This is a genomic window from Mucilaginibacter sp. (assembly GCF_965201005.1).
Taxonomy (GTDB): Bacteria; Bacteroidota; Bacteroidia; order Sphingobacteriales; family Sphingobacteriaceae; genus Mucilaginibacter_A.
On sequence record NZ_OZ241747.1, the window covers coordinates 749,729 to 807,399 of the forward strand.

At 41.2% G+C, this 57,671-nt stretch carries 51 protein-coding genes (2 of these 51 running past the window's edge); 30 read left to right on the forward strand and 21 right to left on the reverse strand.

From position 1 onward, the window contains the following. On the reverse strand, positions 1 to 247 hold the start of the coding sequence (locus ACOFKR_RS03325; protein ID WP_419802615.1) for an SDR family NAD(P)-dependent oxidoreductase. The gene continues 470 nt to the left of window position 1, outside the view; 247 of the gene's 717 nt are visible here — the first part of the coding sequence; the start codon lies at positions 245 to 247; its stop codon lies beyond the left edge, outside the window. A gap of 81 nt (positions 248 to 328) precedes the next feature. On the opposite strand from ACOFKR_RS03325, the gene ACOFKR_RS03330 reads away from it, so the two are divergent. From ACOFKR_RS03330 to ACOFKR_RS03370, 9 genes are all read left to right on the forward strand, one after another. Then, the gene (locus ACOFKR_RS03330) at positions 329 to 475 is read left to right on the forward strand and encodes a DUF2256 domain-containing protein (RefSeq protein ID WP_419802616.1); all 147 of its coding nucleotides are present in this window, start codon (positions 329 to 331) and stop codon (positions 473 to 475) included. 58 nt (positions 476 to 533) lie between these two features. Next, positions 534 to 1,979, forward strand: coding sequence for a DASH family cryptochrome (locus ACOFKR_RS03335; protein ID WP_419802617.1), 1,446 nt, complete (start codon positions 534 to 536; stop codon positions 1,977 to 1,979). A 129-nt stretch (positions 1,980 to 2,108) separates the two neighbouring features. Beyond that, positions 2,109 to 3,641, forward strand: coding sequence for a cryptochrome/photolyase family protein (locus tag ACOFKR_RS03340; protein WP_419802618.1), 1,533 nt, complete (start codon positions 2,109 to 2,111; stop codon positions 3,639 to 3,641). Between the two features lie 47 nt (positions 3,642 to 3,688). Next, entirely contained in the window at positions 3,689 to 4,552 is an 864-nt protein-coding gene (locus ACOFKR_RS03345) for an AraC family transcriptional regulator (protein ID WP_419802619.1), read from the forward strand. Positions 4,553 to 4,629: 77 nt separating this feature from the next. Further along, a complete protein-coding gene (locus ACOFKR_RS03350) occupies positions 4,630 to 5,754 on the forward strand; it encodes an FAD-dependent monooxygenase (protein WP_419802620.1) in 1,125 nt (374 codons plus the stop codon). 33 nt (positions 5,755 to 5,787) lie between these two features. Beyond that, the gene (locus tag ACOFKR_RS03355) at positions 5,788 to 5,952 is read left to right on the forward strand and encodes a hypothetical protein (protein ID WP_419802621.1); all 165 of its coding nucleotides are present in this window, start codon (positions 5,788 to 5,790) and stop codon (positions 5,950 to 5,952) included. Between the two features lie 56 nt (positions 5,953 to 6,008). Then, positions 6,009 to 8,825 (forward strand): 2-oxoglutarate dehydrogenase E1 component, encoded by a 2,817-nt coding sequence (locus ACOFKR_RS03360; RefSeq protein ID WP_419802622.1) that lies wholly within the window; start codon positions 6,009 to 6,011, stop codon positions 8,823 to 8,825. A 25-nt stretch (positions 8,826 to 8,850) separates the two neighbouring features. After that, on the forward strand, positions 8,851 to 10,416 hold the full coding sequence (odhB, locus tag ACOFKR_RS03365; RefSeq protein ID WP_419802623.1) for a 2-oxoglutarate dehydrogenase complex dihydrolipoyllysine-residue succinyltransferase: 1,566 nt from the start codon (positions 8,851 to 8,853) through the stop codon (positions 10,414 to 10,416). A gap of 172 nt (positions 10,417 to 10,588) precedes the next feature. Then, positions 10,589 to 12,274: a sodium/sugar symporter gene (locus tag ACOFKR_RS03370; RefSeq protein WP_419802624.1), complete on the forward strand. Its 1,686-nt coding sequence runs from the start codon at positions 10,589 to 10,591 to the stop codon at positions 12,272 to 12,274. 374 nt (positions 12,275 to 12,648) lie between these two features. Here ACOFKR_RS03370 and ACOFKR_RS03375 read toward each other — a convergent pair whose 3' ends face one another. From ACOFKR_RS03375 to ACOFKR_RS03395, 5 genes are all read right to left on the reverse strand, one after another. Then, the gene (locus tag ACOFKR_RS03375; protein ID WP_419802625.1) at positions 12,649 to 15,219 is read right to left on the reverse strand and encodes a PKD domain-containing protein; all 2,571 of its coding nucleotides are present in this window, start codon (positions 15,217 to 15,219) and stop codon (positions 12,649 to 12,651) included. A gap of 80 nt (positions 15,220 to 15,299) precedes the next feature. Then, a complete protein-coding gene (locus tag ACOFKR_RS03380) occupies positions 15,300 to 17,573 on the reverse strand; it encodes an aconitate hydratase (protein ID WP_419802626.1) in 2,274 nt (757 codons plus the stop codon). Positions 17,574 to 18,500: 927 nt separating this feature from the next. After that, positions 18,501 to 18,797 carry a type II toxin-antitoxin system RelE/ParE family toxin gene (locus ACOFKR_RS03385; RefSeq protein ID WP_419802627.1) on the reverse strand — a complete coding sequence of 99 codons (297 nt, stop codon included), beginning with the start codon at positions 18,795 to 18,797 and terminating at the stop codon, positions 18,501 to 18,503. Then, on the reverse strand, positions 18,797 to 19,027 hold the full coding sequence (locus ACOFKR_RS03390; RefSeq protein WP_419802628.1) for an addiction module protein: 231 nt from the start codon (positions 19,025 to 19,027) through the stop codon (positions 18,797 to 18,799). The genes ACOFKR_RS03385 and ACOFKR_RS03390 overlap by 1 nt, the downstream gene beginning before the upstream one ends. Before the next feature lie 105 nt (positions 19,028 to 19,132). Next, positions 19,133 to 19,750, reverse strand: a complete 618-nt coding sequence (locus tag ACOFKR_RS03395; protein WP_419802629.1) for a polysaccharide deacetylase family protein — start codon at positions 19,748 to 19,750, stop codon at positions 19,133 to 19,135. 134 nt (positions 19,751 to 19,884) lie between these two features. Here ACOFKR_RS03395 and ACOFKR_RS03400 point away from each other — a divergent pair, with 134 nt between their 5' ends. The 3 genes from ACOFKR_RS03400 to ACOFKR_RS03410 all read left to right on the forward strand — a co-directional run bounded on the left by ACOFKR_RS03400 (position 19,885) and on the right by ACOFKR_RS03410 (position 21,640). Next, a complete protein-coding gene (locus tag ACOFKR_RS03400) occupies positions 19,885 to 20,892 on the forward strand; it encodes an NAD(P)H-dependent glycerol-3-phosphate dehydrogenase (RefSeq protein WP_419803610.1) in 1,008 nt (335 codons plus the stop codon). A 26-nt stretch (positions 20,893 to 20,918) separates the two neighbouring features. Continuing rightward, positions 20,919 to 21,215 (forward strand): hypothetical protein, encoded by a 297-nt coding sequence (locus ACOFKR_RS03405; protein ID WP_419802630.1) that lies wholly within the window; start codon positions 20,919 to 20,921, stop codon positions 21,213 to 21,215. A 104-nt stretch (positions 21,216 to 21,319) separates the two neighbouring features. After that, positions 21,320 to 21,640: a hypothetical protein gene (locus ACOFKR_RS03410; protein WP_419802631.1), complete on the forward strand. Its 321-nt coding sequence runs from the start codon at positions 21,320 to 21,322 to the stop codon at positions 21,638 to 21,640. 1 nt (position 21,641) lies between these two features. Here ACOFKR_RS03410 and ACOFKR_RS03415 read toward each other — a convergent pair whose 3' ends face one another. The 6 genes from ACOFKR_RS03415 to ACOFKR_RS03440 form a co-directional block, all read right to left on the reverse strand. Next, on the reverse strand, positions 21,642 to 22,247 hold the full coding sequence (locus ACOFKR_RS03415; RefSeq protein WP_419802632.1) for a biliverdin-producing heme oxygenase: 606 nt from the start codon (positions 22,245 to 22,247) through the stop codon (positions 21,642 to 21,644). 70 nt (positions 22,248 to 22,317) lie between these two features. Continuing rightward, positions 22,318 to 22,737: a response regulator gene (locus tag ACOFKR_RS03420; protein ID WP_419802633.1), complete on the reverse strand. Its 420-nt coding sequence runs from the start codon at positions 22,735 to 22,737 to the stop codon at positions 22,318 to 22,320. A gap of 5 nt (positions 22,738 to 22,742) precedes the next feature. Beyond that, positions 22,743 to 24,965 (reverse strand): ATP-binding protein, encoded by a 2,223-nt coding sequence (locus ACOFKR_RS03425; RefSeq protein ID WP_419802634.1) that lies wholly within the window; start codon positions 24,963 to 24,965, stop codon positions 22,743 to 22,745. 326 nt (positions 24,966 to 25,291) lie between these two features. Beyond that, positions 25,292 to 27,109, reverse strand: coding sequence for a DEAD/DEAH box helicase (locus ACOFKR_RS03430; RefSeq protein ID WP_419802635.1), 1,818 nt, complete (start codon positions 27,107 to 27,109; stop codon positions 25,292 to 25,294). Between the two features lie 379 nt (positions 27,110 to 27,488). After that, the gene (locus ACOFKR_RS03435) at positions 27,489 to 27,779 is read right to left on the reverse strand and encodes a hypothetical protein (protein ID WP_419802636.1); all 291 of its coding nucleotides are present in this window, start codon (positions 27,777 to 27,779) and stop codon (positions 27,489 to 27,491) included. A 15-nt stretch (positions 27,780 to 27,794) separates the two neighbouring features. Beyond that, positions 27,795 to 28,397 carry a sigma-70 family RNA polymerase sigma factor gene (locus ACOFKR_RS03440; RefSeq protein WP_419802637.1) on the reverse strand — a complete coding sequence of 201 codons (603 nt, stop codon included), beginning with the start codon at positions 28,395 to 28,397 and terminating at the stop codon, positions 27,795 to 27,797. A gap of 104 nt (positions 28,398 to 28,501) precedes the next feature. Here ACOFKR_RS03440 and ACOFKR_RS03445 point away from each other — a divergent pair, with 104 nt between their 5' ends. From ACOFKR_RS03445 to ACOFKR_RS03455, 3 genes are all read left to right on the forward strand, one after another. After that, positions 28,502 to 29,326 carry a DUF1223 domain-containing protein gene (locus ACOFKR_RS03445; RefSeq protein ID WP_419802638.1) on the forward strand — a complete coding sequence of 275 codons (825 nt, stop codon included), beginning with the start codon at positions 28,502 to 28,504 and terminating at the stop codon, positions 29,324 to 29,326. Positions 29,327 to 29,441: 115 nt separating this feature from the next. Next, positions 29,442 to 30,161 carry a cytochrome b/b6 domain-containing protein gene (locus tag ACOFKR_RS03450; protein ID WP_419802639.1) on the forward strand — a complete coding sequence of 240 codons (720 nt, stop codon included), beginning with the start codon at positions 29,442 to 29,444 and terminating at the stop codon, positions 30,159 to 30,161. Positions 30,162 to 30,170: 9 nt separating this feature from the next. Next, positions 30,171 to 30,983 (forward strand): molybdopterin-dependent oxidoreductase, encoded by an 813-nt coding sequence (locus tag ACOFKR_RS03455; RefSeq protein ID WP_419802640.1) that lies wholly within the window; start codon positions 30,171 to 30,173, stop codon positions 30,981 to 30,983. A gap of 184 nt (positions 30,984 to 31,167) precedes the next feature. Here the strand turns inward: ACOFKR_RS03455 and ACOFKR_RS03460 are convergent, their stop codons facing one another. Further along, entirely contained in the window at positions 31,168 to 31,638 is a 471-nt protein-coding gene (locus ACOFKR_RS03460; protein WP_419802641.1) for a DUF4293 domain-containing protein, read from the reverse strand. A gap of 93 nt (positions 31,639 to 31,731) precedes the next feature. Between ACOFKR_RS03460 and truA the strand changes: the two genes are divergently transcribed. Then, positions 31,732 to 32,523, forward strand: a complete 792-nt coding sequence (truA, locus tag ACOFKR_RS03465; RefSeq protein ID WP_419802642.1) for a tRNA pseudouridine(38-40) synthase TruA — start codon at positions 31,732 to 31,734, stop codon at positions 32,521 to 32,523. A gap of 83 nt (positions 32,524 to 32,606) precedes the next feature. Continuing rightward, the gene (locus ACOFKR_RS03470; RefSeq protein ID WP_419802643.1) at positions 32,607 to 34,382 is read left to right on the forward strand and encodes an ABC transporter ATP-binding protein; all 1,776 of its coding nucleotides are present in this window, start codon (positions 32,607 to 32,609) and stop codon (positions 34,380 to 34,382) included. A gap of 112 nt (positions 34,383 to 34,494) precedes the next feature. Here ACOFKR_RS03470 and ACOFKR_RS03475 read toward each other — a convergent pair whose 3' ends face one another. Beyond that, positions 34,495 to 35,292: a DUF3147 family protein gene (locus tag ACOFKR_RS03475; RefSeq protein ID WP_419802644.1), complete on the reverse strand. Its 798-nt coding sequence runs from the start codon at positions 35,290 to 35,292 to the stop codon at positions 34,495 to 34,497. Between the two features lie 186 nt (positions 35,293 to 35,478). Between ACOFKR_RS03475 and ACOFKR_RS03480 the strand changes: the two genes are divergently transcribed. The 11 genes from ACOFKR_RS03480 (at position 35,479) to ACOFKR_RS03530 (ending at position 47,655) form a co-directional block, all read left to right on the forward strand. After that, entirely contained in the window at positions 35,479 to 35,763 is a 285-nt protein-coding gene (locus tag ACOFKR_RS03480) for a TIGR03643 family protein (RefSeq protein WP_419802645.1), read from the forward strand. Positions 35,764 to 36,125: 362 nt separating this feature from the next. Next, on the forward strand, positions 36,126 to 37,004 hold the full coding sequence (sucD, locus tag ACOFKR_RS03485; RefSeq protein ID WP_419802646.1) for a succinate--CoA ligase subunit alpha: 879 nt from the start codon (positions 36,126 to 36,128) through the stop codon (positions 37,002 to 37,004). A gap of 331 nt (positions 37,005 to 37,335) precedes the next feature. Beyond that, complete coding sequence (locus tag ACOFKR_RS03490; RefSeq protein ID WP_419802647.1) at positions 37,336 to 38,865, forward strand: serine hydrolase domain-containing protein; 1,530 nt, start codon at positions 37,336 to 37,338, stop codon at positions 38,863 to 38,865. A 59-nt stretch (positions 38,866 to 38,924) separates the two neighbouring features. After that, complete coding sequence (gene tcmP, locus ACOFKR_RS03495) at positions 38,925 to 40,019, forward strand: three-Cys-motif partner protein TcmP (RefSeq protein ID WP_419803611.1); 1,095 nt, start codon at positions 38,925 to 38,927, stop codon at positions 40,017 to 40,019. Position 40,020: 1 nt separating this feature from the next. After that, on the forward strand, positions 40,021 to 40,782 hold the full coding sequence (locus tag ACOFKR_RS03500; RefSeq protein ID WP_419802648.1) for a DUF5131 family protein: 762 nt from the start codon (positions 40,021 to 40,023) through the stop codon (positions 40,780 to 40,782). A 106-nt stretch (positions 40,783 to 40,888) separates the two neighbouring features. Continuing rightward, positions 40,889 to 41,263 (forward strand): methionine-R-sulfoxide reductase, encoded by a 375-nt coding sequence (locus ACOFKR_RS03505; protein WP_419802649.1) that lies wholly within the window; start codon positions 40,889 to 40,891, stop codon positions 41,261 to 41,263. Positions 41,264 to 41,531: 268 nt separating this feature from the next. Next, positions 41,532 to 42,512, forward strand: a complete 981-nt coding sequence (locus tag ACOFKR_RS03510) for a ribonucleoside-diphosphate reductase small subunit (RefSeq protein WP_419802650.1) — start codon at positions 41,532 to 41,534, stop codon at positions 42,510 to 42,512. An 87-nt stretch (positions 42,513 to 42,599) separates the two neighbouring features. Next, positions 42,600 to 44,978: a ribonucleoside-diphosphate reductase subunit alpha gene (locus tag ACOFKR_RS03515; protein WP_419802651.1), complete on the forward strand. Its 2,379-nt coding sequence runs from the start codon at positions 42,600 to 42,602 to the stop codon at positions 44,976 to 44,978. Between the two features lie 175 nt (positions 44,979 to 45,153). Then, the gene (locus ACOFKR_RS03520) at positions 45,154 to 45,360 is read left to right on the forward strand and encodes a cysteine-rich CWC family protein (RefSeq protein WP_419802652.1); all 207 of its coding nucleotides are present in this window, start codon (positions 45,154 to 45,156) and stop codon (positions 45,358 to 45,360) included. Positions 45,361 to 45,643: 283 nt separating this feature from the next. Next, a complete protein-coding gene (locus tag ACOFKR_RS03525; protein ID WP_419802653.1) occupies positions 45,644 to 46,624 on the forward strand; it encodes an acyl-ACP desaturase in 981 nt (326 codons plus the stop codon). Positions 46,625 to 46,698: 74 nt separating this feature from the next. Then, positions 46,699 to 47,655, forward strand: coding sequence for a TIGR01212 family radical SAM protein (locus ACOFKR_RS03530; RefSeq protein WP_419802654.1), 957 nt, complete (start codon positions 46,699 to 46,701; stop codon positions 47,653 to 47,655). Positions 47,656 to 47,697: 42 nt separating this feature from the next. Here the strand turns inward: ACOFKR_RS03530 and ACOFKR_RS03535 are convergent, their stop codons facing one another. Continuing rightward, complete coding sequence (locus ACOFKR_RS03535) at positions 47,698 to 48,177, reverse strand: SRPBCC family protein (protein ID WP_419802655.1); 480 nt, start codon at positions 48,175 to 48,177, stop codon at positions 47,698 to 47,700. 42 nt (positions 48,178 to 48,219) lie between these two features. Further along, positions 48,220 to 48,693: a ribonuclease H-like YkuK family protein gene (locus tag ACOFKR_RS03540; protein ID WP_419802656.1), complete on the reverse strand. Its 474-nt coding sequence runs from the start codon at positions 48,691 to 48,693 to the stop codon at positions 48,220 to 48,222. A 177-nt stretch (positions 48,694 to 48,870) separates the two neighbouring features. On the opposite strand from ACOFKR_RS03540, the gene ACOFKR_RS03545 reads away from it, so the two are divergent. Continuing rightward, entirely contained in the window at positions 48,871 to 49,710 is an 840-nt protein-coding gene (locus ACOFKR_RS03545; RefSeq protein WP_419802657.1) for a hypothetical protein, read from the forward strand. A 25-nt stretch (positions 49,711 to 49,735) separates the two neighbouring features. Here the strand turns inward: ACOFKR_RS03545 and ACOFKR_RS03550 are convergent, their stop codons facing one another. After that, positions 49,736 to 49,981, reverse strand: coding sequence for a hypothetical protein (locus ACOFKR_RS03550; RefSeq protein ID WP_419802658.1), 246 nt, complete (start codon positions 49,979 to 49,981; stop codon positions 49,736 to 49,738). A 68-nt stretch (positions 49,982 to 50,049) separates the two neighbouring features. Further along, complete coding sequence (ettA, locus tag ACOFKR_RS03555; protein WP_419802659.1) at positions 50,050 to 51,732, reverse strand: energy-dependent translational throttle protein EttA; 1,683 nt, start codon at positions 51,730 to 51,732, stop codon at positions 50,050 to 50,052. A gap of 193 nt (positions 51,733 to 51,925) precedes the next feature. On the opposite strand from ettA, the gene ACOFKR_RS03560 reads away from it, so the two are divergent. Further along, positions 51,926 to 54,466 carry an ATP-dependent Clp protease ATP-binding subunit gene (locus ACOFKR_RS03560; RefSeq protein WP_419802660.1) on the forward strand — a complete coding sequence of 847 codons (2,541 nt, stop codon included), beginning with the start codon at positions 51,926 to 51,928 and terminating at the stop codon, positions 54,464 to 54,466. Between the two features lie 86 nt (positions 54,467 to 54,552). On the opposite strand, the gene ACOFKR_RS03565 is transcribed toward ACOFKR_RS03560, so the two are convergent. From ACOFKR_RS03565 to ACOFKR_RS03575, 3 genes are all read right to left on the reverse strand, one after another. Then, positions 54,553 to 55,368 (reverse strand): enoyl-ACP reductase FabI, encoded by an 816-nt coding sequence (locus ACOFKR_RS03565; RefSeq protein WP_419802661.1) that lies wholly within the window; start codon positions 55,366 to 55,368, stop codon positions 54,553 to 54,555. Between the two features lie 227 nt (positions 55,369 to 55,595). After that, positions 55,596 to 57,257, reverse strand: coding sequence for a DNA repair protein RecN (gene recN, locus ACOFKR_RS03570; RefSeq protein WP_419802662.1), 1,662 nt, complete (start codon positions 57,255 to 57,257; stop codon positions 55,596 to 55,598). 56 nt (positions 57,258 to 57,313) lie between these two features. Continuing rightward, positions 57,314 to 57,671: the end of a DUF4835 family protein gene (locus ACOFKR_RS03575; protein ID WP_419802663.1), read on the reverse strand. 539 nt of this gene lie beyond the right edge of the window; the window shows 358 of its 897 coding nt (coding positions 540-897); its start codon lies beyond the right edge, outside the window; the stop codon is at positions 57,314 to 57,316.

Genomic DNA, 57,671 nt, shown 5'->3' on the forward strand with positions numbered 1-57,671 from the left:
GCTTTAAATTGATGGATCCCACGGAATAAACCAGACCATCAATTTTCTCCGGAAATTGTGCCGTAAAAACAGTATCGTCCGAAGTAAAATCATGCGGGATGTGCGTTACGTTTTCAGGCAAATCCGTGCCGATATTCCTCGAAACCACAAAAACTTTTGCACCGGCTGCGGCCAATTGTTTTACTAAAGCCAGGCCAATCCCAGAAGTTCCGCCGGCAATTATTATATTTTTATCTGCAAAACCCATACTGTTTTTACCGGCTAAATTTGTTAGTGTTTCAGGGTAACATAAGTTGTATTTGTTTGTTCAGTAAAAACTGAAACCAATATGCCGCCCGTAAAAAAATATACAAAATCTAATTTGCCTTCTAAAATTTGTGTACAATGCGGGCGGCCTTTCGAGTGGCGCAAAAAATGGGGGAAATGTTGGGGCGAAGTAAAATATTGCAGCGATAAATGCCGGAAAGCCAAATAAGCGGAACATTGAGCCTTAAAACAACGATTTTATACTTAATTTGTAATGATTATAAATTATGAGCGGTAAAACGATTTTAGTTTGGTTTAGAAATGATTTGCGGATTGCGGACAACGAAGTGCTGACCGAAGCCGTAAATAAAGGCGATGCCATTTTGCCGGTTTATTGTTTTGATCCGTTTTATTACCGTGTTACTGTTTTTAGCACCCAAAAAACCGGCAATTTCCGGGCGCGCTTTATCAACGAATCTGTTGCTGATTTACGGCAGTCGTTACAAAATTTAGGCGGTGATTTATTGGTCCGGCTGGGCGATCCGGCGGTAATTATCCCGGAATTGGTGCAGCAATATCAGGTTTCGGAAGTTTATCATCACCGTGAAGTGGCTTTTGAGGAAACCGAAATTTCGGCAAAAGTGGAAGCGGCTTTATGGAAGATGAAAATCAACCTGAAACACTTCATCGGCCACACACTGCACAACAAAGAAGACTTACCTTTCCCGATCAAAGATATTCCGGATGCTTTTTCGGTTTTCCGCAAAAAAGTAGAACGCGACAGTCAGGTGCGCCGTTGTGCCGTTCCACCGCAGAAAATAAAAACGCCGGAAATTAAGGTTTTAGGCGAAATACCAACTTTGCAAGAATTGGGTTTGGCCGAACCTTTTGATGATGAACGTGCGGTAATGCGTTTTTTAGGTGGAGAAAAAGAAGGTTTGAACCAGCTAAATAATTTTGCCGGGGAAAATCAGGATAAAACGGTGAAAGCTAACCCGGTTGTGGGTGCCGATTTTGCCAATACGATGTCGGCTTGGTTATCGATGGGCTGTATTTCGCCGCGCCAAATTTACTGGCAGGTGCAGCAATACGAAAAATCGTATGGCAGCAATGTGCTGACCACTGCTGTAATTTTGGAGTTGTTGTGGCGTGATTATTACCGTTTTATGTTTAAAAAACACGGCGATCAGTTTTTTCAGAAAGAAGGTTTTAAAGGCCAGGCACCAACGGAAGCGGCCAACCAGGATGAGCTTTTGGAAAAATGGAAAACCGGCCAAACCGGTGTACCTTTTATCGATGCCGTAATGCGGGAAATGAACGCCACCGGCTATACCAGTATCCGCGGGCGTTACAATGCGGCCAGCTTTTTGGTGCGTGATTTACACGTAAACTGGACGTGCGGTGCCGCTTATTTTGAAGAAAAACTGATTGATTACAGTCAGGCCACTAACTGGGGCAACTGGGCTGCGCTGGCTGGCGTGGGCAATGACCCGAAGGAAAACCGCAATTTAAACGTAGTTAAACAAGCCGGAGAAATTGATCCGAAAGGCCAATATGTAAAACTTTGGGTGCCCGAATTGGGCGCAATTCCGGGCAAGCAAATCCATACGCCATTTTTTTTAACACCAGCAGAATTAGCTGTTTATGGAATCAAACTTGGTGTTGATTATCCGAAGTTGGTAATTGAACCCAAATGGCAGAAATTGACGGACAAGAACGCGAATGTTTTTTAGGCTGACAGCTTTGGCGATCAGCTTTTAGTTCCTTTAAATTCAGTATTATTGCCTGGTTTTAGCTGAATGCCAATTGCTAAAAGCTTTAAGCCTTTTCAAACCTATACTTATTTTATCGGTTAATTTTTCGTGAAAACTTTACGATTAATTCTCGGCGATCAACTCGTCAGCACGCATTCCTGGTTCCGGCAAAAAGAACCGGAAACAATATATGTGCTGATGGAAATGATGCAGGAACAGACTTATGTAAAGCATCATGTCCAGAAAATACTGGCGTTTTTTGGTGCGATGCGCAATTTTGCTTTTCAGTTGGAAAAAGCTGGCCATCAGGTAGTTTATCTCAAGCTGGACGATCCGGAAAATGAACAAACGCTGGCCGGAAACCTCCAAAAAATCATCGATAAAAACAGCATCGTGCGGTTTGAATATTTGCTGCCTGATGAATATCGGCTGGACGAACAATTAAAGTCTTTTTGCAAATCTTTAAATATCAAAACCAAAGCATTTGACACTGAACATTTTTTTACAACGCGCGAAGAAGTCGGCGATTTTTTCTCCGGCAAAAACCAGTTGATTATGGAAAGCTTTTATCGGCATATGCGGCAAAAGCACGACCTGTTGATGAACAGAAACGAACCGGTTGGCGGCTTGTGGAATTTCGACCACGATAACCGGAACCGCTTTGACCATAAAGTTGCTTTGCCCGAACCTTTGGTTTTTGAACACGATTTGAGCGAAATCAAAGCTTTGATTGATGCGTTGAAAGTTCCGTATTTTGGAAATGTGGAAGCCGGAAAAGTGGATTTGCCGCTTTCCCGGAAGGAAGGTTTAAAGCTGATTGATTACTTCTGCCAAAACCTGTTGCCGCATTTTGGCACGTATGAAGATGCGATGTTGCAGGAGCATAAATCGCTTTTTCACTCGCGTTTGTCGTTTGCGTTGAACGTGAAATTGATCTCGCCAAAAGAAGTCATCGGACAGGCGATAATGACTTGGCAGCAAAACCAAAAAGAAATCAGCTTGCCGCAGATTGAAGGTTTTACACGGCAAATTTTAGGCTGGCGCGAATACATGCGCGGTTTGTACTGGGCCAAAATGCCGGAGTTTGCGGAGAAAAACTTTTTCAACCATCAGGCAAAACTGCCGCAATGGTTTTGGAACGGCGAAACCAAAATGAACTGTTTAAAACATTGCATCGGCCAGTCGCTGGATTTGGCTTGGGCGCATCACATCCAGCGTTTAATGGTAATCGGGAATTTTGCCTTGCTTTCTGGTTCAAATCCGCACGAAGTGGACGATTGGTATTTGGGCGTTTACATTGATGCCATGCAATGGGTGCAACTGCCCAACACGCACGGCATGAGCCAGTTTGCCGATGGCGGTATCGTAGGCACCAAACCGTACGTAGCTTCAGCGGCCTACATCAATAAAATGAGCGATTATTGCGGCAACTGTTTTTACGATAAAAATAAAAAACACGGCGAAAAAGCCTGTCCGTACAACAGTTTGTACTGGGATTTTTTCTCCCGGAACGAACATTTACTGACTGGTAACCAGCGTTTAAAAATGATTTACGGCAACCTGCACCGTTTAAAACCAGATGATCTGGAAAAAATTTTAGAGCAGGCAGCGGTTTATAAAAATAAGGTGGAGGAGTTGTAGGAAGAGGCAACGCGTAAGGCATTTTTAATGTTGTACAATAAAAAACAATGGCTAAAAAAAGCAGATCCATTCCTGTAAACACCATGGCCGATGATTTTGGCGCAGGCATCGCCATTGAAAAAATATCCCTGGATGAAGCGACCTTTAACAATTTAGAAGAAGCCAAAGACCCACACCGGGAAGACCGTCATTCCTTTTTTCTGTTGGAAAACGGAACAGTTCATATTGAAATTGATTTTCAAAAGTTTATCATTAAGTCTCCGTCTGTTATCTACATGCACCCGGACCAAGTGCATCGTATCATTAAAATCGAAAATATAACCGTGAGCAGTTGGGCCATCAATAATGAAAATTTGAACCCCGACTATTTGAAATTACTGGAAGATATCATGCCCACAAAACCATTGGTTTTAACAAATGAAACGTTTGCCATTATTTCCGAAGCAGCATCACTTTGCATCAAATTTACTGAACGAAAAAACGACAAGCTTTATCACTCTTTGTTAAAAGACAGTTGCAATACGTTGGTGGCTTTAGTTGTTTCACAATATTTAGCATCAGTCAAACCACCCAGAAACTTTTCCAGGTTTGAGCTTATCACCAAAGTCTTTAAGGAAGTATTGGGGCGCAATTATACCCAGCTTAAACGCCCGGCAAATTATGCCGAAAAGCTAAACATCTCTACGCCCTACCTCAACGAGTGCGTTAAAAATACAACCGGTTTTTCTGTTTCTTATCATATCCAACATCGTGTAATTTTAGAAGCAAAACGGTTGCTTTACCATTCGGATAAATCGGTAAAAGAAATTGCTGCAGAATTAGGTTATGATGATTGCCCGTATTTTTCGCGGCTGTTTACCAAAGTTACCGGGACCACTGCTTTGGCCTTTCGCAACAAAAACCTCGATTAGTCCAATACCTGCTTCGTATTGCTGTTTTTAATCCTTCAAATGCGTTGTTCCTTTGTACAGTCCAAAAATCATGTAAAATGGAATTGTTAAAAGATAAAAAAGTGCTCGTTTCGGGCGCAAGTATAGCCGGGCTTTCAACTGCATACTTGCTCAACAAAATAGGTTATCAACTAACGATTGTTGAATTGGCAAAAGAACCCCGAACTGCCGGTGCAGCCATTGACCTGCGCGGAAATACCATAGACATTGTTAAGCGCATGGGGATTTATAAACAATTAAAATCAAACAGGTTGAGTGTGGAAATGATAGAATTTAAAAATGCCGACGATGTTACAGAAGGCTCATTGTTGCTAAAAAACGGGGATGGGGAACTGCCAGACGATGACATCGAAATTGAAAGGGATAAATTTATCGGCATCTTATTAGAAGCTTTAAAAAACGAGGTCGAATTTATTTTTGACGACAGCATCCTGGCATTAAACGAAACCCGCGACGATATAAAAGTTACTTTTAAAAGCGGCACGCAACGTGCCTTTGACCTGGTGTTTGGCTGCGATGGTTCACATTCCGGTGTTAGAAAAATTTGGTTTGGCCATGAAGCCGAATATGTATATTTTTTGGAAGCTTACTTTTCTATTACCATCGTTAACAAATTGCTGGTTCCGCAAAAAACCATGCAGATGTACAATGTGCCCGGCAAGGCCGTGATGATTAATGCGTACAACAACAAGACCGACATCATTTTTTGCTTCCTTTCAGAAAAAGAGATTCCTTACGATTACCGTGATGTTGCGCAACAAAGAAATATAATTTTGGAGCAGTTTGCGGGGCAAGGCTGGAAAACCGCCGAATTGCTGGAAGAAGTGCGGCATTCAAAAAATTTTTACTTCGATAAATTTTGCCAGATAAAAATGCCGTCGTGGACAAAAGGGCGGGTGGCGTTGGTGGGTGATGCAGGCTATTGCGCTTCACCGGCTGCCGGAATGGGTGCATCGCTGTCTATCGAAGGAGCGGCAACATTAGCTGATGCATTACAAAAGCACAATGGAAATTTTGAATTGGCTTTTCAGGATTACAACCAAAATTTACGTCCGTTTATTGAAGAAGTCCAAGCCACAGCCGAATTAAATGTAAGGGAAAATTTTATTCCGAGAACCGAAGAAGCCATCCGAAAAAGAAACGCACAAGAAATGCCTTTTTAACAATACGGTTGAAAATATAATTTAGCTTTTAGGGTGGTAAAAGAAGTATCAGTAGCACAAAATCAGCTTAAAACACCACAAACCAAATTTTCCCCCGATAAAAGAAGCATCAACAATTCAGCCCTTACTTCCCGTTTGCAATACCTGAAAGCTGACAACCGATTGCTGACAACCCGCCTCACATTAATTGCACTTTAAAAGCAGTTTGTTTATTAAATTCTTACTTTTGCAACGTTTCACTGATTGGATTTTCCATGAGCACTTTAACGTACCTAAATAACGCTAACGCAGCGTACATAGATTCTCTTTATCAAAATTATCAGCAAGACCCGGAATCAGTTGATTTTGGCTGGCAGAAATTTTTTGAAGGCTTTGATTTCGGCAAGTCGGATAAAGCCGGCACATTACCGGAGCCAGCTGTTTCATCTGCGGATCAAACACATTTTTTGAAAGAAATCAATGTGCTGAACATGATTGACGGTTATCGCACCCGCGGCCATCTGTTCACTAAAACCAATCCGGTACGCGAACGGCGTAAATATGTGCCGGGCAAAGAATTGAAGACTTTTGGTTTGAGCGATGCCGATTTGAACACGGTTTTTAATGCCGGTGTAGAGGTTGGTTTAGGGCCGGCAAAACTGAGTGATATCCGCGATTTACTGGAGCAAACGTATTGCCAGGCGATTGGGGCAGAATATAAATACCTGCGCGACCCGGATAAAATCACCTGGTTTGAAGAGCGCATGGAACGCAGCCGGAACACGCCGCATTTTTCCGCAGAAGAAAAAAAACAGTTGCTGAAAAAGCTTAATGAAGCGGTTGTTTTTGAAAGTTTTTTAGGTACGAAATTTTTGGGCCAGAAGCGGTTTTCGCTGGAAGGGGCAGAATCATTGATTCCGGCCCTGGATTCGGTGATCGAAAAAGGGTCAAAATTAGGCATCGAAGAATTTGTGATCGGAATGGCACATCGCGGCCGCCTAAACGTTTTAGTAAATATCCTCCGCAAAAGCTATAAATCAATTTTTTCTGAATTTGAAGGAAAAGGTTTTGACGAAGACGCTTCGTTCAGCGGCGATGTAAAATACCATTTGGGCTATTCTACCGATGTAGAAACTTCTAACGGTAGAAAAGTACATTTAAGCCTTTGCCCAAATCCATCGCATCTGGAAGCAGTTGACCCGGTTGTTGAAGGGTTGACGCGTTCTAAAATCGATTTTAAATACGCTGGTGATGACAAAAAAATCGCCCCAATCCTGATTCATGGCGATGCTTCTGTTGCCGGTCAGGGGATTATCTACGAAGTTTTGCAAATGTCAAAACTGGAAGGTTACCGCACCGGCGGAACAGTGCACCTGGTAATCAATAATCAGATCGGTTTTACCACCAATTATAAAGATGCGCGTTCCAGTACTTATTGTACCGACATTGCCAAAACGGTTTTATCGCCGGTTTTCCACGTCAACGGTGATGATGTTGAGGCTTTAACTTACGCCATTAATTTGGCAATGGAGTACCGCCAGGCTTTTCATAAAGATGTATTTATTGATATTTTGTGCTATCGCCGGTACGGGCACAATGAATCCGACGAGCCGAAATTTACACAGCCGCTTTTATACAAGGCGATTGAACAGCACCCAAACCCGAAAGAAATTTATAACCAAAAGCTGATTGCAGAAGGCAGTATCGATCCGGAACTGGCCAAACAGATGGAAAAGGATTTTAAGGCCATGTTGCAGGAAAAGCTGGATGAATCTAAATCTGAGGAAAAATTTTCGGAAGTAAAACCTGTGTTTGCCGGAGCCTGGAAAGGTTTGCGTTTTGCTTTGGACAAAGATTTTCTAACTTCCCCGGAAACGGCTGTCAGTAAGGAAGAACTGGAAATGATCGGGAAAAAAATAACCGAACTGCCGTCAGGAAAACAGTTCTTCAAAAAGATCGAAAAACTTTTTGTTGACCGCCAGAAAATGGTGAACGAAACAAAAACTTTTGATTGGGCCATGGGCGAACTGCTGGCTTACGGAACTTTATTGAACGAAGGCCATTCGGTTCGTTTAAGCGGAGAAGATGTAAAACGCGGGACTTTCTCACATCGTCATGCTGTTTTAACATTGGAAGATTCTGAAGAAGAATATGTGCCTTTGCGTAATATTTCTGATCAGCAGGCTGCTTTTCATATCTACAATTCGCATCTTTCGGAATACGGCGTTTTAGGTTTTGATTATGGTTATGCCCTGGCAAATCCAAACGCTTTAACACTTTGGGAAGCGCAATTTGGTGATTTTGTAAATGGTGCACAAATCATCACCGATCAATATGTGGCCAGTGCAGAAACGAAATGGCAGCGTGGTAACGGTCTGGTGATGCTGCTGCCGCACGGTTACGAAGGACAAGGCCCGGAACATTCATCTGCAAGGATTGAGCGTTTTATGGAGCTTTGTGCGGACAACAATATCCAGGTGGCTAACTGTACTACTCCGGCCAATTTCTTCCATATTTTGCGCCGCCAAATGGTTAATCCTTACCGCAAACCTTTGGTTATTTTCACCCCGAAAAGTTTACTGCGGAACCCGAAATGTGTATCGCCTATTGCAGCTTTTACCGAAGGAAAATTTAATGAAGTGATTGATGATGCTTTTGCAGATGCAGTAGGGGTAAACCGTGTGTTGTTTTGCAGCGGTAAAATTTATTATGATTTGCTGGAAAAACAGCAAACCGATCAGCGTAAAGATGTAGCGATTGTCCGTTTGGAGCAATTATATCCAACGCCGATTATGCAAATGCAAAAAATCAAAGCCAAATACAGCAATGCTGATAGTTGGGTTTGGGTACAGGAAGAACCGGAGAACATGGGTGCCTGGCCATATTTATGCCGAAAATTGCGCCATACCGATCTGGATTTTCAATTGATTTCCCGGAACGAAAGCAGCAGCACCGCAACCGGCTATGCCAAACAACACGCCGCACAGCAATTACATATTGTGAGCAAAGCTTTTGAAGCACCTGCTGGCAAAGCTGTAAAAAAAGAAGTAGAAGAAACCACAGCTAAAATGGCAAACGCCGGGGCTGATTAATCCTTGAAATATAGTTTATAAAAATATGAGTTTAGAGATCAAAGTTCCGCCGGTTGGCGAATCCATTTCTGAAGTAACCTTATCAAACTGGGTAAAAAACGATGGTGACCATGTAGAAATGGACGATGTTATTGCCGAGCTGGAATCAGACAAAGCCACGTTCGAACTAACTGCCGAAGCCGCCGGAACGCTTAAAACTGCTGCCAACGAAGGTGATGTTTTAGCAATTGGTGCTGTAGTTTGCAGTATTGAAACCAGCGGGGCCGCATCTGCAGAACCGGAAAAAACACCGGTAAAAGAAGTATCATCTACGATAGAACCGGTTTCGGGCGATGCGCCAAAAGTTGCTACAGCACCTGCTGCACAGGAACTTGAAATCAGGATACCGGCTGTGGGCGAATCCATCCAGGAAGTTACACTGACTAAATGGATGAAAAAAGACGGCGATCAGGTGGAAATGGACGAGCCGCTTGCCGAACTGGAATCTGACAAAGCCACTTTTGAATTGAATGCTGAAAGTGCCGGCAGGTTATCCATTATTGCTCAAGAAGGTGATGTAGTGATTATCGGTGCCTTAGTTGGTAAAATCGCTGCCGATGCAGGTGCTGCCCAGACAGAAAAAACACCGATAAAAGAAGTATCGGAAAAAGCGGGGATTTCTGCCGGAAACGATCAGCCAAAAACTTACGCTTCCGGAGTCCCTTCTCCGGCTGCCGCAAAAATCCTGGCTGAAAAAGGTGTGGACGGAAGCAGCATCAGCGGAAATGGCGTTGGCGGAAGGATCACCAAAGAAGATGCTTTGAATGCCGAAGCACCAAAACCAGCGGCCAAAACAGAAAGCAAACCTGCAACTCCTGCAAAACCTGCACCGCAGCCTGCTGTTGCCGGAAGCCGGAATGAACGGCGTGAAAAAATGTCGTCCCTGCGCAAAACTGTGGCAAAACGTTTGGTTTCTGTAAAAAACGAAACAGCTATGCTCACTACTTTCAACGAAGTAGATATGCAGCCGATTATGGAATTGCGCACCAAATACAAAGATAAATTTAAAGAAAAGTATCAGGTTGGTTTAGGCTTTATGTCGTTTTTTACCAAAGCCGTTACCGAAGCCTTGAAAGACTGGCCTGCCGTTGGTGCGCGCATTGAAGGCGAAGAAGTGGTTTACAGTGATTTTGCCGATATTTCTATTGCTGTTTCCGCACCAAAAGGCTTGGTTGTGCCGATCATCCGCAACGCTGATGCCATGAGTTTGGCCGAAATAGAAAAAGCCATTGTTGCCCTGGCCGGAAAAGCCAGGGAAAATAAACTGACTATTGACGAGATGACTGGCGGAACTTTCACCATTACCAATGGCGGCGTTTTTGGTTCGATGTTGTCCACACCGATTATCAATTCACCGCAATCAGCCATTTTAGGGATGCACAATATTATTGAGCGGCCGGTTGCGGTTAACGGACAAGTGGTTATCCGCCCGATGATGTACCTTGCTTTGTCTTACGATCACCGGATTGTTGACGGGCGCGAATCCGTTAGTTTTTTGGTTCGGGTAAAGCAATTGCTGGAAGATCCGGCACGCTTACTTTTAGGGGTATAAAAGAAGCATTGATATTTTAAAGGTCTGCCTATATGCAGGCCTTTTTTTATGTCATAAAAGAAGCATCATTGCCATCATAAAAAATTGATTTGTGTTTTTTAAAAAATCACTACAATCCATCTAAATAAATTACATTTAATTGTTAATTTGACACCCTAAACCTGAGTTAAAAATGAATAGACTTCAAACCCCGGATTACGCTGTATTCCTGATTTATTTTTTGATTGTGGCCTTATACGGCTGGTGGGTTTATCAACGCAAAAAAACAGCTATTGCATCATCCAAAGATTATTTTCTGGCCGAAGGGTCGCTTACGTGGTGGGCAATCGGTTCCTCATTAATTGCCTCCAATATTTCTGCAGAGCAGTTTATTGGCATGAGCGGTTCAGGTTTTAAAATGGGTTTGGCTATTTCTTCTTATGAATTTATGGCCGCATTGACGCTGATTATTGTGGCCGTATTCTTCATTCCGGTTTATCTTAAAAACAAAATCTTTACCATGCCGCAGTTTTTGCATCAGCGGTATAACGGTACAGTGGCCATGATTATGGCCATCTTCTGGCTGTTGTTGTATATTGTGGTTAATCTGATGTCTATTCTGTACCTGGGTGCTCTGGCCATTAGTGGCATCTCCGGTTTCAGTGTAGAGCTTTGTATCGCTTTGCTGGCGGTTTTTTCCATTGTAATTGCTTTAGGAGGGATGAAAGTAATCGGTTATACTGATGTGATCCAGGTTTTCTTCCTGATCCTGGGTGGTTTGGTTGCTTCTTATATCGCCTTAAATTTAGTGAGCGAAAAATCAGGGACCACCGGGCTTTGGAACGGTCTTACCTTATTAAAAAGTGAAGCCAGCGATCACTTCCACATGATTTTTAAAAGGGATAACCCTAACTATATGGATTTGCCGGGCTTAACTGTTTTGTTGGGCGGCTTATGGATCACCAACTTAAACTATTGGGGCTGTAATCAATACATCACACAACGTGCTTTAGGTGCCGATCTAAAAACAGCCCGGGGCGGCCTGCTGTTTGCGGCATTTTTGAAAATCCTGATGCCGGTTATCGTAGTGATCCCGGGTATTGCAGCTTATGTTTTGTATCAAAAAGGCATGTTCCATACCGAAATGCTGACTTCCACAGGTGCCACTGATGTAAACAAAGCTTATCCGGCCATTCTTAATTTATTGCCGGTTGGGATGAAAGGTTTGGCCTTTGCAGCTTTAACAGCCGCAATTGTGGCTTCATTAGCAGGAAAAGCAAATAGTATTGCCACTATTTTTACCCTGGATATTTACAAAAAAGTAATTAAAGAAGATGCCAGCGAAACCAATTTAGTTTTGACCGGGAAAATTGCGGTTGTGATATCCATGGTTTTGGGCGTGGTTTTATCATTGCTGATTGGGAACAGTTTAATGGGCGAAGGCAAACAAGGTTTCCAATACATCCAGGAATACACCGGTTTTGTTTCCCCGGGTATATTTGCCATGTTTTTACTGGGTTTTTTCTGGAAAAAAACAACGTCCAACGCAGCTTTATTTGCCACGATCGGTGGTTTTGCGCTTTCCGTTTTCTTTAAGTTTTTGCCAAATTTTGCAGATTTACATTTCCTGGCCTCAACCGGGTTTTCTAAAGATAACGGGACCGGCGTTTACGAAATTCCGTTTTTAGATCGCATGGGTTTCGTGTTCATTATCTGCATCATCGGCATGTACATCATCAGCATCATCGAAAACAGCAAAGGCGAACGGCCAAACGCACTGGAAGTAGATACCAAAATGTTCCGCGTTACACCGGCTTTCACCGCCGGAAGTTTGATTATCTGCGGGATATTGGTTGCTATTTATTCTGTTTTCTGGTAATGCTTCTTTTATCGGTATAAAATTGAAAAGCTTTTTGATTCAATTCAAAAGGCTTTTTTGTTGATGCTGTTTTTATCGGTATAAAATTGGGGAAAGAGCGGAAAACCGGAGCGCGGCATATTTAGTCATCTATGTTAAGTTTAAAGGTATGGGATCAAATGCTTGTACAACAGCTATATACCAAGTTTTTTCTCGCTTTCCGCTCTTCTTAAAACTACAAACTTTCCAAACTTTTTGGGCGTGCCCCTTCGGGTCGGGCTTTACGTTCCAAGTCCTCGCTGCGCTGCGGGCTTTCCACTGCAATCCCTCACGCGGAGCTACACAACCGTTGTACTTTGTAGTTTAATACAATGCTTCTTTTATCACCTAAAAAATCACCTTAAAACCGTTACATAACCAGCTTCTTTCAAAGCATCATCATTTAAAGTTGTACCGGCAATCACGTAATAATAAGTACCAACCGGCACCGGCTGGCCGTTATAAAAACCGTCCCAGCGTTTTAAAATATCTTTGGCTTCGTACAGTTGCTGGCCGTAGCGGTTAAAAATCCGGATGCTGTAATTGCTCAGATTGGTAATTTTCACCCCAAAATCATCGTTGATCCCATCATTGTTTGGCGTAAAAGTGTTCGGGATGAAAATAACGACATCATACCGCAAAACCAATTTCCCCAACGAAATTGTATTGCTGCAGGCACCTTTGTTTGTGGCCGTCAGCTTCACCGTAAAACTTCCTTTTTTAGTGTACAAATGCTGCGGGTTGGTTTGGGTTGAAGTTGCGCCATCGCCAAAATCCCATAAATAACTATCGGCATTGGTAGAATGATTGGCAAAAGAAGCCGAAAGCGGCACCGCGCCCGTACCCGGAATTATGGGCGAAGCATCAAAAGCAGCAACCGGAACCGCGATAATGTCCGACGCATTGATTGTAGTAGAAAGCGGATCGCTGGAGCATAAACCCTGCGTAATCACTAACGAATAAGTGCCAGCAACAGCCGTACTGGTAATTGGTATGCGGATGGCTGGCTGGCCGGAAGTGAAATTATTGGGGCCAGTCCAGCTATAAATAGTGCCGGCTTGTGCAGGTGTGCTCATCACAATCGTATCGCCAATACAATACGGGCCGTTTACTTTTTTGAGCTGCGTTAAAACCGGTTTCTGCGGAACCGTGATTTTTTGGGTTATAATGGCCGTACAGCCCTGATCTCCGATAGCGGTCAAAGTGATATTTTTATCGCCAAAAGAAGTATAGGTAACTGTAAACGGGCCATTGGTAGTTGCGCTGCTCAGGCTGGCACCGCTGCCAAAATCCCAGGCAAGTACCGTATAATCTTTAGAATTATTGGTGATGGTGAAGCTTTGCTGCGGAGAACAAAGATTGTTTGCCGTAACCGTAAAATCTAAAACCGGTGTTTTACCTATGGCAGGCACCGTGATGAAAGCTGTATCACTGATGCAACCATTTTGATTGATAATTAATTTATAAACGCCTGATTGGTTATAGTTTGTGATTGGTATCGTTAAGACAGAATCTGTAGAAGTAAAACCGTTTGGCCCGTTCCAGCTATAAGTAGTTCTGGTGCTGGTTGCATTTGATCGTAAAATCAGGTTATCTCCTAAACAATAACTGTTTTTAGCCGATAAAAGTAATGGTGTAGTCGGTTTCAACGGAACAACAAAAGTTTTATAATCAACAGACAAACAACCTTGTACATTATAAGCTAATAAAACTGCTGTTTTTGTGCCGGGAGTTTTATAAGTAACAGTATAAGGGCCAGGGCCTGTGGTAGAATCAATACTTGCACCCTCACCAAAAATCCATTTAAGGGAAGTATAATTGGTAGATTTATTTGTAAAAGTAAAGTTTGGTGTTGCAGTACATGCGTTATTTACCTGCACGCCAAGTAATGCCGTAGGGCCTAAAAATGTGCCGGTTGTAGCACCACTTGCATTAAAAGAAATAGTAAATCCGTTAGAACCCGACGTGAAATTGTTGATCAGCAACGCATAAACGTGGCCTTGGATCATATCCACATATTTTACAAAGCCATCTTGCCCGGCCACACAACCAGGCGTTTCTGTTAGATCAGTAGAAGTTAGGTTTAACCCTGTTTTATTGTAAAACGGTGTGCAATTTGTGCCGCTGCCGGATGCACATCGGATAGCATTTGCGGCATTTACATTACTAGCCGCCCCACTTGTGCCCAGATCATACAAAACCCAATCAATATCATTATCAGAAATAGTTGGGGTGATGGTAAAAGTGAGTGTACCATTGTTTGCAGCAGTCCACTTATACCAGGCAGAGTTGGCTTCAATTGGCCCGCTTCCTGAATTAACATCCAGACAAGTTCCGGCAGACTCGCGGCTATTACTTCCCGCACCGGTTACATTGGTTTGCGTAAAAGCGGTCGTATCACAAATAATAGAAGCTGTAACAAAATCCTGACCGGCTTTTAAAATAGGATAATAATTATTGATGCATAATTTGAATGTACCGGTACTATTGCCGGCCCCGCTTATCCGGATATAATAAGTTTGACCGATGGTAAGTCCGCCTTTATATAGAGTTCCTAAAGTTGAAGTGCTGGTATTAGCCCCAATCATTTCCGAAAAACTGGAACAATCAACTGTTGTGTATAAAGCAATCAAAGGGTTGTTTAGGGTGCCGCCGCCATTTGCGTTTCCGGTGACAGAAATATTAACATCAAAGGCTGTGGCAATAAATTTAAACCAAACATCCTTACCGGCAGATGACCACGCTTGCGAAGCTGCCAAACCGCCTGCCGTGGCATTTACATTGGTGTAGGCTGCGTTATCAGAACAAAAATTACTGACTGTATTTAAGGTTATCGCACCGAAACAATCATCATTTGCCGGAACTTGTGCTTTTGCAGCCGCAAACCAAAAAAACATCGATAAAAGAAGTATCAGTTTGCGCTTCAAAAGTTTTGGGTTGAATTCCCTAAAATAGAAAAAGCCCCCGAAATTTCGAGGGCTTTTTATTCCGAACAGCAATGCTGTTTTTATGCCACATTTTTTTGTTGCCTGCGGATAATATTCAGTGCGCCGCCTGCTTTAAACCATTCAATCTGCTGTGCATTGTAAGTATGGTTTACCGCAAAAATTTCCTGCGTGCCATCAATATGGTGCAGCACAATGGTCAACTGGCTGCCCGGCGCAAAATGGTTTAAGCCAACAATATCGAAAGTATCATCTTCCTGGATTTTGTTGTAATCTTCTTTATCTGCAAAAGTTAAGGCCAGCATACCTTGTTTTTTCAGGTTGGTTTCATGGATGCGCGCAAAAGATTTCACCAAAATTGCACGGACACCAAGATGCCGCGGTTCCATCGCCGCATGTTCGCGGGAAGATCCTTCGCCATAATTTTCATCACCAACCACAATACTGCCAATACCGGCTGCTTTGTAAGCACGCTGCGTTGCCGGAACCGGGCCGTATTCGCCGGTCAGTTCGTTTTTGACCGTATCAGCTTTTAGGTTGAAATAATTGATGGCACCAATCAGCATATTATTGGAAATATTATCCAAATGTCCGCGGTATTTTAACCATGGGCCAGCCATCGAAATATGATCGGTTGTACATTTTCCTTTCGCTTTAATCAGCAATTTCAAGCCCAAAATATCCGTGCCTTCCCAAGCTTTAAACGGATCAAGCAATTGCAAACGATCTGAAGTCGGGCTTACCTTCACTTCAACCGTGCTGCCATCAATTGCAGGGGCAAGATAACCAGCATCTTCCACCGCAAAACCTTTAATCGGCATTTCGATACCTTGCGGCTCGTCTAATTTTACTTGCTGGCCGCTCTCGTTAGTCAGCGTATCTGTTAAAGGGTTGAAAGTCAAATCACCAGCGATGGCAAAAGCCGTAACAATTTCCGGAGAAGCTACAAAAGCATGTGTATTTGGGTTACCGTCCTGACGCTTGGCAAAATTTCTGTTAAAAGAAGTAATGATCGAATTTTTACGTGTCGGGTCGTTGGTATGGCGCGCCCACTGGCCAATACACGGCCCACAGGCATTGGCCAAAACTACACCGCCGATATTTTCAAAGGTTTTTAAATAACCATCACGGTCAACAGTATATCTAACCAGCTCAGAACCGGGCGTAACCGTAAATTCTGCTTTGGTTTTTAAGCCTTTGCTAATGGCTTGTGTAGCTATAGAAGCAGCGCGGGTAATATCTTCGTAAGAGGAATTGGTACAGGAACCGATCAAACCAACTTCTAATACGGAAGGCCATTGGTTTTCGCGTACGGCATCAGCAAATTTAGAAATTGGCCAGGCCAAATCCGGGGTGAAAGGTCCGTTTACATAAGGCTCCAGTTCAGAAAGGTTGATTTCGATTACCTGATCAAAATAAGCTTCCGGATTGGCATAAACTTCTTCATCGCCGGTTAAATGTTGTTTGATGGCGTTGGCCAGTTCTGCAATGGCAGCGCGTTCTGTCCCTTGCAAATAAGCTTCGGATTTTTCATCATAACCAAAAATAGAAGTTGTTGCACCGATTTCTGCACCCATGTTGCAAATGGTTCCTTTTCCGGTTGCAGATAAAGAACGTGCACCTTCACCAAAATATTCTACAATTGCGCCGGTTCCTCCGTTAACGGTCAGGATTCCGGCAACTTTTAAAATGACATCTTTTGCAGAAGCCCAACCGGATAATCTTCCGGTCAGTTTTACACCGATCAGTTTTGGGAATTTTAGCTCCCAGGGCAAACCGGCCATCACGTCGCAGGCATCGGCACCGCCAACACCAATCGCGATCATGCCCAAACCGCCCGCATTTGGCGTATGCGAATCTGTGCCGATCATCATCCCACCGGGGAAAGCATAGTTTTCCAAAACCACCTGATGGATAATGCCCGCGCCGGGTTTCCAAAAACCGATGCCATATTTATTGGAAACGGAAGAAAGGAAATCGTAAACTTCTTTATTTTGACTTTTTGCAGTGTCTAAATCTTCATCGGCACCGATTTTTGCCTGGATCAAATGATCGCAATGTACGGTAGAAGGTACGGCAACTTGCGGGCGGCCGGCCTGCATGAACTGTAAAAGTGCCATTTGCGCCGTAGCATCCTGCATGGCCACGCGATCTGGTGCAAAATCAACATAATCTACGCCGCGTTGCAATTCCTGAGAAGCATCTCCGGCAGAAAGGTGGGCATAAAGTATTTTTTCGGTCAACGTAAGTGGCTTGCCAACAGCTTTGCGTGCAGCTTCGATACGGCTGCCAAAGCGGTTGTAAACCTGTTGGATCATATTTAAATCAAAAGCCATTTTATTGATTTTATTAGGTGATTAATAATTAAAACCCTCACAGTTTGAGGCGAATCTACAAAATTAACAGGTAAACGAAGTATCGGTTTTGGAAATTTGATTGGTGCGATGGGGGGAAAATTGTAGTTTCATATTAACTTAAACAACATTTGCTACTTACACGTAATGAGACAGAGTTAAGCGGAATTAGAAACCCGGATTAAAAGAGTTTACTAAAAACTATGTGGTAAAAGAAGTATGCACTATGACCAAAACCCATAGCTCGAAGGACGGAATTACAAATTCACCAGTAGACAGAGAAGCATTAGGTAAAGCATTAATAAACCAAATTAGAGAAAAAATCCATGGGAAATTTTAGATTATTATGTTTAATTACAATACTCTGTTTTGTCCAAAGTATCATAGAGCCAACATTACTTATGTTATACACATTATTACGATCTATTATACTCAAAACAGTTGCAACAAGCATGAGTGGATATTTTGATTCTGTATTTTTATATTATTTTTTTTTGAGGATTATAATAACGTTACCGGGCCTATTAATCTTTTTTTTAGTTCTAATTGCCTTTTTGAAGCCGGAAAGACTATTTAAGATGAATTATATTTTGCTTTCATATGTATTAGTTAATATAGTTGTTTCCGTAATATTTCTGTATTGGGACTCATCATTTATAAGTCCAGCAGTTATGTTATATATCGTTTTTTCTTCTGCACTAATCGGAATAATTTCCCTTATTAACAGGGTAAAAATCCTTAGCTATTTAAATTAATGATTTCTGTTAAAAAATTTTCGCTATGCATAGTAGCAATATAGTCTCCTCTACTGGTCGCTGGTTTGTAACTCCGACCCTTGAGCTTAGGATTTTTAATCCCATATTTATAAATAGCAATGCTTCTTTTACCGGTAAATTTAACAAAAGCCTGTTACCTTTTCGCCCACCTATCAGTGCTAAGCGAAGTATGAAATACGGCAGAGACGACCACCAGTTTTAAACTATCATCCACGGTAAAGTGAACCATGAACGGGAACACCTCCAGAACGGCGCAACGGGTGTCATCATAAAGTACAACAGTTGCCTTCGGCTTACTTCTGATATAAGACACCTTGCTGCGCACCTCCTGTATAAAGCGTTTGCCAAGACCGGTCTGCTTTTCTTCGTACCATTCAGCGGCGTTTTTGATATCCTGTTTGGCCAGGGGCAATATAACCGCTCTGTACATTAAAGGCTTTTTTCAATATCATCCATGGCAGTATCAAAATCCAGTGCCTGTCCAGGTTCGTTTTTGTAATCTTGAAGGCGTTTTCTCACTTCGCCCATTTGCCAGGCAGGTATTTCTATCTGCTCTTGTTCAATACCTTCGTACTTGCTTTTGAGTTCGTTCCATTCGGAGATAGGAATGAATACACCGGTAGTCTTTCCGGTGTTGTCAGAGATATATTGAAGGTTCATGATTACAAATATATCATTTAAGAGCAACCACCGATACTTCTTTTATCGACAAAATTTTACAAAATCCGCCATTGTTGCTGCCCAACAATCGCACAGCAAAAACCATCACAAACTTTTAAAAACATATCCTTTGTCTTGCCAGTATTCCAACGCTTTTGGCAGCGCAAACTCCAGCCGTGGCCATGCTTTTAAACTATCGTGAAAAACAATAATAGAACCGTTGCTGCTTTTATCCACTATATTTTGGTAACATTTTTGGTGCGAAATATCCAAGTCAAAATCGCCGCTTAAAACATCCCACATAATTATCTCATAACTCTTTTTCAAAACTAATAATTGTGATTTTTTTGCGCGGCCATAAGGCGGACGAAACAGTTTTGACTGAACCAATTGGTTGCATTGTTCTGTATTTTGCAGATATTTTTCATCGTCTGTTCCCCAACCTTTTAAATGATTAAAAGTGTGGTTGCCAACCGTGTGCCCTGCTGTTTTTATCGACCTAAAAACTTCGGGATGCTTTTGCACATTTTCCCCAATGCAAAAAAATGTTGCTTTTGCATTAAATTTTTTCAGCGTTTGCAGTACAAAAGGCGTAACTTCCGGGATCGGGCCATCATCAAAAGTTAAATAAATTACTTTTTCTGAGCGGTTTTTGTGCCAGGTTAATCCCTGATAAAACCACTTTAACAACGTTGGCGTTTTTACCAGATAAGGTATCTTCATAAAAATTCCGTAAATTATAATCCCCAAAAAAGGTTGGTAAAAGAAGCATTGCCATAACGCCGTTTATCACAAACCGAATTTGAGTAAATTTCTTTTATTTGCAATACTATAAAGAAACCGGAAACCTGGCTTTGATGGAGAAAAATAATTTGAAAATCGCGGTAATTGGCGGTGGAAGCTGGGCTACGGCCATCGTAAAAATGCTGACTGACAACACGGCCCCGAAAGAGGTTTTCTGGTGGATGCGCAGCGAGGAAATGATACAGCATATCCGCAAGTTCCGGCACAACCCGAAATACCTGAGTTCGGTTGCAATTTGTGTGAAACCGGAAAACATCTCCACCCAAATCCGGGAAATTATTGAACAGGCAGAAGTAATTATTTTGAACGTGCCCGCCGCGTTTTTAAAAGAAGCCTTGACCGGGCTAACCGATGCTTCTTTTACCGGTAAAAAAGTCATCTCGGCCATTAAAGGCATCGTACCGGACGAAAACCAGATTGTGGGCGATTTTATCCATCAGCATTATCATTTTCCGCTGGACCGTTTTCTGGTTTTGAGCGGTCCGTGCCATGCAGAAGAAGTTGCGCTGGAAAAACTTTCGTACTTAACTTTAGCTTCGCAGGACAAAAACCTGGCTGCGGATTTGGCCTGTTATTTTAACACGCGCTACATCAAAACAAATATTTCAGATGATATTTACGGAACAGAATATGCGGCCGTGCTCAAAAATATTTATGCCATTGCCAGCGGGATTTGCCATGGCGTTGGTTATGGTGATAATTTTCAGGCAGTGCTGATTTCCAATGCGATACGGGAAATCAAACGTTTTGTAGATGCCGTCCATCCCATCAATCGCGATATTAATGAATCTGCTTATTTGGGCGATCTGCTGGTGACCGGTTATTCGCAGTTTAGCCGCAACCGCACTTTTGGCAACATGATTGGCAAAGGTTATACCGTCAGTTCGGCACAATTGGAAATGAACATGATTGCAGAAGGCTATTATGCCGCAAATTGCCTACACGAGGTAAATAAAAAGTACAATGTTGCCATGCCGATCAGTAACGCGGTGTATGCTGTTTTGTATCAGAAAAGCAATCCTGTTACGGAAATGAAACTTTTGGCCGAACTATTGAGTTAAGTTTAACAATCACTTAAAATAAAGTCATGAAAAAGATCAAAGTCTTATTATTATCAGCCGCTGTACTGTTTTCCGTTAATTCATTTGCGCAAACTTCATCAAAAGGTGCTGTAGGCCGTACTGTTAATAAAGTTGGAAATAAAACCGCAGAATTAGCCGTTAAAGGTGTATCTGCTGTTGGGGATAAAGAATATAAAGGTAAAGTTGGCCCGAACGGACAAACAATTTATATCAACAAACATTCAAAATATTTTTATGTAAACGCAAGAGGCAAAAAAGTTTATGTTTCAAAAATGAAACTGAAAGACGCCCCTTCTAAATAATTATATTGTTTTTTATCTTAAAATGCCCGGACAAAAAATTTCCGGGCATTTTTTATGTTTAAAGATTTTTTTACCGGTAAAAGAAGCATTGTAAAATCAAAACTATGAAGAAAACCTACTTAATTTTGGCCATAACGGCTGTTGGTGTTGTTGTTTTGGCAGCTTGCAAATCATCCGCAGTAAACAAAAATTTGTTGGGCAAATGGCATTCTGCCGATCAGAAAACCAAACTGGAAGTTACTGCTAACGCATTTATTTTGGATGAAGGCGAACCGCTTGCCGAAAGCTATTTTACAAAAGGCGATACACTTTTTACATCATATGAAGGAAGCGAACCTTACACTAAATTTGTAGTCAAAAACCTAACCGGTAAAAGCATGACATTAATTTATCCGGATTCTACTTCAATAAATTTTTTACGTTGATTTAAGCTTGTGCAAAGCTTTTTGATTTAGGGATTTGCTGCATTGCAACAGCAAAACACGCAAATACATTTAAAGCACTTTGGATGCAGGTTTCGTGATCGTCAGTATCAATTTCGGTGTTTAAAACCTGGCAAAATTGTTTCCATCTGGCAACCAGATCTTCGCCATAAACCTGATAATAATGAAAGTTTAACTGCCGGTTTTGCAGGTTTAGATTAGTTTTAAGCTTTTTCACAATCACGTTTCCGCCTAAAGTTGCCCCTTCCAAAACATACATGGCACCTAAAATTGCTGCATTATTTTGAAGGATTGGAATACTGTTTTTAGGCAGGTTTTTTTCAGATAGGACAATATCCAGTTCAAGCAAATCTTGTTTTAAAGCGGCCAATTTTGCACGTTTGTCAACCTGAAGTTTTTGTTGTAAAGCTGAATCGATGCCCGTATGAAGTTGTTTTTCCAAATCAGCATGTACCAAATAGTTGGTCAGCAAAATTTGTTTATATTCTGAAAACGACAAACTTCCGTTCATGATCTTGTCAACAAACATTAACTGCTCTAATTGGTCGTGCTGAAGTTTGGTGGCCTGTTTTAAAATTTCCTGTAACATGAATGTTAAATAGGACGAAATTAGTTTTTAAACTAAACCCATAATAAACCGAATGCTGTTTTTATAAGGATTAATTTAGGCTGTGATGTTGTGTAAACCAAAAACTGTAAACCGATTTGAGGCATGAAACCAAGTTGATATAACCGGAAGGTTTGGTTAAATAAGCATTTGCACCAAATTCCAGCGATGCTTTTATGTCTTTTGGATTATCTGAAGTAGTAAAAAATACCACCGGCACATATTTCAGGCTGGGTATTTCGCGGATATTTTTTACCAAATCCAAACCGGATAAGCCAGGCAAGTTCAGATCAAGCAAAATCAATTTAGGTTTAGCCCGGTACTGGCAAAGCTGGTTAAGCCTGATCAGCGCATCTTTTCCGTTCTCCATTATTTGTACCGATACGTTGTTGTCAACTTCCTGTGCGGCGTGTTGCATGATAAACGCAAAATCCGCATCGTCCTCTACATAAAAAATATCCGGTGAAATCACAATCGTTAATTTTTAAAAGCAATGTAAAAAACTGTGCCAATGTTCAGCTCGCTTTCAAACCAAATCCTGGCCTGGTGTTTTTCTGCAATCCGCTTCACAATGGCCAGGCCAACGCCCGATCCTTCCACATCCTGCACATTGTCCATGCGTTTAAACAGTTCAAAAACGCGGTTATAAAAATTAATGTCGATGCCAACACCATTATCAGTTACCGAATAAACAACTTCATTATGCTCAATCCTGCCTTCTACTTTAATTTTTGAAGGATCGGATTTTGCAGAATATTTAACAGCATTGTTCAGCATGTTGGTAAAAACCTGGCCAATCATCGTTTTGTCGCCTAAAATATCGGGTAATTCCCCAAAAGTAAGTTCTAAATTTTTTGGTTTTAGGGCGGCAATAACCTCTTGTTTAATATCATCCAAAAGTTCGGTCATGTTGATTTTTACCGGTTCAAATTCTGCCTTTCCCACGCGCGAATACTGCAGGATTTCTTTGATCAAAAAATTCATCTTATCGGCACCGGCCACCACACGGCCCAATATTTTTTTGGCACCGTCATCCAGGCTTTTGTTGCTGGCAAGCAGTAGTTCCGAATAACTTTTTATGGCAGAAAGCGGCGTGCGCAAATCATGCGAAATGGTGTAGGTAAAAGTGTCCAACTCATCATAAGCCACTTGCAAACGGTCATTTAACAATCTGATTTCGTTGGCTTTCCGATTGTTAAAATCTATAATTTCCTCCCGCATTTTCATTACCACCGATACTTCTTTTATACTCCATTTTTGGGAAGTGTTTTTTACAATTTCCGTCCAGGCTTCAAAAGATTTTCTGGGCGATAGCTGCATCAAACCAACTTCATTCTGTTCAACAGGCTTTTCCGGGTTCCCGGCCCAGGTAATAGATTTGATTTGCTCGGGCTTAAACCAAATCAGCCATTCGTTCAGTTCTTTAGAAAGTACACAAGCCAAAATGCCGCTGGCTATACTGCTGTATTTTTTTGCCGGTAAAAACAGCTCGGGCAAACGGTTGGTATGGTAAACCGCGTCTGATACATGGGTTTTTAACCACATTATGATTTCTTTGATCTGCTCATCCTCCGGTGTAATGCCAATTCGGGTAATTTCGCTGTTAAAAACCAGTACGGCACCGGTAGCGGCAGTCAGGTTTTTAAAAGTAACCGGATGTGCAGTCAAAGCGGTAACAATATTATCTTCAGCTTTAATTTGTTTAGAAACTTCGGCAGCGGCCGCATCCAGCGTGCACATCAGTTCGGTATCTTCTTCTTCCTGCCGGTATTCTAAGGCCGATGACAAAATTTGCCCGATTAGTTTTGCCGCATCACGTGCTTTGTAATTGATAAACCGGGGCAGATAATTATGACAAGCCACCAAACCCCAAAGCTCTCCTTTTGCCATCAGTGAAATGCTGAAGCTGGATGCCACACCCATATTTTTTAAGTACTGAACATGAACAGGAGAGACCGCCCGCAGAGCAGAATGGCTTAAATCCAAGGCTGTATTTTGATCCTGAAAAGTGACAATAGGCGAATTATGGCTGTTTACATCTGCAATAAGCCGTGTTAAATTAATTTTATACAGCTCGCGCGCTTGTTTTGGAATATCAGTTGCCGGGTAATACAAATCTAAAAAAGGTTCCAGATCATCATTTTTAACTTCGGAAACTACTCTGCCATGGCCATCTTCGTTAAACTTATAAATCATCACCCGATCATAATCAATGATTTTTTTGATTTCCGCGGCCGCATTATCAAGTAACGAACTTAAATTTCTGCCCGATAAAATCCCCGAAACCGATTTTCCAATCGTTTTCTGCACATCAAGGTTCAGATCAGAACTCATCGGTTCAAACTCCAGGATCAGTTCTGTACCTGAAGCAGAAAAAATTAAATTATAGGTGTTTTGGTTGATGCTGATCTGGTGTGGATTAAGAGAATCTGAAGGTTTACCAGATTTTAAAAGGTTCAGCAGGCTGCTTAGTTCGTTGTAATTTGTATCGGTTTTGAAGTGGGTTTCCAGATCAGCAATCGGTTTGCCTAAAAAATGTTTGGCTTCTTTTCCAACAAAATCTACAGCATTTGTACTGATATAATTAATAATAAACGTATCCCGGGCTACGGCAACCAAAAAACCATGGGCTTGTATTTTGCCTGGGATATGGATGGGCTCTCTGTCGCAATTTGTTAGATCAACCTGAAATGGGTCCATATTTTGCCTGAAAATTTAAAGATCAAATAACGTATAAGTTTTGCTTAGTTGAACTTAAATTTAGTTTTAAGTTTAACTAAGCACTTGGGTCAGGTTTTATCCTGATGCTGTTTTTACCGGTATAAAAATGGTGATTTTAGTAAAAGTATTGTATTGACAAGCTAATTTCAAAAAAAGTATTCTATTTTTTGCAAGAGGTTTTTATTGAGGCAGCCTTTGTATAGATTAAAACTCACAACAAATAAAAAGAGCCTCCGGACATTCCCGAAAGCTCTTTTCAAACTAAACTAAAACTAAAATTTATGTGCTAAAAACAGTATTGCTGTTTAAAACCTTCTGCGACGCTCGCCGCGGTCTTCCCGGCTTTTACCAGAAAAATCACGAAAACCGGTGCTGCTTCCGCCGCCGCTGTAGCTGCGTTCGCGGCCGCCATCACGACGCTCTCTGCCACCGCTTCCGCCTTCTCTTCGTGGATAACCGCCGCCAGATCTTGGGGAACGGCTTTCGCCACCTTCGGCAGCCCCAGAAAGTTCTATCCGGACTTCACGGCCCTGAAAGTTTGCCTCTTTAAACGCATCAATCACTTGTTGTGTATCGGCATTCGGCACTTCAAAAAAGGAATAAACACCTTTTACATCGATTTTGCCAACGCCGCGACCATTAATTTTGCTGGTGTTGCAAATGTAACCCAGCAAATCCCCGCGGGTAAAATTATCTACCGAACCTAAGTTGATAAACAAGCGTGTATAATCGGCACTTACACCGTTTCCGCTGCGTGGCGCACGTTCGCCGCCATCACGCAAACGGGATTCATCAGCCGAAGCATTCAAATCTGGTGCGTTTTTGTAATAATTCAAAAAGCGGTTAAACTCTAAAGAAGCAAAACGTTTGATAATATCTTCTTTGCTCAACTCTTCAAATTCAGCCATAATACGCGGAATGTATTGATCGATTTGAGAATCATTCACTTCCACGTTGTGCACTTTATGCACCAAACCGAACAATTGTTTTTCGCAAACATCAAAACCGGTCGGAATTTCTGCTTTTGTAAATTTTTTGCCCAAAACGCGTTCGATCTGGCGTATTTTACCAATTTCTTTCCCGTTAATAATGGCGATGGAAATACCGGTTTTTCCGGCACGGCCAGTACGGCCGCTTCGGTGGGTATAATTTTCGATCTCATCCGGCAAAGAATAATTGATTACGTGCGTAACATCGCTCACATCGATACCACGTGCGGCAACATCGGTAGCAATCAATAATTGTAAACTTCTGTCGCGGTAACGTTTCATCACCTTATCACGTTGTTGCTGAGACAGATCGCCATGCAAAGAATCGGCATTGTAACCGTCTTTGATCAAAGATTCGGCAATTTCTTGGGTTTCAATTTTAGTTCGGCAAAAAACAATACCAAAAATCTCGGGGTTAAAATCAACAATGCGTTTAAAAGCGGCATATTTATCGCGCGCTTTTACGATGTAATATTCGTGCTCAATGTTTACATTTCCGGTGTTTTTTGTGCCCATCGTGAGCTCAAAAGGATCGGTCATGTAGTTTTTAGCGATGCGGCGCACTTCTGCCGGCATCGTGGCCGAAAACAGCCAGGTTTTTTTCTCTTCAGGGGTGGTAGACAGGATTTCGTTAATGTCTTCCTGGAAGCCCATGTTCAGCATTTCGTCAGCTTCGTCCAAAACAACGTACTGGATGTCTGAAAAATCAATGGCTTTACGGCCAATAATGTCCAGCATACGTCCGGGCGTGGCAACAACAATCTGTACGCCGCGTTTGATTTCGCGCAGCTGATCCATAATGCTGGAACCACCGTAAACAGCCACAACTTTAACGTTGTTCATGTTTTTGGCGTAACTTTTAATGTCACTTGTAATTTGCAAACACAGTTCGCGTGTTGGACAAAGAATTAAGGCTTGAGGCTTGTTCTGATCAAAATCAATCAGTTCTAATAACGGCAGTCCAAAGGCGGCGGTTTTTCCGGTCCCTGTTTGGGCTAATCCGACAAAATCGTTGCTGCCTGTTAACAAAACCGGGATAGATTGTTCCTGGATTGGCGTAGGGGTTTCAAACCCTAAATCAGAGATGGCATTAACAATATCATGACGGATTCCCAGTTCAATAAATGGGTTCATGATGTAAATAACGAACTTAGCTACATTGCTAAATCTGCCGCGAAGATACGTTAAATTTCCATCATTTTAAGCATAGGTTTTATTATGATTTTGAAGTGATGAAAGTAAAAAGACTTTAGCTTAAACCTATGCTGTTTTTACCATACTTTTTTCTGGCTGATAAAACAGTAATTTTTATTTTCAAGCTGATTATAAGGTACTTGCAATATCGGCAATAGAAGTCCTTTCGCAGTAATTTTTATCAAACTGAACAAAAATTATTTTACTTTTTTCTGTAAAAAATGGAAGCCAAACCGATACACACCAAATTTTAGCCTGTAAAAGAAGCATCAGCATTCACCGCTTAGTTGTACTCCATTCATCAGGCTTATCAAAAGTTTTAATTTTTGTTCAGGCGTTCTTCAATGCGTTCCTGCATTTTCCTTTTAAACGGTTCGCCTAACTTCATTTTTTGGTTTTGAGGAGAACCGGACAACCCTTTGATCATTTGATTGAGCAGGATGCTTTGCTGCTGAAATATCCGGCAAACCGAGCAGCCGGTTAAATGGATTTTCAATTCCAGTTTCTCCCGAACGGTTAACTGGGCAATCTGCTTTTTTTCGATCAAAAAAGTGGCCTGCCTGCAATTGTAGGCTATTTTCCTGATCTCGTCTTTATTTAGCTCTTCCATAGTTGTAAATGCTTTTTATAGCCAGTTTTTTTGCAGGCAAGCGCGTAAGTTAAGTTTGGTGCGATGGATGACCACCCAAAAGTTGGCGGCAGAGATTTTCAATTCCCGGCAAACAAAATCCGTTGCTTCCTCGTCCAAGTGTTTCATTGTAAAAACGGCCAGCCAAAGTGCCGGAAGCTTTTGCATACATTTTTCTAAAACCTGATTAAACTCTTTATTTAACAATAGGTCCTGGTTTTCTGTGCCAAATTCTTTTGGCTGATGCGCTTCTTTCCAATGTCCGTCATCCGGATTAAAAAAATCCTGCTGTTCGTCCTGTGCTTCTTTTACACCTGTTTTTTTGTTAAAGCCCGAAGCATTTTTCCGGTAAACATCAATTACCTTATTTTTCAAAATAGCCGTTAGCCAGGTTTTTTCAGAACTTTTTCCTTTAAATTGATCAGCCTTTTCCAACGCGGCCAAAAACGTTTCCTGCACCAAATCTTTCGCCTGTTCATCGTCATCTAAACGCATCATCGCAAAACCAAACAAATAATCTGCGTATAAAAAAACCCATTGCGCTGGTTTAAGTGTAAAAACCTGCTCCGGTTTTACGGTCAATGTCTTATCGGCTGGCATTTATTATCGTTTTAGTCGTTGTTTACTTCTTTATCCTTACAGGTTTTTTTCTAAATTTATTGTAAGGTTTCGGTCCTGATGCCGACAAAGCAAATATAAAAAAAATGAAAGCTATAAAAATTTTCATCCTGGCAGGGTGCATGGCTGCTGCCGGATTAATTTCCTGGGTTATTGCTGCTAATCACCCAAAAAACACCGATAAAAACAGCATTGCCGCAAAGGGTTTTGCCGTGGTTGAACTGTTTACTTCCGAAGGCTGCTCCAGTTGCCCGCCGGCCGATGAGCTGGTGGAAAAGATCCAGAAAGAAAACAATAATCTGCCGGTTTATATCCTTGCTTTCCATGTAGATTACTGGAACCGTTTGGGCTGGAAAGACGTTTTCAGCAGCGCGGCTTACTCCAAAAGGCAAAGTCAGTACGCACAATGGATGAACCTGCAATCTGTTTATACACCGCAAATTGTGGTAAACGGAAGGAAAGAATTTATCGGCTCGGAAGAAGGAACGCTGAGAAATGCCATCAAAAGCGGTTTGCAAAAAGCTTCGTCAGCGGGTTTGACTTTAAGTGATGTAAAATTTGATGCGGACAAGGTTAACCTGCATTACAACATTGAAGGGGCAACCAACAACACGTCACTTTTATTGGCCCTGATCCAAAAATCAGCAACAACAAATGTAAAAGGAGGCGAAAACGGCGGCCGGACTTTAGGCCACGTACAAATTGTGCGCAACTTGCAAACCGTAGCTTTGGGCGGAAAAGATAGCGGAACGGCACAAATTGCAATTCCTTCAGCCTTGAACAACCAGGATTTGGAAGTGATTTCTTTCTTGCAAAACAGTAACAACGGGCAAATTTTGGCCGCTGCAAAAACAGGTTTAAACACTTCGGCCGCAATGGTTCAGGCAAAAAACCACAATAATTCCAAATAATAAAGCAGGTATTTTAACGATGCTGTTTTTAGCACACTAATTTTGTTGTGCTAAAAACAGTATCGTTAGAATTCAACGTATAAGATCAACAGCCGAAAAAATTGTTTAGCAAACTATGAAAACCATCAAAGAAAAACATTCCCTGCTGATGCGCTGGACGCATTGGGTCAACTTCCCGATCCTGACGATCATGATCTGGAGCGGAATGCTGATTTATTGGGCCAGCGATACATACACGTTTACTTTGTTTGGGCATACTTTTTTTCATTTCTTCCCGGATTCGTTTTACAAGTTTTTCCACATTCCGTCAAGGCTGGCAGAAGGCATGGCATTTCACTTTTTGTTTATGTGGTTTTTTACGCTGAACGGAATTTTGTACTTCTTTTATACCATTTTTTCCGGTGCCTGGCGGGAGTTGATTCCGCAAAAAAACTCTTTTAAAGAAGCCTGGCTTATCGTGTTGCACGATCTGCATATCCGCAGAACTGCGCCGCCGCAAAACAAATACAACGCCGCGCAACGCATTGCTTATTCGGCAATTATTGTGATGGGTTTTGGTTCCGTTATCACGGGATTGGCCATTTATAAACCTGTGCAATTTTACTGGTTAACCTGGATTTGCGGCGGTTATCATTTTGCCCGGATATTGCATTTTGCTTTAACAATTGGCTATGTTTTGTTTTTTATAATCCACGTTGTGCAAGTTGTTTTGGCGGGATGGAACAATTTCAGATCGGTGGTTTCTGGTTTTGAAGTAATTAATGAAAAATTTGCCACTCAAACGGAAGGAAATCCGGTAAACGATAACCTGAAACCTGACGTTGATCATTTATAAACACTTGTAATGGAAAACCATCATCATATAGAAAACACTGCCGATCAGGATAAAGAAGCCCAAAAAAAATCAGCAGTTGAACAAAAAATCAAACGGCGGAATTTCATCTCGTTTTCTACTTTTTTTGTGTTGGGCGGAGCGGCTTTTGGCGGATGGAAATGGTTGTACCATTCGCCCGAAGAAACAGCAGGTATTACGGCTGGTGCGCGCAAACCGTTGCGCCGCGCTTTGAACAAAACGGAACTTTTTTTCCGGAAATTTTACAGTAATAACCACGAGGTCAAAACCTATCCAAAATCGATGGCCGCAAAAAAGGTGCGTGTAAACAGCGACATCGGCATTGATGATGAAGGTTTTAACCCTGAAAACTGGAAATTGTCTGTCGTAAAAAGTAAAAACGACGTGTTGAAAGTTACGATGGCAGAAATCAAAGCTTTGCCTAAAACCGAAATTGTTTTCGATTTTAAATGTGTGGAAGGCTGGGATCAGATCCAGCATTGGGGCGGTTTGAAATTTGCGGATTTTATAGAACATTTTAAATTGAACGAGCAGGCCAAAATGCCCTACATTGGTATGGAAACGCCAAACGGCGAATATTATATTGGGCTGGAAAACGAAAGTGCTCTGCATCCGCAAACTTTACTGGCTTACGAAATGAACGGGCAGCCGATTGCATTGGAACATGGCGCGCCGTTGCGTTTGATCATTCCGGTAAAATATGGCATCAAAAACCTGAAAAGGATTGGAACAATTAACTTTAGCAATAACCGGCCGAAAGATTATTGGGCCGAGCAGGGTTATGATTATTACTCTGGTCTGTAAAATTTAATCAATCAAAGAAACAAGACCAGTATTTTTAGGTGATAAAAGAAGCATCAACCTAAAAAAAGGCAGAGAAAAGTTTAAACAGCTTTCATCCTCAAAAAAGTGCATATTAGTTTAATTGTATTACCGGTGCTTCTTTTATAAAGCAAAAAACGAATTATCGGCAGCATAACAATAGCAACTACCGCAACCTATCCGCCGACTTTACCAGTTTCTCATCCCGGCTGATTGCTTTTATCGCAAAGACAACCAGCACAATTGAAAGGGAAGATAAAATCATCCCCAAACCATAATTTTCCGGGCGCAAAGTTAGGTCTTCGCCAATAAAACCTTTAATGGTTTCGGCCAGCAAAAAGCTGTAACCAATAATCAAAACCATCACAATATAAAGGTAAGCTGATTGCTGTTTGCGGTTTTTATACATAAAAATACCGGCTAAAGGAAGCATGGCGGCCACAACCGTAGCCACACTTAGCCAGACAAATGAGGCCGTTTTGGTGCGCACGCCGTTGATCACTTCGTAAACACCGTTTACCATCAGGCTGTCCGGATGTCCGTTCAAAATCAGGTTATTGATCACCGGAAGCAAAAACAGGGAGAACAAAACCAAACTGGCGGCCAGCAAATAAATGCTTTGTATGCGTTGTATCATTTTTTAGGTGCTAAAAGAAGCATTGCAAAGATAAAATACTTTTAAAATAATTTCTGCAGAGATCGATTTTCAGGTTTTCTTACCTTTGCAAAAGTGGAGGGAAAACAACGGTATTTTGCAGAACTGGCTTTTGACGGAACGCGCTATCATGGCTGGCAAATCCAGCAGAATGCGCTGAGTGTGCAGGAAGTTTTCAATAAAGCTTTGGCAGTTTTGCTGCGCCAGCCAGTTGAAACGATTGGCTGCGGAAGGACGGATACCGGCGTACATGCCAGGCAGTTGTTTGTACATTTTGATGTGGAAGGTGCGGGGTTTGAGGTGCGGGAAGCGAACGATGCATTAACCATGAACCATCGGCTAAGAGCTTCTCTAAACGCCATCCTGCCCAAAAATATTGCGGTAAAAACAGTATTTCCGGTTGCGGCAAATGCGCACGCGCGTTTTGATGCCACGTTGCGCGCTTATGAGTATCACATCCATTTTGATAAAGACCCTTTTAAGCAAAATTACAGCTGGCAATTGCGCGATTTTCCGGACTTGGATTTGATGGGCCAGGCCGCAAACATCATCAAAGAATACACCGATTTCAGTTGTTTTAGTAAAAGCAATACGCAGGTAAAGACAAATTTTTGTGCCATAAAAGAAGCATTCTGGTTGCAAAACGTGGATGGCAGTTTAGTTTTCCATATTTCTGCAGACCGTTTTTTGCGGAACATGGTCCGCGCTATTGTTGGCACGCTGATTTCCGTTGGGAAAAAAGAAATCGAACCGGAAGCGGTACGCAAAATCATCGAAAGTAAAAACAGAAGCCTGGCTGGTGTTTCCGTTCCGGCCTGCGGTTTGTATTTGACGGAAGTAAAATATCCTTATATTTTATCAACCTAAAACAACATATCAAAGTAGCAATTCAAACTTACAACTTACAACTTACAACTTACAACTTACAACTTACAACTTACAACTTACAAATGGCTGCAGTAACCGGAAAAGCTTTTGATACCAAATTGTTAGGCAGGGTGCTGCAATACGTGCGGCCGTACCGTCGGCAGTTTTTGTGGGCAGCGTTTTTAACGGTGTTAATGGCTGCACTTTCACCAATCCGGCCGTATTTAATCCAGGTAACGGTTGATAAATACATCCTGACTTCCAACTTTAACGGTTTGCTGTACATGTCGCTGCTGATGTTTGGTTTGCTGGTTTTTCAATCGGGCGTACAATATTTTCAAACCTATTTAACCAATGCGCTGGGCCAATCGGTTATTTTAAAATTGCGCACAGATGTTTTTAACCACATCACGCAGTTGCGCTTAAAATATTTTGACCATACGCCGATTGGCGTGCTGATCACGCGTTCGGTTTCTGATCTGGAAACGATTGCCGATATTTTTTCGGAAGGGTTGATCTCGATCATCGGCGATATGCTGCAACTCATCGCTTTGATCGGCATTATGCTTTATACGGATTGGCGGTTAACGCTGATCACTTTGATTCCGATGCCTTTATTGATGCTCGCCACGTACTGGTTTAAAGAAGCGATCAAATCATCTTTCCAGGAAGTGCGCACGCAGGTTTCGCATTTGAACACGTTTTTGCAGGAACATATTTCGGGCATGAGCGTAATCCATTATTTTGCGCGGGAAGATCAGGAAATGCGGAAATTTGTGGCCGTAAACCGCAAATACCGCGATGCCAATATTCAATCCAACTGGTATTATTCTATTTTTTATCCGGTGGTAGAGATAATTTCGGCGATGTCGCTGGGTTTGCTGGTTTGGTACGGATCAAAGCGGATTTTGGCCGATCCGCTGCATGTTTCCCCAGGAACAATTACGGCTTTTATCCTCTATATCAACATGGTTTTCAGGCCGATACGCGAACTGGCCGATAAATTCAACACGCTGCAAATGGGCATGGTCGGGGCGGATCGTATTTTCAAGGTTTTGGATACGGATGAAAAAACGGTAAACAACGGGAAACTGGCTCCGAAAACGATTCAGGGAAGTATCGATTTTGATAACATCTGGTTTGCTTATAATGACGAAAATTATGTGCTAAAAGATGTATCGTTCCACATCAAACCCGGCGAAACGCTGGCGTTGGTTGGCGCAACCGGTGCGGGAAAATCCTCCACAATCAATATTTTAAACCGGTTTTATGAGATCAGCAAAGGCACGGTCAGGGTTGATGGCGTAAACATTCAGGAGTACGAATTGGGTTTTCTGCGCTCGCAAATCGCAACCGTTATCCAGGATGTTTTTCTGTTTTCGGATACCATTGCCAATAATATCAGCCTGAACAATCCTTCGATCAGCAGGGAAAAAATAATTTATGCCGCAAAAGAAGTAGGCGCACACGATTTTATTATGCGTTTGCCCGGCGGTTACGATTATGAAGTGATGGAACGCGGCTCAACACTTTCGGCCGGGCAGGCGCAGTTGATCTCTTTCATCCGCGCTTTGGTTTACGATCCGAAGATTTTGGTTTTGGATGAAGCCACCGCTTCCATCGATACGGAAACGGAGGAATTGATCCAGGAAGCCATTTTCAAGCTGATGAAAGGCCGGACTTCCATCGTGATTGCGCACCGTTTATCAACCATTCAAAATGCGGATAAAATCATTGTTTTGGACCATGGCGAGATCAAAGAAATGGGCAACCACCAGGAGTTGCTCAAACTAAACGGCTTTTACAAACGCCTGTATGATCTGCAGTTTAACTCCAGCGGGATTGCAAAAGTTGGTTGAAAGGGAATTGTGTTTACGGGATCAACAAAGTCAATCCGATATCTGCTTAATCATTTTTGAAAAAAACAAGTATCACGTAGATTTAAACAGCAGATACTGATTTTTAAAGAACTTATTTTAACTTGTTTAATACGAAACGATGTGTTAGAAAAGCTGTAAATAATGATATTATCAATGCAACTAACGTACCTCGATTAATACCAAGAATATTGTAGAAATAATGAACGGCAATCACATAAGTGATCACATTTATAAAGCCACTTACAAGTAATGCTTTTGCAAGGCCAACAGCAATTTCCGAACCTTGACTATTGTGTAAAATTAAAAGGGTAGAAACAAACACCGCCGGAAAAGAAGCCAGAACACCTCCAATCATCGGACTCAAAAAATGAGAAGCAAAAACCGCGGCCCCAATAATCAATCCTGCAAATAGAGCCCTAAAAAACAGTTGCGCCTTTTTATAAACTGTTTTCTGTCCTAATGATGATATTGCACTAAACTTATTCTCAAAAATGATTATGCTGAAAATCAGTACCGAAATACAGATGACTAAACCAACTATAAAATTATGTAGGTGAAAAGCTATTATTAAATAAGACAGAACGAACCAAACTGCTAAAGCCGAGAGTATGGACTGCCACAATCCGCGTTTTGACAAATAAGCATAAGCCAGCATAAACGGCCCGTTTACTGCAAAAGCCAAAGGAATAACTACGGTAGATTGTACAGCGGTTTGTGTACCTTGACTTAAACCTATAAAATACAATGCGACTACTACTGTACTCGGCAAACCTGCGATTAGTCCGCCTATTTTTGTACCAAATTTATCTACAATAACTGTACTGCCAAGCACCCAAACCCCGCCAATAACCATACTAAGAATAACTTTAAAAAGAATAGCGTGATCCATATTATTAAAACTTAGTAAAAGTTAACAAACTAACATAAAGATAAAGGTACTCAAATAACCCATTTACTAATTTTGTCGATATTTTCTGATAATTCTTTTATCAGCAAAAAATGAGTGGATTGGTAAAAAAGTTAAGAAAAGGAAATTATAATAAAACGAAGTTGTATATTATTCCTTAATATTATTATGCATACCAATAAACAATTTAATCAAACCGATAACGACCGCATCATCGAAATGGCCTGGGAAGACCGTACGCCTTTTGAAGCTATCCGGTTTCAATTTAATTTAAAGGAACAGGAAACCATTGAACTGATGCGCCGCGAACTGAAACCGCAAAGTTTTAAACGCTGGCGCAAACGCGTGCAGGGCAGAACCACCAAACACATGCTTTTAAGAAGTGAAACCATGGACCGTTTCCGGTGCGACCGTCAGCGGCAAATCACCGGCAACAAAATCAGCAAAAGATAATAGTTTAGCAAAACGGTTGGACAATGCTGTTTTTACCGGTCTTTTTTAGGTAGATGTGTGCTTGCCAGGTAGGTGCTTTGCCGCGTTAGGGATAGCAGCGTAAAGCCCGCAGCGCAGCGAGGACTTGCAGCGGATAGCCCGACCGGCCCAAGCCGGGAACGCCCAAAATTTTTTTAAAAACGAGGGGAAAAGACCAAGGAGTGAAGGCCTAATTAAAATATAGTATTGATATTTCTGCTCGCTGCTCATTTATCTTTTTTCTTCACCAAATTTATACCGATAAAAACAGCATCACAAAAGATGAATCGGATTATCAGCTTTTGCCAAAAAAAATTAGCTTTGCCTTGATTAAAGAAAACAACATGAGCGTTCTCGTAAATAAAGATTCTAAAGTTATTGTGCAGGGTTTTACCGGCAACGAAGGCACTTACCACGCCGAGCAAATGATTGCTTACGGCACGCAGTTGGTGGGTGGCGTAACGCCGGGCAAAGGCGGCCAGCAGCATTTAGAGCGGCCGGTTTTTAATACGGTAAAAGAAGCAGTGGACAAAACCGGCGCAGATGTTTCCATTATTTTTGTGCCGCCGGCTTTTGCCGCAGATGCGATTATGGAAGCTGCCGAAGCCGGGATTAAAGTGATTGTTTGCATTACGGAAGGCATCCCAACGAAAGACATGATCCAAGTGAAAGAGTATATCAGCGATCGGGATTGCCGTTTGATCGGTCCGAATTGTCCGGGAATTATCACGGCGGATGAAGCTAAAATTGGCATTATGCCGGGCTTTATCTTTAAAAAAGGAAATGTAGGCGTGGTTTCTAAATCCGGAACATTAACTTATGAAGCAGTTGATCAGGTGGTGAAAGCCGGTTTGGGCATTACGACTGCCATCGGAATTGGCGGTGACCCAATTATCGGCACACCAACCAAAGAAGCGGTTGAATTATTGATGAACGATCCGGAAACGCATGGCATCATCATGATTGGTGAAATCGGCGGTGGCATGGAAGCAGAAGCTGCTTTATGGATTAAAGAGCACGGAACTAAACCGGTTGTTGGCTTTATAGCCGGACAAACTGCGCCTCCGGGACGCCGCATGGGCCACGCCGGTGCGATTGTTGGCGGGGCCGATGATACTGCTGCCGCAAAAATGAAAATTATGGCAGAATGTGGTATCCGTGTGGTAGAATCCCCTGCAGAAATTGGTGCGGCGATGGCTGAGGAACTGGCGAAGAAGGGTTAAGAATAGAAGTTTGCCTTTATCATACATTAAAAGTCCTGGCTGTTTGGCCGGGATTTTTTGTTTGTTTTTTGTTTTTTTGATCAAGCAAAAAGAAAAAGGGCAAAGTCCCGATCAATATATTTGCATTGTTATCCTGAACTTGTTTCAGTATCACTCTTAACAGGAAGTAATCTTTGCTGATGAGATGCCAAAACAAGTCCGGCATGACAAAAAACCAAATGCTCCTTTTATCAACCTAAATTTATACCGATAAAAGAAGCATCAATTTTCCCCCGAAAAAACTAAAACCGTTCGCCAATTTTTGTAGCTTGTGGGCTGAAATCAACTCATCATGTTACATAAATTTACTTTTACCGCGCCGCTTTCCGTTTGCGGTTTTGCCTTGATCGCCCAAACCTATAAACCTGCTGTTTTCACTGATGCAAAAAGATTAGAAAAGATAGAAGCAACTTTTCCAATAATCGATCAGATTTATAAAGATTATGCGGAGAAAAACCATTTTCCAGGTTTGGTTTACGGGATTGTAATAGATGGAAAATTGAGGCGCACGGGCAGTTTTGGATATACCAATCTCGATACAAAAACTGCTGCAAGGGCAAGTTCTGATTTCCGCATTGCTTCCATGACTAAAAGTTTTACCGCCATGGCCATTTTGAAACTGCGCGATGAAGGCAAGCTGAAACTGGATGATCCGGCCAGTAAATACATCCCGGAAATGAAAGGTTTAAAATATTTAACTTCGGATGCTTCGGAAATTACCATTCGGAATTTATTAACACATTCCGCTGGTTTTCCGGAGGATAATCCCTGGGGCGACCGGCAGCTGGCGGATTCTGATCAACAGTTATTGGATCTTTACAAAAAAGGTATTTCTTTTTCCAATAATCCGGGTTTGGGTTACGAATACAGCAATCTGGCTTTTGCCACGCTGGGTTATATCATTAAAAAAGTTTCCGGAAAAACTTACGAGCAATACATTTCCGACAATATTTTGAAGCCGCTGGGCATGGTGCACACTTACTGGGAATATACCAAAGTGCCCGCTGCACAACTGGCGCATGGCTACCGCTGGCTGGATAACAAATGGGTAGAGCAGCCGCTTTTGCACGATGGTTCTTACGGTGCAATGGGCGGCATGATTACCACGATTGAAGATTTTAGTAAATATATGGCCATCCATTTGGGTGCCTGGCCGCCGCGTGGTGGTGCCGAAATTTACCCTGTTAAAAGAAGCTCCATCCGCGAAATGCAATATCCCTGGGATGTATCGTTTCTTAGCCCGAATGCGACGTTGAGTAATAACCAGATTTGCCCCACGGTTTCTGCTTATGGTTACGGATTGGGCTGGATGAAGGATTGCGAAAACCGGGTTTATATCGGCCATTCCGGTGGTTTGCCGGGTTTTGGCAGTCAGTGGCGCATTTTGCCCGAATATGGGATCGGCGTAGTTGCTTTTGCCAATCTCACTTATGCCAACGCCGGTGCAGCCAACAAAATAGTGCTGGATACTTTACTTGCCCTTGCGGGGATCAAACCACGTGTTTTGCCAGCTTCTGCCATATTAAATCAACGTAAAAATGAGCTGATCAAATTGCTGCCAAATTGGGAAAATGCGAAATCAACACCCATTTTTGCTGATAATTTCTGGCTGGATTACTTCCCCGAAAAACTAAAAACTGATGCTGTGGCCGCTTTTTCCAAAGCCGGAAAAATTGTGTCGGTAGATGATCTGGTTGCCGAAAACCAGTTGCGCGGTTATTTTTTAATGCACGGCGAAAATAGTACGATAAAAATAGCATTCACGCTAACGCCCGAAATGCCGGCGATGATCCAGTATTATCATTTGGATTTGATAAAGTAAAATCAGAATTACTTTAGTCGAAAACAATAATTTGCTAAAAAAAATAGTATATTTGATTTATAGCAGTAAAAGATCTACACGAAAAACCATTTGACGAAGAAACTTTAGCTAAACTATCAATATTTGAAGATTATGCTCAAGCCTGGATTCCAACATTTGTTATGGTGGGTGAAAGTGTTATATGTGTGTTTGATTTCTTTGCGGGAACAGGTTATGATAAAAATGCAATCGCAGGTAGCCCAATTAGAATTTTACAAGTTATAAAGCAATATATCGGACATGTATTTCAGAAAAAAGTTAAAATACAAGTTTATTTTAATGAATATAAAAAGGCAAAGTATGATTTATTAGTACAAGCCTGTAATCAATATTTAACACAACACAAAGATGTTGGAAGGGCTATAGAAATAAAAATAAGTAATTTAGATTTTGATGTATGCTTTAATCAGCTTTTACCTATCATAGAAAAATACCCAAGTTTAGTTTATTTAGATCAAAATGGAATTAAGTTTTTATCTGATAAATATATTCATGCTTTAGAAAAAACTTTTAAAACAGATTTTTTGTATTTTGTATCATCTTCATATTTCTGGCGTTTTGGAGAACAAGAAGAATTTAAAACCCATTTAAACCTTGATATTGAACTTGCAAAAAAAGATCCCTACAGCTATATACATAGGAATCTGATAAAGCAATTATATTCACACTTACCAACTGATTCTACTTTAAAATTATTCCCTTTCACTATAAAAAAGGGTGCTAATATTTACGGTATAGTTTTCGGTGCAAAGCATGTTCGTGCTGTGGAGAAGTTTTTAACTATAGCTTGGAAAAAAAACCCAATAAATGGTGACGCTAACTTTGACATTGATAATGATAAAGGGAAAGATCAGTTAGTTTTATTTGGCGATAAAAAACTCACCAAAATTGAGGAATTTCAAATTCGTTTAGAAGAAAAAATTAAAGATCAGCAAGAAGTAAATAATATTTTGATTTATCATTTCACATTAAGCGAGGGACATACACCGTCTCACGCAAGCAAGCATTTACGTGACTTAAAGAAACAATGTAAGATTCATTATGATGGGTCGAGTCCAAAGATTAAATATTTTAGTTCTAATAAGATAGAAGAAATAAAAATTAAATGGCTTTAAAATGAGTTCTTCAAATATAGAATGGACAGAATTAACCTGGAACCCAGTAACAGGTTGTAATAAAATTAGCCCAGGTTGCAAGTTCTGTTACGCTGAAGCAATGTCCAGACGTTTAAAAGCTATGGGTATTGAAAAGTACAAAGATGGATTTGATATTCGCACGCATACAAGTGCTTTAAATATTCCCTTCACCTGGAAAAAACCAAAAGTAGTTTTTGTTAATTCCATGAGTGATCTTTTTCACCCTGATGTTCCGGTTGAATTTATTAAAGCAGTTTTTGCTGTAATGAACAAAACACCGCAGCATATTTATCAGGTTTTAACCAAACGATCTGAAAGGTTACTGGAATTATCATCAGAACTTAATTGGACAAATAATATTTGGATGGGCGTTTCTGTAGAAAGTGAAGATTATACTTTTAGAATAAATGATTTGTCTAAAACTAATGCTGTAACTAAATTCCTATCAATAGAACCTTTAATCGCACCGGTTAGGACTTTAGATTTAGATAAAATCAATTGGGTAATAGTTGGCGGGGAATCTGGCCATAAAGCGCGGCCTATTCAAAAGGAATGGATTGATTTTGTTAAAAGGAGATGTGAAAAAAAAAGCGTAGCGTTCTTCTTTAAGCAATGGGGGAAACCAAAATTTAATATTAATCCATTGGATCCAACTATTTTATCAGACCATCCGCACCATGCCAAAGGTGGCTGTCAACTTGATGGAAATGTGTATCGGCAAATGCCAGTTAAAGTAGCCTGACAAAATGCACCATACTTCTTTTATCAGCATAAAGTCAACACCGCCTGCCCCACAAACTCAAAAACAGAAACAAACGTTAGGATATTAACAAAACTATAAAGCAATTATGGAATACAATAAATTAACACCAGAAGAAGAATACGTGATCTTGCACAAAGGCACCGAAAGGCCTTTCACCGGCGAATACACCAATTTAAAAGAAGCCGGAACTTATATTTGCAGACAATGCAACACACCGCTTTATACTTCTGATACCAAATTTGAATCGCATTGCGGCTGGCCAAGTTTTGACGACGAAATCCCGGGTGCGGTAAAACGTGTTGCCGACCGTGATGGCAGAAGGGTTGAAATTGTGTGCAATACCTGCGGCGCGCATTTAGGCCATGTTTTTACCGGAGAACGGTTCACCTCAAAGAACACACGCCATTGTGTCAATTCCATTTCGATGAAATTTATCCCGGCAAAAGAAGCTGCAAAATAGAAATCGGCGTTATACGAGAAAAAAATTGACTTTGCCGCCGATGTTGATAACTTTAAAAGTGTGTAAAACTTCATTTTTTACACGGCCTTCCCAAAAGCTATATTTGTATCAGGGTAGATCAAATAGATCTTTAAAATCAGCATAAAAGACCAGGGCTGATTCAAAAACTAAGAAACAAACAAAATTTATACAGGTAAAAGAAGCCTTTCGAATATACAGGAAGGCTTTTTTTAGCGACTAATAATTCGATCAATAAAAAATATTAGAAATGATTGCAAATCAGGAAGATGAAGTATTGCTGCGGGAAAACAAAGATCGTTTTGTGATCCTGCCCATCAACTATCCCGCCATTTGGGAAATGTACAAAAAACATGAAGCCAGTTTTTGGACGGCGGAAGAAATCGATTTATCAGACGACCAGAAGCACTGGGACAGTTTGAGCGATGGCGAGCGGCATTTTATCTCGCACGTGCTGGCTTTTTTTGCAGCGAGTGATGGGATTGTGAACGAAAACCTCGCGGTTAATTTTATGAGCGAAGTGCAGGTTCCGGAAGCACGCTGTTTTTATGGCTTCCAAATCATGATGGAAAATATCCACTCGGAAACTTATGCGCTGCTGATTGATTCGTACATCAAAAACCCTAATGAAAAAGACCGTTTGTTCCACGCGATCGATACCGTTCCCTGCGTAAAGAAAAAGGCAGAATGGGCTTTGAAATGGATCAACAACGGCAATTTTGCACAGCGTTTGGTAGCTTTTGCCGCTGTGGAAGGTATTTTCTTTTCCGGCAGTTTCTGCTCTATTTTCTGGTTGAAAAAACGCGGTTTGATGCCTGGCTTAACTTTCAGCAACGAATTGATTTCGCGTGATGAAGGTTTGCACTGCGAGTTTGCCTGCCTGCTGTACAGCATGTTGTCCACCAAACTTTCTAAGGAAGAAGTAACCGAGATTATTGCAGATGCGGTTGTGATCGAAAAAGAATTTGTAACCGATGCATTGCCGGTGCGATTGATTGGTATGAACGCCGATTTGATGGCGCAATACATTGAATTTGTGGCCGACAGATGGCTGGTGGAATTAGGTTATGATAAATTGTACAACGCCACCAACCCTTTTGATTTCATGGAGATGATTTCTCTCCAGGGAAAAACCAACTTTTTTGAAAAACGCGTTGGCGATTACCAGAAAAGCGGCGTGCTGAATGTAGAAGCTAAAAGTCAGGCTTTTTCTATGGACGAAGATTTTTAAGAATTTACTGACTATTAACATAAAAAATAGGTGATAAAAACAGTGTAGTCAAGTCTTGCTACTTGCTATTAACCAAATACCAACTCCATGTTTGTAATAAAAAGAGACGGAAAAACAGAATCCGTAAAATTTGATAAAATAACCGCCCGGATTGAAAAGCTTTGCTATGGTTTAAACCCGGCTTTGGTTGATCCGGTTGATGTGGCCAAAAAAGTAATTGAAGGCTTATACGACGGTGTAACTACATCAGAATTGGATAACCTGGCCGCAGAAACAGCTGCATCCTTAACAACCAAACACCCGGATTATGCACAGTTGGCTTCGCGGATTGCGGTTTCCAATTTGCATAAAAACACGCGTAAATCTTTTTCGGACACGATGCGCAAATTGCATCAATATATCGATCGCAAAACAGGCAAAAATGCTTCGTTGATTGCCGATGATGTTTGGGAAGTGATCGATCAAAACGCAGAATTGCTGGACAGTACCATTATTTACGACCGCGATTTCGGTTTTGATTATTTCGGATTTAAAACACTGGAAAAATCATATCTGCTGAAAATCGATGGTCAGATTGCCGAGCGTCCACAGCATTTGTTCATGCGCGTTGCTGTTGGCATTCATAAAAGTGATGTGGAAAGTGCCATTAAAACGTATCATTTAATGAGCGAGCGTTGGTTTACACATGCCACGCCAACTTTGTTTAATGCCGGAACGCCGAAAGCGCAGATGTCGAGCTGCTTTTTGCTGACCATGAAGGACGACAGCATAGAAGGTATTTATGATACGTTAAAACAAACAGCCAAAATTTCGCAAAGTGCCGGCGGTATCGGTTTGAGCATCCACAATGTGCGCGCAACCGGTTCTTACATCAGCGGAACAAACGGAACAAGCAACGGCATCATCCCAATGCTGAAAGTGTTTAACGACACGGCCCGTTATGTAGATCAGGGCGGCGGTAAACGTAAAGGTGCTTTTGCCATTTATTTAGAGCCTTGGCATGCAGATATTTTCGATTTTCTGGATCTCCGCAAAAACCATGGCAAAGAAGAAATGCGTGCCCGCGATTTATTTTATGCGCTGTGGGTTTGCGATTTGTTTATGAAAAGGGTAGAGGCCGATAGCAGCTGGAGTTTGTTTTGTCCGCACGAAGCACCGGGATTGGCCGATTGCCATGGAGCAGAGTTTGAAGCATTGTACGAAAAATACGAACGCGAAGGCCGCGCACGCAAAACCATCAAAGCACAGGAATTATGGTTTGCCATTTTGGATGCACAGGTAGAAACCGGCACGCCGTACCTTTTATACAAAGATGCAGCAAACACCAAATCAAATCAGCAAAATTTAGGAACCATCAAAAGTTCTAATTTATGTACCGAAATTATTGAGTACACCGCTGCGGATGAGGTTGCGGTTTGTAACCTGGCTTCGCTGGCTTTGCCGAGATATGTGATCAACGGTGCTTTTGATCACGAAAAATTGTATGAAGTTACTTACCAGGTTACGATCAATTTAAACCGGATTATCGACCAGAATTATTACCCGGTAAAAGAAGCACAGAATTCTAACTTACGCCATCGTCCGGTGGGTTTGGGCGTGCAGGGCTTGGCCGATGCGTTCATTAAATTGCGTTTGCCGTTTGAAAGTGCAGAAGCGCAAAAACTCAACAAAGAAATCTTTGAAACGATTTATTTTGCTGCGATGACGGCTTCCAAAGATCTGGCCATCAAAGAAGGTGCTTACGAAACTTTCCAGGGTTCGCCGTTATCTAAAGGGAAGTTTCAGTTTGATTTGTGGAACATAACGCCAGACAGCGGCCGCTGGAATTGGGACGAACTGCGTGCAGAAGTTGTACAACACGGCGTGCGCAATTCGTTATTGGTTGCGCCGATGCCAACCGCTTCCACTTCGCAGATTTTAGGAAACAACGAGTGTTTCGAGCCTTATACTTCCAACATTTATACACGCCGTGTTTTGAGCGGAGAGTTCGTGGTAGTGAATAAATTTTTGCTGCACGATTTGGTTGCTTTAGGTTTATGGAATGGCCAGATGAAGAACAAAATCATCACCGCAAATGGTTCCATCCAGGATATTCCTGAAATCCCTGCGGAAATTAAAGACCTGTATAAAACCGTTTGGGAAATCAAAATGCGGACAATCATTGATATGGCTGCAGATCGTGGTGCATATATTTGTCAATCCCAGTCTCTAAACCTGTTTGTTAATCAGCCAAATGCTTCCAAATTAACTTCCATGCACTTTTATGCCTGGAAAAAAGGTTTGAAAACCGGCATGTATTATCTGCGCACGCAAGCTGCCGCACAAGCGGTTAAGTTTACGGTAGAAAACCAGGGCGGCAAAAATATGGAAGCGGTTATCCCTGCGCAAATCAATCATCCGGCAGAAGAAATCCCGGCCGGTGCTTCCTGTTCTATGGAAGAAGGCTGCGTAACCTGTTCAGCCTAAATTTTACCCGGTAAAAGAAGCATTTTACACGGATGCTTCTTTTATCGGCATAAAATTCATCAACAAACGTTCCTCTTCAAAAATGAGGGACGTTTGTTGTTTACGGCAAGTCATATTGATGCTGTTTTTATCAGCATAAAATAATTGATGCTAATTTTGTTCGTTTTTAAAGACAATGGGCAAGCACGAAATTATTGGCTGCGAACGCTGCGGTGCACGGATTGAATGTAAGGCAAATTCGTTTACCAAATGCCAGTGCAGCGAGGTGCAGCTTAACCTAAACGAAATGGAATATATTGCCACTTGCCATGATGCCTGCTTGTGTGCCAATTGTTTGCTGGCTTTGCAGCACGAGTATCAGCAAAGTTTGATAAAAACTTAAAGCCAGTTAAAATGATCCGGCTTTTTTCCATGCTTCTTTTATCACCTAAAAAATGGTGGGAATTTGGTTTTTGGTTTGGGCAAACGCACACAAATACAAAATTTTATAGGGTAAAAGAAGCATTGTAAATTTTTGTGTGGGCAATTTAATCCGGCCTTTAATAAATTTCGCTTTCAAACAATATCCTGTAAAAATAGTTTAAATAAGTTTGCCTGCAATTTGTAGCCCGTTAATACCAAAAACCTGCGGACTAATGCCTAAATTTGAATTTTAAAGCAACGTAATGAGATTTTTTGAAGAAAAACGACGAGAAGTAATGCGGCATATTGAACATTATATGCTGGAGAAAATGGATGAATATTTAAAACCGATCGACCAGATTTGGCAACCTGCCGATTTACTTCCTGATTCTTCTAGAGATACTTTTTTTGATGAAATAAAAGAACTGCAAAGAAGTGCCGAAGGTTTGTCTTACGATTTGATTGCAGTATTGATTGGCGATACGATTACAGAAGAAGCTTTGCCAACTTATGAATCCTGGTTGACCATGGTTCAGGGTGTTTCGCACAGCGAAGAAGGCGGCTGGATGAAATGGACACGCCACTGGACGGCCGAAGAAAACCGCCACGGTGATTTGCTGAACAAATATTTATACCTGTCCGGCCGTGTAAATATGCGGATGATGGAAGTTTCTACACAATATTTAATTGCAGATGGTTTTGATATTGGCACCGGGACCGATCCTTACCGTAACTTTATTTACACTTCTTTCCAGGAATTGGCCACAAACGTTTCGCACCGTCGTGTGGCCAGCCATGCAAAAAAATATGGTGATACCTTGTTGTCAAAAATGTGCGGTGTAATTGCTTCGGACGAGGCGCGCCATGCAAAAGCATACATCAACTTTATCGGTAAAATATTTGAAGTAGATGCCAGCGAAGCAATGATCGCTTTTGAAGATATGATGCGTAAAAAAATTGTAATGCCAGCGCATTTCTTGCGGGAAATGGGCATGATGATGGGTCAAACTTATGGTCATTTTACAGATGCAGCACAACGTTTGGGCATTTATACGGCCATTGATTACGTTGATATTATGAAACAGCTGCTGGTTGACTGGCAGATAGAAAGTCAGCGTGATTTAACAGAAGCCGGAGAAAAAGCACGGGATTACTTGATGAAACTGCCGGACCGTTTGCTTAAAATTGCAGAACGGATGAAAAACCCCGGTCTGGAATATAAGTTTAGCTGGATCAACGGATAGATTTAGAAGCTTCTTTTAAGAGGCTTTTTTTATGCCCGTAAAAGAAGCATGGTAAATGGTATCTTTGCCAAATCATGGGCACTGCAACACTGGCTTTTAATTCGGGTTTAAGGACTTACAATAATTACGGTGCCTGGCTACGCAAAAAGTACAACGGGCAGCGGGTTTTTAAAGTAATTGTGGACGGCGGTTTTACCTGCCCAAACCGCGACGGCTCCAAAGGTTTTGGCGGCTGTACGTATTGTAATGTGGATTCTTTTACGCCTTCCGTTTCCCGTTCCACGCCTTCTTTAAAAGAACAAGTGATTAAAGGCATGGAACGCGCCCGTACCGGAAACCGTGCCGATAAATTTATCATTTACTTTCAACCCAACACCAACACTTACGCGCCGGTTCATTATTTAAAAATGATGTATGATGAAGCGTTGAGCATCGATCCGGAAAACATTGTCGGCCTTTCTGTTGGCACGCGGCCGGATTGTATCGATGCAGAAAAAATAGCTTTATTGGAAAGTTATACCGATCGTTTTGATGTGGATTTGGAAATGGGCATGGAATCTATTTACAACGATACTTTAGGCCAAATTAATCGCGGCTGTACGCATGAAGAACTGATTAATGCTTTAGAACTTGTTAAAAATTCTAAATTAGATATTTGTGTACACACAATTTTTGGTTTCCCTTGGGAAACTAAAGAAATGATGCTGAAATATGCTGAAGAAATTAACCGTTTCCCACAGATCAAATTTGTTAAATTCCATCATCTGCATATTGTGGAAGGTTCCATCATGGGCGTAAAATATAAACGCGAACCTTTTCCTTTGTTCAGTCTGGAAGATTATGCGGATTTTTTATGTGAATTGTTGCCTTTAGTTCGACCGGATATTGTAATTCAGCGTTTATTTGGTTTATCAGATTTAGATTTGCTGATCGCACCAAATTGGAATTTAAAAAAATCTGAAATACAATTTTTTATTGATCGAGCTATTCAAACTCGCGGAATTGTGCAAGGTTCGGCTTTGAATCTTTAAAAATACTCAATACTGTTTTTATGCCAGTAAAAACAGTATTGATTATTTTGGTTCAACGTATTTTCCAAACAGATCATCAATTGCTTTGGTGCGATGATCAAATATCTTTTTCACTTCTTTTTTGACTAAAAAGGTATTGGCAATTCGCCCAAAAACAGAATAAGGAATAGCATAATCCAGAATATCATGCATTTTTACGCCTCCGGGAATTTCTGTAAAATGATGTTGGTGATGCCACAAAGCATAAGGGCCGAAAACCTGGTTATCTACAAAATATTTGTGTTCGTCAACGTGCGTAATTTCTGTCATCCAGTTCATTTTAATACCAAAAACCGGCGAAACATGATAAGTGATAATCATGCCGGGATACATTTTGGTATCTTTTGTATAGTTTGAAGTTACCGTAAACTTCATCTCCTTTGGCGTAATACGCGCTAAATTTAAGGGCGACGAAAAAAAATCCCAGGCTTCTGCCAAAGGGATAGGTAAGTTTTGCTCGAATTCTAAGTGGTATGTTTTCACACCAAATCAACTGCAAAACCTGAACAATTGTTTATGCTGTTTTTACTGCACCATTTTATTGGCGCAATAAGAACTGGCAAAAGCTTCGGGTTTGGCTTTGAAAACAAAACCCATACTTAAAATATAGCCCATCGCTTCGTGCAAAGCCTGGTTAGATTTAAACATCGGGTTGGTGTTGATATCGGCATGGACTTCCAAATCCACATCGTACAAATCCAGCAAATCGCACAATTGGTAAGCAATATCAATGGATTTCTGTACTTCGTTTAGCATCCTTTCTTTGATGCCCATTTTTTGCGTGGTCCGTTCCTGGTGGATGTACATAAAACCGCCGCGTTGTTCGCGCAAAAAAACAATTACCGTCGCAAAATCGGTAACTGCGCCTTTCACCTGAGAATCTGTACCGATGCAAACTTTTAATTTGTTGCCGAGTTCGGTTTCGCGCTCAATGGTTTTTTCTACTTCTTCTAAAATGGGCAGTTCGAGGATCTCACCGCTAAATTTTCTCCAGGTCATAATCGTTTTTAGTTTTAGATCTGCAACCCTGAATGAGGTTTAACGAATTTAGGATTTATTCATTCATAAAGCAATGATTTTAAAGTAATTAAATTGTTAACAAAAGGTGGGTTGTTAACAGGAAAATTGAAAATAGCATATAGAAATTAATATATATTTGAGTTTCAAATAATAACTATGCCTGAAATACATCCTTTTGTTAGCGGTTTATGGAATATTCATTTGTCCGCTCAACAATCCTCCTGGTTTAATAATGGTCAATCTTTTGGTTACATTCCTAACAAGGATGTTAATTCAATATTTTTAGGAAGCTTTCCTGTTTTTGATGTTGTGCATCACAATCATGTTAACGGTAATTTAGCTTTTTTTTATGGTGTTGTAGGAAATAGGATGTGGCCAGTTTTATCAAAGATTAGTGGATGTGATTTAACGAACGAAAATGAAATTTTTACTTTATTTAATCAATCAAACTTTGGTATAACAGATGTTTTAAAGGAAGTTCAACGCAAAGGCCAAAGTGCTGCTGATAATGCTCTGACACCAATAATTTTTAATGACATTATTGATTTATTATATACCTTTCCCAATATCACAAATATTTATGTTACAAGTGGAGGCCGTGGTTCAGTGACCAGTAATCATGTTCATGTTTCCGGTCGTCTAAGAGAATATTTTAACAATGATGATTATCAACACACTGGGTTTAATGCTATTGGATGCAAAAAGGAGATTCGTATTTACGCAAATCAGCAACCGGTAAAAATATTTAATCTAATTGCACTCTTGTCTCCATCACAAACTGCAAACGTTAGTATCCAAGGAATGATTAATAATAAAATTTCTTTACAGCAATTGATTTTTAACCTACCAAACCAACTATTACCTATTGCAGAAACAGATAAAGTAAGGTTGTTGCAATGGAGTTATTTCTTACATAGTACAGGTTTTATAATCCGCTCTGAACTTCGAGAATTTTTAAATCAACACCAAGTACAATTAACGGACATATTTGGTTAGTTGTTATTACTTTTTTTTATCTTAATCAGGAATTTCTTTCCCATTCGTTACGGCTTTGATTGATGTATGCCTGCATCTTTTCGCCTTTTTCCAAGCTAAGTGTTCCAAAAAAATTAGAAGGTTTTTTTGTTGGCAAAATAGAAGCTGTTGTATTTTTTACTTCTTCATCAATATAAAATAGTACGTGGACTTCTTTGCCTACATAATCAACTGGCAATGATACAGCCATATCAAAGTTTGCTTTCTCCGGAGTTACTGTTGTTTGTATCATCTTGTATAATTAAACTGATAATTTAAAATCTATATTATGGATTTTTACCCGATAAAAGAAGCATCCGATTATCCAATCAACTTCTTATACTTAATCCTTTTCGGAGCCACATCGCCCAAACGTTTTTTTCGGTTTTCTTCGTAATCAGAATAATTGCCTTCAAAAAAGTAAACCTGCGAGTTGCCTTCAAAAGCCAGGATATGTGTACAAACACGGTCTAAAAACCATCGGTCGTGCGAAATGATGACGGCGCAACCACCAAAATTATCCAACGCTTCTTCCAATGCGCGCAAAGTGTTTACATCAATGTCATTAGTCGGCTCATCCAGCAACAAAACGTTCGAGCCTTTTTTTAAATTGACGGCCAGATGAACACGGTTACGCTCGCCGCCAGAAAGTACATTGATTTTTTTCTGCTGATCGGCTCCGTTAAAATTAAATTTAGAAACGTAAGCGCGGGAATTAACCGGCCGGTTTCCTAATAAAATAGTTTCCTGTCCGTCGGTAATGTTTTCCCAAACGGATTTTGCGGGGTCAAGGTCGTCGTGCATCTGGTCAACATAACCTAAAGCAACGGTTTCGCCAACCCGGAAAGTTCCCGCATCGGCTTCGTCCTGACCGGTTATCAATCGAAATAATGTTGTTTTTCCGGCACCATTCGGGCCAATAATCCCGACAATTCCGGCTGGTGGAAGCGAAAAACTCAGGTTATCAAACAAAATTTTATCACCAAAAGCTTTGGTTACGTTATTGGCTTCGATCACCACATTACCCAAACGCGGGCCGGGCGGAATAAACAGTTCCAGGCGTTCTTCGCGTTCTTTGGTTTCTTCGGAAGCTAATTTATCGTAATTGGTTAGCCGTGCTTTACCTTTGGCATGGCGTCCTTTTGGTCCCATCCGCACCCATTCCAGTTCGCGTTCCAGCGTTTTCTGGCGTTTGCTTTCGGTTTTTTCTTCCTGTGCCAAACGTTTAGCTTTCTGTTCCAGCCAGGAAGAATAATTCCCTTTCCAGGGGATTCCTTCCCCACGGTCCAGTTCCAAAATCCATCCGGCCACGTTATCTAAAAAATAACGGTCGTGCGTTACCGCAATAACGGTCCCTTTGTACTGTTTTAAATGCTGTTCCAGCCAGTCGATTGATTCGGCATCCAAGTGGTTGGTCGGTTCGTCCAGCAGTAAAACATCAGGTTCTTGCAGCAATAACCGGCACAAAGCAACTCGTCTGCGTTCTCCGCCTGACAATGTGGCAATCTTGGTTTCCGGTTCCGGGCAACGCAAAGCATCCATTGCACGCTCTAATTGCACATCTAATTCCCAGGCATTATTGGCATCAATTTTATCCTGCAGTTCACCTTGCCGTGCCAGCAGTTTGTCCATCACGTCCGCATCTTCATAAACTTCAGGCAAACCAAATTTCTCGTTGATGTCTTCATACTCCTGCAAAACCGCTTTTGTGGACGCAACACCCTCTTCCACAACTTCTTTTACTGTTTTTGTGGCATCTAATTCCGGTTCCTGTGCGAGATAACCAACTGAATATCCGGACGAAAAAACCACATCGCCCTGATAAGTTTTATCCAAACCGGCAATAATTTTCAGCACAGAAGATTTCCCGGAACCATTTAAACCGATGACACCAATTTTTGCCCCGTAAAAGAAGCTCAGGTAAATGTTTTTCAAAACCTGTTTTTGCGGCGGATAAATTTTGTTTACGCCCGCCATAGAAAAGATTATTTTTTCGTCTGCCATTTTTTCTGTTATGCTTTTTTTATCATGCTAAAATAGTCACAATGCAGTAAAAATGGTTACAATCAATTATTGTTGTTACGATTGTGGTTTAATGGCGTAATTGTTGATAAATTTATGCTTGAAACCGCTATCTGTTCATAATTAATAAAATATTTATAGATTAGTATTTTCCTTTATTTGAAAAGATGTATTTATGGAAGCAAAATTTTCGCCCCGTGTAAAAGATGTTATCTCATATAGCAGAGAGGAGGCACTGCGTCTCGGGCATGATTATATAGGAACAGAACATCTGTTGCTGGGTTTAATTCGTGATGGTGATGGTGTTGCAATTAAACTATTAAGAGGATTAAATGTGGATACCGCGCGTTTGCGCAGGGCAGTAGAAGATGCCGTGAAAGGCACTACGGGCACTACAGTCAACATCGGCAGCATCCCTTTAACCAAACAGGCAGAAAAAGTATTGAAAATCACGTACTTGGAAGCCAAGATTTTCAAAAGTGATTTGATCGGAACAGAGCATTTGTTGTTGTCTATTTTACGGGATGAGGACAACATTGCTTCACAGATTTTAGCACAGTTTAATGTTAATTACGAAGTATTTAAAGCTGAAGTAGAAACCGGCAAACATGATGTAACCGATGAATTGCCGGGGTCATCTACCGGAGGCGATGATGATTTTCGTGATGAAGAATCATTTAGCCAGCCAAAAAAAGTGTCAGACATTAAATCAAAAACACCGGTTTTAGATAATTTTGGCCGTGATCTGACCAAAGCTGCCGAAGACGGAAAACTGGATCCAATTGTTGGCCGTGAAAAAGAGATAGAACGCGTTTCACAAATTTTATCCCGCCGGAAAAAAAATAATCCAATCTTAATTGGTGAGCCTGGCGTTGGGAAATCAGCCATTGCAGAAGGTTTGGCTTTGCGGATTGTTCAGCGTAAAGTATCGCGTGTACTTTTCAACAAACGCGTGGTAACTTTAGACCTGGCTTCATTGGTGGCCGGTACAAAATATCGTGGCCAGTTTGAGGAGCGCATGAAAGCTGTAATGAACGAATTGGAAAAATCCCCGGATGTAATCCTGTTTATTGATGAAATCCATACTATTGTTGGTGCGGGCGGTGCTTCCGGTTCGCTGGACGCTTCCAATATGTTTAAACCGGCTTTAGCCCGTGGTGAAATCCAATGCATTGGTGCTACAACTTTGGATGAATATCGCCAGTACATTGAAAAAGATGGTGCTTTAGACCGTCGTTTTCAAAAAGTAATGGTAGAACCAGCCACACCGGATGAAACCATTGAAATCCTGAATCGGATTAAAGACAAATATGAGGAGCATCACGGCGTAACTTATACAGACGAAGCTATTTTAGCATGTGTTTCGTTAACCTCTCGTTACATTACAGACCGTTTTTTACCAGACAAAGCTATTGATGCTTTAGACGAATCAGGTTCCCGCGTTCACTTGACCAATATCCATGTTCCGCAGGATATTCTGGACATTGAACAAAAGATCGAGCAGATTAAATTGGAAAAAAACAAAGTTGTCCGTAGTCAAAAGTATGAAGAAGCTGCAAAATTGCGTGATACTGAAAAACATTTGCTGGAAGAATTAGACCATGCAAAAGCAGCATGGGAAGCAGAAACAAAATCCAAACGTTACACCGTAACTGAAGATAATGTTGCAGAAGTTGTTTCGATGATGACTGGTATTCCGGTACAGCGTGTAGGCCAGGCTGATAGCCAGAAACTGCTGAACATGAGCGATAAAATCAGGGATAAAATCATTGGTCAGGATGATGCTATCAAGAAATTAACCAAAGCCATTCAGCGTACACGTGCCGGATTAAAAGATCCTAAAAAACCCATTGGTTCCTTTATCTTTTTAGGCCCAACCGGTGTTGGCAAAACAGAACTGGCCAAAGAATTAGCCCGCTTTATGTTCGATACGGAGGATTCTTTAATTCAGATCGATATGAGCGAATACATGGAAAAATTTGCAGTTTCCCGTTTGGTTGGTGCGCCTCCGGGATACGTAGGTTATGAAGAAGGCGGACAATTGACTGAAAAAGTCCGTCGGAAACCATATTCTGTTATTCTTTTGGACGAAATTGAAAAAGCGCATCCGGACGTATTCAATATTTTATTACAGGTTTTAGATGAAGGGCAGTTAACAGATTCTTTAGGCCGAAAAGTTGATTTCCGGAATGCGATCGTAATCATGACTTCTAACATCGGTGCCCGCCAGTTAAAAGATTTTGGTCAAGGCGTTGGTTTTACCACTTCAGCTAAAGTTGATCAGGCTGATGCACATTCCAGAGGTGTAATTGAAAACGCCTTAAAACGTGCTTTTGCACCGGAATTTTTGAATCGTATCGATGATGTAATTGTGTTTAATTCGCTTGGTAAAGATGAAATTTTCAGAATTATCGATATTGAATTAACTGCGCTGTTCAACCGTGTTCACGCTTTGGGTTATGAAGTGAAGTTAACTTTAGGTGCCAAAGAATTTATTGCAGATAAAGGTTATGATTCCCAGTTTGGTGCACGTCCGTTAAAAAGGGCTATCCAAAAATATCTGGAAGATCCGATTGCAGAAGAAATTTTAAAAGGCGAACTGGCGGAAGGTGCTTTGATGGAAGTTGATTACGACACAGAAAACAAGCAGATCACCATAAATGCAAAACCCGCTGAAGTAAGTGTTACGCCGGAAGAAGAACAAAAAGGCGAATAAAAAAAATCCTTGTTTCAATAAAAAGTCCCGATACTGTTTTTATCGGGACTTTTTTTATAGCTGAAATTTATGCCGTAAAAGAAGCATTATTCTTTTTCCATTTGATCGATAACGGGCTGTGTAACGCCGACGTTAGAAAATCCGCCATCATGAAAAAGATTTTGCATGGTAACCATTTTCGTTAAATCAGAAAATAAAGTAACCGTATAATCTGCGCATTGATCCGCATCAGCATTGCCCAGTGGCGACATTTTTTCTGCAAAATCAATAAAACCATTAAACCCTTTTATGCCGCCGCCGGCAGTAGTGCGCGTTGGCGACTGGCTGATCGTATTGATCCGCACATGTTTTTTCACCCCGTACTGGTAGCCAAAATTGCGGGCAATACTTTCCAGCATGGCTTTGGTGTCGGCCATTTCATCATAACCCGGGAAAATGCGCTGGGCAGCAATATAAGTTAAAGCCACCACAGAGCCCCATTCATTAATCATATCCTGTTTCATGGCAACCTGTAAAATCCGGTGCAACGACATGGCCGAAATATCCAGTGTTTTGTGCATAAAATCGTAGTTGGAATTAGTATAAGGGATGCTTTTCCGCACATTCAAACTCATGCCAACCGAATGTAAAATAAAATCTACACCACCGCCAAAATGTTCTTTGGTGCCTTCGAACAGGTTTTCTATATCCGCCGTAACCGTTACGTCAGCCGGGATTACGGGCGCATCGCAAGCTTCTGCCAGTTTGTTGATTTCGCCCATCCGCAAAGCAATCGGCGCATTGGTCAACACAATTTGTGCGCCTTCTTCCACACAGCGCAACGCCGTTTTCCAGGCGATTGATTTCTCATCCAAAGCACCGAAAATGATGCCTTTTTTACCTTGTAATAAATTATAAGCCATTTGATTTTGTTTAGCGCCTAAAAATAGAATTATTTATCGGTTAGGGCCGTTTTTAAATTTTATCCAATCCATTTTCGATGCTTCTTTTACTACCTTAAAAACAGGGAAACCGATGCTTCTTTTATCAGTATAAAATGCATACCAAATTTAAAGGCATAAAAGAAGCATTATAGATTTTTCCGGTATAAATTTAAAAAACGATTTAATTCAAAGTAGAAATTACGTGTTTAGCTATTCAATAATTCCCGCGCATTTTGCAGTGCACTTTCGCCGGGTTTGCTGCCGCTTAGCATTTTGGCAATTTCCAGAATGCGCTCTTCTTCCGTCAGTTTTTTGATTTTGGTGGAAGGGATTTTGCCTGTATCATTTTTATAAACCAAAAAGTGCGAAGAACCTTTGCTGGCAATTTGCGGCAAATGCGTAATTGTTACCACCTGCAAAAACTGCGATAATTGCTCCATCACCAAACCAACTTTATTGGCCACTTCGCCGGAAACGCCGGTATCAATTTCATCAAAAATAATGGTTGGCAACGCCGTATATCGTGAGATTAACGATTTGATACTCAGCATAACGCGCGAAAGTTCGCCGCCGGAAGCCACTTTGCTCATCTCGGCAAGTTTATGGCCTTTATTTGCCGAAAACAAGAAACGGACATGATCGATCCCGTTTTTATCAAATGCTTCTTTTACCGCTATATTATTCTCGATTTTTAAAATGGCCTGCGTCATATCCACCTCGGCCAGCGTTTTTAAAATTTGTTTTTCAATTTCCGGAATGGCTTTTTTTCGATCAGACGATAACTGAACCGCCATTTTTTGCAGCTCTGCGTTTTGTTTTTCGATCTGCTTTTGCAGCTTTTCAATCGCATCATCACCGGATTGAATAGTGTTCAGTTTGTTGGATAAATCTTCCTGAATCTGCAATAATTCTGCATTGCTGCTCACCCGATGCTTCTTTTGCAGGGTAAAAATTTGTGCCAGCCGGTCGCTTATTTTTTCACTTCGCGCTTCATCAACCTGCGTGGCTTGTTCCATATCTTCAATTTCGGCAATAATATCTTTCAGCTCAATGTTGATGCTTGCTAAACGGAGGTTCAGTTCTGCCGCTTTCGGATTATATTTTTCCAGGACCGAAAGCAGTTGCAATGATTCTTTAAACTGATTTAAAGCTGCGGATTCGCCATCCTGCAACAAATAATTAACGTTCAACAAACTGCGTTTAATTTCTTCGGCATTGTTTAAAGTGTATAATTCCTGCTCTAAACTTTCCTGCTCATCTTCAACCAGGTTTACTTTTTCCAGTTCATCAAACTGAAATTGCAGATAATCTTCTTCCTGTTTTGCTTTTTCACTTTCCTCAATCAGTTGTTGTAATTGGGCAGATGATTTTTTATAGGTAAAAAAAGCATTATGGTATTTTTCCAATAATTCGGGGTGATTGGTGATCGAATCGACCACCAGCAATTGAAACCCGGGATCATTGATTTCGGCCGTGGCGTGTTGCGAATGGATGTCGATCAGTTTTTCGCCAAGCTGTTTTAAGGCGGTTAAATTTACCGGCGTATCATTTACAAAAGCGCGGGATTTGCCATCCGCACTAATTTCACGGCGCAAAACCGTTTCGGCTTCGTAATCCAAATCGTTCTCTTCAAAATACTTTTTCAGTTGGAACCCTTCAATCCTGAAAATACCTTCGATCACACATTTTTTTTGCTGATTAAAAAAGTATTTGCTTTCTGCCCGCTGACCTAAAATTAAAGAAAGTGCACCCAGAATGATGGATTTTCCGGCACCTGTTTCGCCTGTGATAATATTCAAACCGGCATCCAGTTCAATATCCAGGTTATCAATCAGCGCATAATTGTTAATGGTCAACCTACTCAGCATAAATCTAAATTAAGAAAAACAAAATTAAGGATTCGGCTTGATTCAGGCTAAAAAAATTAGTTTCTCTGCAAAGCCTGGTATTTATTTCCGTTGGAAGGATCGGCTTTAATCAATATTTGATAAGCTTCTTCGCGCTCCTGCGGCGTGGCTTTGCTCAAAACCTGCAGCAGTTCATCGCTTTTGGCCGTGAAAAAAACCTGCGGTAAAAAAGCCCCGATCCGTTGCCGGTCTATTTGTGCGATGGATGGCAACGCGGCCACAATCGTTTTCAAACCTTGATCGGCATTGGTAGCCATCACATCCAAACCCAAACGATGGTAGGTATAGCTAAAATCACGCAGATTACTGTAAATGATATTGTTCAGGTTTTCGATCAGCCAGTAACGGTCATGATTATTGTCAAAAGCTTTCCAA

Excerpts from the sequence above, each read along its gene's own strand:
- ACOFKR_RS03330 (WP_419802616.1), top strand. The coding sequence starts at position 329 with ATGCCGCCCGTAAAAAAATATACAAAATCTAATTTGCCTTCTAAAATT.
- ACOFKR_RS03335 (WP_419802617.1), top strand. The coding sequence starts at position 534 with ATGAGCGGTAAAACGATTTTAGTTTGGTTTAGAAATGATTTGCGGATT.
- ACOFKR_RS03345 (WP_419802619.1), top strand. The coding sequence starts at position 3,689 with ATGGCTAAAAAAAGCAGATCCATTCCTGTAAACACCATGGCCGATGAT.
- ACOFKR_RS03350 (WP_419802620.1), top strand. The coding sequence starts at position 4,630 with ATGGAATTGTTAAAAGATAAAAAAGTGCTCGTTTCGGGCGCAAGTATA.
- ACOFKR_RS03360 (WP_419802622.1), top strand. The coding sequence starts at position 6,009 with ATGAGCACTTTAACGTACCTAAATAACGCTAACGCAGCGTACATAGAT.
- odhB (WP_419802623.1), top strand. The coding sequence starts at position 8,851 with ATGAGTTTAGAGATCAAAGTTCCGCCGGTTGGCGAATCCATTTCTGAA.
- ACOFKR_RS03370 (WP_419802624.1), top strand. The coding sequence starts at position 10,589 with ATGAATAGACTTCAAACCCCGGATTACGCTGTATTCCTGATTTATTTT.
- ACOFKR_RS03380 (WP_419802626.1), bottom strand. The coding sequence starts at position 17,573 with ATGGCTTTTGATTTAAATATGATCCAACAGGTTTACAACCGCTTTGGC.
- ACOFKR_RS03385 (WP_419802627.1), bottom strand. The coding sequence starts at position 18,797 with ATGTACAGAGCGGTTATATTGCCCCTGGCCAAACAGGATATCAAAAAC.
- ACOFKR_RS03390 (WP_419802628.1), bottom strand. The coding sequence starts at position 19,027 with ATGAACCTTCAATATATCTCTGACAACACCGGAAAGACTACCGGTGTA.
- ACOFKR_RS03395 (WP_419802629.1), bottom strand. The coding sequence starts at position 19,750 with ATGAAGATACCTTATCTGGTAAAAACGCCAACGTTGTTAAAGTGGTTT.
- ACOFKR_RS03400 (WP_419803610.1), top strand. The coding sequence starts at position 19,885 with ATGGAGAAAAATAATTTGAAAATCGCGGTAATTGGCGGTGGAAGCTGG.
- ACOFKR_RS03405 (WP_419802630.1), top strand. The coding sequence starts at position 20,919 with ATGAAAAAGATCAAAGTCTTATTATTATCAGCCGCTGTACTGTTTTCC.
- ACOFKR_RS03410 (WP_419802631.1), top strand. The coding sequence starts at position 21,320 with ATGAAGAAAACCTACTTAATTTTGGCCATAACGGCTGTTGGTGTTGTT.
- ACOFKR_RS03415 (WP_419802632.1), bottom strand. The coding sequence starts at position 22,247 with ATGTTACAGGAAATTTTAAAACAGGCCACCAAACTTCAGCACGACCAA.
- ACOFKR_RS03425 (WP_419802634.1), bottom strand. The coding sequence starts at position 24,965 with ATGGACCCATTTCAGGTTGATCTAACAAATTGCGACAGAGAGCCCATC.
- ACOFKR_RS03430 (WP_419802635.1), bottom strand. The coding sequence starts at position 27,109 with ATGAACCCATTTATTGAACTGGGAATCCGTCATGATATTGTTAATGCC.
- ACOFKR_RS03435 (WP_419802636.1), bottom strand. The coding sequence starts at position 27,779 with ATGGAAGAGCTAAATAAAGACGAGATCAGGAAAATAGCCTACAATTGC.
- ACOFKR_RS03440 (WP_419802637.1), bottom strand. The coding sequence starts at position 28,397 with ATGCCAGCCGATAAGACATTGACCGTAAAACCGGAGCAGGTTTTTACA.
- ACOFKR_RS03445 (WP_419802638.1), top strand. The coding sequence starts at position 28,502 with ATGAAAGCTATAAAAATTTTCATCCTGGCAGGGTGCATGGCTGCTGCC.
- ACOFKR_RS03450 (WP_419802639.1), top strand. The coding sequence starts at position 29,442 with ATGAAAACCATCAAAGAAAAACATTCCCTGCTGATGCGCTGGACGCAT.
- ACOFKR_RS03455 (WP_419802640.1), top strand. The coding sequence starts at position 30,171 with ATGGAAAACCATCATCATATAGAAAACACTGCCGATCAGGATAAAGAA.
- ACOFKR_RS03460 (WP_419802641.1), bottom strand. The coding sequence starts at position 31,638 with ATGATACAACGCATACAAAGCATTTATTTGCTGGCCGCCAGTTTGGTT.
- ACOFKR_RS03470 (WP_419802643.1), top strand. The coding sequence starts at position 32,607 with ATGGCTGCAGTAACCGGAAAAGCTTTTGATACCAAATTGTTAGGCAGG.
- ACOFKR_RS03475 (WP_419802644.1), bottom strand. The coding sequence starts at position 35,292 with ATGGATCACGCTATTCTTTTTAAAGTTATTCTTAGTATGGTTATTGGC.
- ACOFKR_RS03480 (WP_419802645.1), top strand. The coding sequence starts at position 35,479 with ATGCATACCAATAAACAATTTAATCAAACCGATAACGACCGCATCATC.
- sucD (WP_419802646.1), top strand. The coding sequence starts at position 36,126 with ATGAGCGTTCTCGTAAATAAAGATTCTAAAGTTATTGTGCAGGGTTTT.
- ACOFKR_RS03490 (WP_419802647.1), top strand. The coding sequence starts at position 37,336 with ATGTTACATAAATTTACTTTTACCGCGCCGCTTTCCGTTTGCGGTTTT.
- ACOFKR_RS03500 (WP_419802648.1), top strand. The coding sequence starts at position 40,021 with ATGAGTTCTTCAAATATAGAATGGACAGAATTAACCTGGAACCCAGTA.
- ACOFKR_RS03505 (WP_419802649.1), top strand. The coding sequence starts at position 40,889 with ATGGAATACAATAAATTAACACCAGAAGAAGAATACGTGATCTTGCAC.
- ACOFKR_RS03510 (WP_419802650.1), top strand. The coding sequence starts at position 41,532 with ATGATTGCAAATCAGGAAGATGAAGTATTGCTGCGGGAAAACAAAGAT.
- ACOFKR_RS03515 (WP_419802651.1), top strand. The coding sequence starts at position 42,600 with ATGTTTGTAATAAAAAGAGACGGAAAAACAGAATCCGTAAAATTTGAT.
- ACOFKR_RS03520 (WP_419802652.1), top strand. The coding sequence starts at position 45,154 with ATGGGCAAGCACGAAATTATTGGCTGCGAACGCTGCGGTGCACGGATT.
- ACOFKR_RS03525 (WP_419802653.1), top strand. The coding sequence starts at position 45,644 with ATGAGATTTTTTGAAGAAAAACGACGAGAAGTAATGCGGCATATTGAA.
- ACOFKR_RS03530 (WP_419802654.1), top strand. The coding sequence starts at position 46,699 with ATGGGCACTGCAACACTGGCTTTTAATTCGGGTTTAAGGACTTACAAT.
- ACOFKR_RS03540 (WP_419802656.1), bottom strand. The coding sequence starts at position 48,693 with ATGACCTGGAGAAAATTTAGCGGTGAGATCCTCGAACTGCCCATTTTA.
- ACOFKR_RS03545 (WP_419802657.1), top strand. The coding sequence starts at position 48,871 with ATGCCTGAAATACATCCTTTTGTTAGCGGTTTATGGAATATTCATTTG.
- ACOFKR_RS03550 (WP_419802658.1), bottom strand. The coding sequence starts at position 49,981 with ATGATACAAACAACAGTAACTCCGGAGAAAGCAAACTTTGATATGGCT.
- ettA (WP_419802659.1), bottom strand. The coding sequence starts at position 51,732 with ATGGCAGACGAAAAAATAATCTTTTCTATGGCGGGCGTAAACAAAATT.
- ACOFKR_RS03560 (WP_419802660.1), top strand. The coding sequence starts at position 51,926 with ATGGAAGCAAAATTTTCGCCCCGTGTAAAAGATGTTATCTCATATAGC.
- ACOFKR_RS03565 (WP_419802661.1), bottom strand. The coding sequence starts at position 55,368 with ATGGCTTATAATTTATTACAAGGTAAAAAAGGCATCATTTTCGGTGCT.
- recN (WP_419802662.1), bottom strand. The coding sequence starts at position 57,257 with ATGCTGAGTAGGTTGACCATTAACAATTATGCGCTGATTGATAACCTG.